Origin of the sequence: Muricoccus vinaceus, assembly GCF_042433125.1 — a bacterium.
GTDB lineage: Bacteria > Pseudomonadota > Alphaproteobacteria > Acetobacterales > Acetobacteraceae > Roseomonas > Roseomonas vinacea.
This window is the reverse complement of record NZ_JBHLVZ010000008.1, coordinates 1-44,199: the sequence shown is the minus strand read 5'-3', so window position 1 is coordinate 44,199 and position 44,199 is coordinate 1. Positions and strand designations below refer to the sequence as shown.

Here is a 44,199-nt window from a genome sequence, read left to right as displayed (position 1 = left end):
CTGATGGACAACGGCAGGCTCTACAGCGACCTCGGCCTGCCACCGATGTCGCCCGAGCACGACCGGGTGATGCTCTGCGGCTCGCCGGAGATGCTGGTGGACGCGCGCGTCCGGCTGGAGGCGATGGGCATGAAGGAGGGCAGCCAGCACGAGCCCGGCCACTTCGTGATCGAGAAGGCCTTTGTCGAAAAGTAAGCCGTGTCGATACCTTTGTCGGTCACCTAGCAATTCAGGAGCATCTCTGATGAGAGTTGACAGCGTTCTCGCCACGATCGGCAACACGCCGCACATCCGGGTGTCTCGCCTCTTCCCTGATGCCGAGGTATGGATCAAGTCTGAGAGGTCCAATCCAGGCGGTTCGGTCAAGGACCGTATCGGCATTGCCATGATCGAGGCAGCGGAGCGCGACGGACAGCTGAAGCCTGGTGGCACGATCATTGAGCCAACCTCGGGCAACACCGGCATTGGTTTGGCGATGGCCGCAGCGGTTAGGGGCTACAGGCTTATTCTTGTGATGCCGGAGAGCATGTCGATTGAGCGGCGGCGTCTCTTGCTCGCCTATGGGGCAACCTTCGATTTGACCCCGCGTGAAAAGGGCATGAAGGGTGCAATCGCCCGGGCAGAGGAGTTGCTGGCTGAGACGGTAGGGGGGTGGATCCCCGGTCAGTTCGACAATCCCGCTAATATCCAAGTGCATGTCCGCACCACTGCCCAGGAGATCCTGGCCGACTTCCCGGAGGGGATCGACGTTCTGATCACCGGTGTCGGCACGGGCGGCCATATCACAGGGTGCGCGGAGGTGCTGAAGCCGAGGTGGCCAAGCCTGCAGGTCTTCGCGGTGGAGCCGGCGGCATCTCCGGTTATCTCCGGGGGAGAGCCCGCACCACACCCAATTCAGGGTATCGGCGCCGGCTTCGTGCCGGCAAATCTCAAGACAGAGCTTCTGAACGGAGTAATCCAGGTCTCGGCCGACGACGCCAAAGAGTACGCGCGGCGCTCCGCCCGCGAGGAAGGCCTGCTGGTCGGCATCTCGTCGGGCGCGACGCTGGCTGCCATCGCCCAGAAGCTCAAGGAGCTGCCACCGGGTACCCGCGTGCTCGGCTTCAACTACGACACGGGCGAGCGCTACCTTTCGGTGCCGGAGTTCCTGCCGGATTGATCCATGCGTCAACTGACAGGAAACAAAATCCCATGAGTGATGTCGTGCCCTGCACCTGCTGGTCATGAGCCTGTCTGGCTGGCGTGCTGCGTGATGGTCTGACCGTCATCTCCCAGGCTGCTTCAATAGTTGCGACTGGCTGTACCATCCCTCCCAGGAGAATGTCATGACATCGGTCCTCTCCCGCCGTACGGCTCTTGCGGCCGCTGCCCTCGCAGCCAGCGCTCAGGCCACTGGCGCACAGTCGCCGCCTACGCTCCTGAATGTCTCGTATGACCCCACACGAGAGCTATATCGCGCCTACAACGCTGCTTTCACTGAGCACTGGGCCAAGGAGAACAGCGGCCAGCGAGTCCGCATCAACGCTTCCCATGGTGGTTCCGGAGCGCAGGCGCGCGCTATCATCGATGGACAGCAAGCAGACGTGGTGACGCTCGCGCTGGCTTACGACGTGGACGCCATCGCTGAGCGCGGGTTGATTGAAAAGGGCTGGATCACGCGGCTACCGCACAACAGCGCGCCCTACACCAGCACCATTGTTTTCCTGACGCGAAAAGGGAACCCTAAGGGTCTTCGGGACTGGGGCGACCTCGCGAAGGAAGGCGTAAGCATTGTCACGCCCAACCCCAAGACCTCCGGCGGGGCGCGCTGGAACTACCTGGCGGCGTGGGCCTGGGCCCGGCGCCAGCCCGGCGGCTCGGACGCAACAGCCGAGGAGTACCTGGGCAAGCTGCTGCGCCAGGTAGCAGTCCTGGACACGGGCGCGCGGGGATCCACCACCAGCTTCGTTCAACGCGGCCAGGGCGACGTGCTCCTTGCCTGGGAGAACGAGGCCTACCTGGCTCAAAAGGAGTTCGGTGAAGGGCAGTTCGACATCGTGGCTCCCTCCATCTCTATTCTGGCGGAACCCTCAGTGGCAGTAGTGGACCGCAACGTGGACCGGCGGGGCACACGCGCTGTGGCGGAGGCTTACCTGCGTTACCTCTACAGTCCTCAAGGCCAGAAAATCGCCGCCAAGAATTTCTATCGCCCGCGTGAGGCAGCGGCCTTGGCTGCTTCCTCGGTGCGCTTCCCAGACCTGAACCTCGTCACGATCGACCAGGAGTTTGGCGGCTGGGCCAATGCGCAGCGCGCTCACTTCGCCGATGGTGGCAGCTTCGATCGCATTTCTCGGCCGGGCCGTTGAGCGTAGCACTTTCCGGCTCGTCGCTCGCTCTCCTAGGGCAACGCAGAGAACAAGGTGCATAAAAACGAGGGGTCGCGCGTTGATGTGGTGCTGTGCATCCGTCCTGAGCGGAGCTTCCCCGATGTCCCAGCCTGCAGTTCATCAGTGCACCTGCCCACGGTGTCAGTCGCAGGGCCCGCATCCCGATCGCCTGCTGCACCAGCAAATCAATCTTCTGTCCAGCCGGCTGGACGAGCAGCAGCGGCGTTGGTTTGTGGCGCTTGAGGCGGCGCGTCTGGGCTATGGTGGTGCGCGGCTGCTGACGCAGATCACCGGGTTGAGCCCCCATACGATCGGGCGCGGCCGGCGCGAGCTTGAGGGGGGCCTCACCGGCCACGCGGTGGGGCGCGTGCGCGCGGCGGGAGGAGGCCGGCCGCCTCGGGAGGCACAGGACCCTGGCCTCAGGCCTGCGTTGGAGGCGCTGCTCGCGCCCGAGACGGCGGGTGACCCGATGGGGCGGCGGGCGAAAGCCAAGCGTAGTTCCTTGGCTCACCTGAGCGAAGCATTGGCGGCGGCGGGACATCGGGCGAGCCGTCCGACGGTCGCTCGGCTCCTGCGTCAACTCGGTTACTCGCCCAAGGCCAATGCGCGCCGCACCGAGGCACGCGCCTCGCCTCCCGAGCGCGACGCTCAATTCCGCCACATCGCTGAACAGCGCGCGGAGTTCGTGGCAGCAGGCGCGCCGATCATCAGTGTGGATACAAAAAAAAAAGGAGCTGGTCGGTAACTTCAGGAATGCCGGCCGGGCGTGGTGCCGAAAGGCCGAGGCCGTGCTGGTGCATGACTGGCCGCAGGATGCGGTGGGTCAGGCGATTCCGTATGGCATTTACGAGCTGACGACGAACCGCGGTCACGTCTGCATCGGCGACTGCTTCGACACACCGCGCTTTGCCGTCGAGGCAATCAGCAACTGGTGGGAAGCCGAAGGGCGGCGGCGCTTCCCAAAGACCGAGCGCCTTCTCGTCCTTGCTGATGCCGGCGGGTCAAACAGCTGCCGCTCCCGCGTCTGGAAGGTGCAGTTGCAGGAGCAGCTCTGTGACGCCTGCGGTCTCGAGGTGACCGTGTGTCATTATCCGGCCGGCTGCTCGAAGTGGAACCCGATCGAACACCGGCTCTTCAGCCACATCAGCACCAACTGGGCTGGCGTGCCACTGCGCAGCTTCGACACGATCAGCCGCTACATCGCCGGCACCACGACAGCAAACGGGCTCCAAGTCACCGTTAGCCTCAAGCGCGGCGGCAACGAGAGCGGTGAGCGGGTGTCGGACAATGACATGCGCAGGCTCCGCCTCGCTTCACACACAGTCTGTCCCGCTTGGAACTACACCCTCTCACCACGTCCAGCCTGAGATCGAAAACGGCAAGTAGTTCTCTGCCTTGCCCCTAGTTCTACAGTTGAGCTTGCTTTGAGGCTTCCCCATTGTCCGCCGTCAGGGCTCATGAGACAGGCGGGGATGGTTGAGGAAAGGAGGGTTCCCGGCTCATCGTAACCGCCAGGGAACGAGCCATGAGCCAGAAGTCAGTGACATCGAACGCGAAGCCGCCCGCCGATCGGGTGGTGCGCGACATCCGCCGTGCGACCCGCAAGCACTACTCGGCCGAGGACAAGATCCGGGTCGTGCTGGAGGGTTTGCGGGGGGAGGAGAGCATCGCCGCCCTGTGCCGACGGGAGGGCATCGCCGAGAGCCTATACTACACATGGTCGAAGGAGTTCCTGGAAGCGGGCAAGCGCCGCCTGGCCGGGGACACGGCCCGGGCGGCCACGACGGACGAGGTCAAGGACCTCCGCCAGGAGGCGCGCAGCCTCAAGGAGGTGGTGGCGGAGCAGGCGCTCGAGCTGCGGCTGCTCAAAAAAAGTTTAATCGCGGATGGGGGCGACCGCGAATGAGGTACCCTGCCGCCGAGAAGCTCGAGATCATCCGCTTGGTCGAGGGATCCCACCTGCCGGTCCGGCGCACCCTGGAGCGGCTCGGCATCCCGCGGGCGACCTTCTACCGCTGGTGCGATCTGTACCAGGAAGGCGGCCCCGAGGCGCTGGAGGACAGGGCATCTCGGCCGGAGCGGGTCTGGAACCGCATCCCCGACGCGGTGCGGTCCCGGATCGTGGACCTGGCGCTGGAGGCGCCGGAACTATCCCCGCGCGAGCTTGCGGTGCGGTTCACCGACCAGGAGCGTTACTTTGTCTCGGAAGCTTCCGTCTACCGCCTGCTCAAGGCGCATGACCTGATCACCAGCCCGGCCTTCATCGTGGTCAAGGCGGCCGAGGAGTTCCACACCAAGACCACGGCGCCAAACCAACTCTGGCAGACGGACTTCACCTATCTGAAGGTGACCAGCTGGGGCTGGTTCTACCTTTCCACCGTGCTCGACGACTTCTCCCGATACATCATCGCCTGGAAGCTCTGCACCACCATGGCCGCGAGCGATGTCACGGAGACACTGGAGGCAGCACTCACCGCCTCGGGATGCGACCAGGCAAAGGTCCGGCACCGGCCGCGACTGCTCTCCGACAATGGTCCCTGCTACGTCGCAGACGACTTGGCCAAGTGGCTCGACGAGAAGCGCATGGCGCATGTCCGCGGCGCTCCCTGCCACCCGCAAACCCAGGGCAAGATCGAGCGCTGGCACCAGACGCTCAAGAACAGGATCCTGCTCAAACACTACTACTTGCCCGGCCACCTCGAGATGCAGATCGAGGCCTTCGTCGAGCACTACAACCACCAGCGCTACCACGAGAGTCTGCAGAACCTCACCCCGGCCGATGTCTACCTCGGCCGAGGGCAGACCATTCTGCTCGAGCGCGAACGCATCAAGCGCCAGACCATCCAGCAACGGCGCTTGCTGCACCAGCGTCATGCCGCCTAACGTCAACTCCCAGATGCGCCGAAGCCTCCACTCAGCCAGCACCCTCTCTGTCCCAAAGCATTCGACGACGGACACTGCTTACGACCGCGAAACTGATGCCGGTTGCGCCGATCGGAACTGCCAAGGAGAGGAGAGTCAGGCCGAGGTCATATCCCAGCTCCGTGTCCGGCAAGCTGAAGGCGAGCATCGCCACGAAGTGCATGGCCCAGATGCCGCCTCCCATAGCCAGCGCTGCGGTCGCGAGCCAAGCATATCGCGGCCATCCTATGGATGCCTGGATGCGGCTTGCCAAGTCGAGCGCCGTAAAGGACGCGGCGGTGGCAATCAGTACGGAAAGGACGATCAAGACTAGATCGTGCGAACCATGGATAGTCATCATGCTTATCTTTCGCACGCGAGGTGATACAAAGGGCCCACTTCACCAGTGATATCGCAGGTCGCTGTCTCAGTGCGGTGGCACATTGAGAAGTTTTGTTCAGCAGTCTGTCCAGTTGGAGGATGAACCAACTTCCAGGGCTTGGAAACAACTCGTCCGCCAGTGCGCAACAGGAGGAATCCTCGCCGCCTCCTCCCCTCGAGCGGCGAATACGAACTTCTCGAACTATTTGCCCTAATCCATTGCCACCCTCCCGAAGCGAGCGAGTTCCAGCCCTGCGACCAGGGTGCTGACGAGCGGAGCACGCCGCCGTAGCGGCTGGTCTGGCGCCTGCGCCGAGAGAGCCGGTAGGCAGCGTTCAATCGGAACGCCGGCCGGGCTCCGCTGAGGCATTTCGCTGATCCGCAGCATGGCGTCCGAGATGCGCCAGCGACCAGAGGGTGGGGTCGGTAGGTCTGAGGCGCCTCTGCTCCTTGCCCGACCCTGTCCTCCAGCATGGCCAGGGTCGCCTCCAGGAAGGCGACATGCAGCTCCGCCTGCAGCCTCGGTGGGGCCGGAGGGTCCTGCCCTCTCGCGAACACTTCCTGCCCAAGTTGGGGACGTGCCGAGATTCGGGCGGCTCCCGCCCGCATGCGGGCAAGCTCGTCCAGTTGCTCCAGACGCCGCTTGGCCTCCGCCTCCGCCGCCCCTTCAGAACTGGTGAGGGCAAGCAGCTGCGCCTTGAGCAGCAGCAGCTGGCTGGCCATGACCAGCAAGTCGGCCCACCGCTCCAGCCGGATGGCACCGCCGCTGTTCTCGATGGCCCTCACCAGCTGGTTAGTCAGCCGCAGGAGGGAGAGCGGGCCGAGGTCCACCCGCTGGCGCCCGACCAACGCCAGCAGAAAACCGAGCGGTCCCTCAAAGTCCTCCACCCGCAGGTGAGGAGAGGTGTTGTCCGGGTCGGCTTGCCCCCTGCCCTACACTCAGAGGTCGAGCAGCCGTGCTGGGCTGTCCTGCGTGATCTTGGCCCGCCGGCGGTAGCCCTGGGTGGTGGCGATGCTCCGCTGCCGCGTGTGGTGCATCACCTGCTCGTCCAGCGCCCCCTTCAGGTAGGCCTCCGTGATGAACCCGGCCCGAAGCCCGTGCCGGGAGAGCCGCTCGCTCTCATGCACCACCAGGTTCGCCATCTCCGCCCTCCGCCGCAGGATCCGCCACACCCCCTGCGGCGTCAGCCGGTCCTCCAGCCCACCCGCGGCGCTCACGCGCCGGAACACCGGCCCCACTCGATGCGGCTTCGCTTGAGCCAGGCCTCCACCGCCCGCACCGGGCAGGAGAGCGGGTTCAGCCCGCGCGGGATGCCGATCGAGGCCCCCTCCCCCTCCTGGTCGCGCTTGGCGCGCGGGATCAGCACCGTCATGCCCTCTGAGGTAAACCGCAGGTGCTCGCGGTCGATCCCCACCAGCTCGGAGCGCCGCAGCGCCCCGGCAAACCCCACCAGCAGCAGCGCGCGGTCGCGCACCCCGGCCACGTCGGTGCCGCAGCTGGCCAGCAGGCGCTTGACCTCGGCCGAGGTGAGCGCCGCCGCCGGGCGCGCGGGCTTGCCATGAGTCGCCAGGATGCCGCGCATGGTGGCGCTGATCGCCGGCTGGCGCGTTTCCAAACTGTGCAACACAGTCCCCTACTTTCCCGCATGGTTCCTCAAGGCCGTTCGGGATACTCAGTTTCGGCGGGTTCCCAATGAACTGGTCCGAACTGTAGCCGGCCTCCACACCGGTGCACCTCATGGAGAAAGCGTTGAGCGCACCCGTTCCCGTCCGTCCTCACTACCTGGACACACGATCTGCTCCGGACATCATCGTTGTCCTCCGCCCCACAGTTGAATGAGACGCCCCGCAAGCGGACGGTATCCGTCGATGGGGTGCACGATGACGACAGAGACGATGGATGCCGCCGGTCCAGGTCGGGGCGGTCGGATGTCACGGCAGCGCAAGCGGGACGCTGCTGCGGCTGCTGCGGGGCGAGGACCTGGAGACGGTCTCGCGGGCACTGGGTGTCACGGCCGCGACACTCAGCGGCTGGCGCGACGCCTTCCTGGCGGCTGGCGAGGCGAGCCTGGCTGCGCGGCCCACGGCAGGGGAGGAACTCGAGAGCGAGCGGCTCAAGGCGCGGCTGGGTGAGATGCTGCTTGAGCGCGAGCTACTGGAGGCCAAGGTAGCGGCGCTCGAGGGTGGCCGCCCTTTGGCCCGGCGGAGGTCACGGCCATGAGCCTGACCGTCTCGCCCAGCAGCGGCAGGCCCTATGGCTTGGCCCGGGTGTGTCAGGTCTGGCGGGCAGCCCGGGCCACGATCTACCGCCATCGCCTGCCGCCCCGGACGGAGCCACTTCGACGCCGAGGGCCCGTTGGGCCGATGCCGGATGCGGCGCTGCTGGAGGCGATCCGGACCGTCCTCGCGGCCAGCCCCTTTCATGGCGAGGGTCACCGCAAGGTCTGGGCAAGGCTGCGCGTGCAGGGCGTTCGGACCTCCCGCCGCCGGGTGCTGCGGCTGATGCGCGAGCACGACCTGCTCGCCCCATCCCGGGTCGGCACCCCCCGGGGCCCGCGCAACCACGACGGCACCATCATCCCGGAGACCCTGGACACCATGTGGGCGACCGACATGACCACCACCTGGACGGCTGAGGGCCAGGCGGCGGTGTTCGTTGCCGTCGATCACCACAGCGCCGGGTGCGTCGGTCTCCACGCCGCCCGGCGCGGCACCCGCTTCGAGGCCCTCGAGCCCCTCAGGCAGGGCGTGCGCCAGCATTTCGGCAGCTTCGCCAAAGGCATCGCGGCAGGCCTCTCCCTGCGCCATGACCACGGCTCGCAGTACATGTCCGACGCCTTCCAGGGCGAGCTGACCTTCCTCGGCATCGAGAGCTCACCCGCCTTCGTGCGGGCACCCGAGGGGAATGGCTGTGCCGAACGCTTCATCCGAACCCTCAAGGAAAACCTCCTCTGGGTCCGGACCTTCGACACCGTCGAGCAACTCCGTCAGGCGCTCCTCGAGTTCCGCCGGACCTACAACTCGACATGGCTCATCGAGCGCCACGGCTTCAGAACACCGGATGCCGTCCGCCAGGATCAGCTTTCACCCGCGGCTCTCGCCGCGTAGGTTCCACTCAGGTGTCTCAACAACTGCGGGCGGTACAGGCTTGAGCCGTGCAATCTTATGAGACTACTCCATCGTCTGGTTATGAAACCTGCTTTGCGGCTGCAGCGATGAGGCGAGCGCTTCCGTGGTCACCTTGGCGTGCAGGCAAGCCACAGCTCAGTGCGGCGGCATCTCATAAAGCACAATCCTGATAATAGGATCAGCGCGCGCGGGGGTTCCCGAGAGAGATCGCGATGTCGGTGAGATCGCGAAGTTCCTTCGTGTCAGGCGGGCGCCTCGGCGGGATAGGAGCCGGGCTACCCCGGTCCTCCTCGACCAGCTTGGGGAACTCACCCCATCGCGGGCGCATCTCCTCGCCCGCTGCGTCGGGGTTCTCCGCTCCCTTGGGAGCGACATCGCGCACCGCCTTGAGCATCTATCTGAGCCCTCCGGCCGCGAAGGTAGCAACGAGCCCGCCGATTGTCAGCAGCAACGCGCCGACAAGGGCAACGAAGGCTCGGTTCCTCCAGGTCTTCCTTTCCCGGTTCGCCTGCCGGTTGCGCGCGGTCGCAACAATCATCTGAGCGACGAGGCTGCCGCGCACCCGGGCAAGGATGATGCTCTCCAGCTCCTGCGGCGTTGCATCCGCGAACTGCTCCCTCGTTTCCTGGGCTACCTGACCCGCCGACCGAAGCAGTTCCGCCTCCGGCGCCACGTCAAGCACACCCCGCCGGACGAGCGCCGCTAGCAGGCAGGCGATGGACACGACGACCAGCGCCACGTCGAGAGCAAAGGCCGCGGCGATCGGCACCGCGTAGCCCGGCGCCGCCTGCCGGAGCTGCGGGGCCGCGACCGCCATGGCGGCGAAGGTTGCCCCGGTACCCGTCGCATAGAAGGGCAGGCTCCGGATGACGGTCTCCTCATCGTCGAGCTCCCGAAGAAAGCGCTGGCGAACGTAGCCGTCCAGGAACGCCTGCGTGGCGCCGGTGTCGGCCAGGTAGGTGACCGCCTCCCGCTCAGCTTCGGGGCGCACGCGTCCCGGGCTCAATGTTTCCTCCATGCGCGACTCCCGCGAACAAAGCATGAACATGCACAACCAGGATCACGCTGTCCATTGGCTTTGGCTCCGCTGGGCGGCTCGTGATAAGACGCATTTTCTTTCGTTCGTCGGGGCTTAGTTCAGGCGCTAACCGGCACGTCGGCCACGTCCTGCCGTCCTTGGCGCACAGGCGCGCGAGGTCGTCTCTGGGGCGTTCACACAACGCGCTCGGTTGCTGTCGCCTCGCCCACCTTCAAAGCCAAGTCATCGATCAGTGGATCAGTGATGCCGAGCCCTTTAAGCCCGTCCCGGGTCTGGAAGAGATAATCCGAGGCACTCCCCAGAGCACCTCTTGCCGTGGCAAGTCGTTGCACGATCTCCGCTTCTGGTAGATCCGCGTACTGAGGCCCCACCTGGTTGATCGTGAAGGCAATGCCGGATCCGAAGATGTCGCCGGTTTGGCCACGCAGCGGCACCCAGTGCGGAATGTAGGCACCCGTCAGCATCTCACGCCGCCAAACAATGGAGAGCTCTTGCACCAGTAATTCTCCGGCAATGCGGAAGGCAACGCCGGTGCAGTTCCCTCCTGCGTTCAGGGCAAGCACAAGACCAGGGTGCTCGGGTGTGCCACGGCCGGCTGGTGTTGAAAGGCAGAACGCACGCTGCCATCCCTCGATCGAGGCGATCCGGCTCTCCACGTACTGCACAGTCGGGTTCCAGATGAGCGAGCCATACCCGAACAGCCAAATGCCAGAGCCATGGTCTGGTCGGGCAGCAAGGGTGTTCCGCAGTGATGCCTCACGTTGGTCGTCGGTCAGCATCCTGCTGCCGAAAGCCTCACGCACCATCTCCTCCACGGCTCCGCTGAGCAGCCTCTCGCGAGTGAGAATGTGCGGGCTTTCGGGACCTTCCGCCTCCACTGCTCCTTCCGGTGCGATGGACGTTTCGGGCACCTCCAGCATGGGCTTGCGCATACCAGTTGATCCTTTGCACGCACGCGACGGCCCGAAGCGGTTATCGCTGAGTTCAGCCCCACCGATGTGGGGTCGACAGAGCAGCAGCCAGGAACGCTCGATTTCCGCTCTGCGGCAATCATCTCACGCGCGAGGAGATGCAAGAATGATGGAGCCGAACGGCTGTGTCTGCTCCAGCAGGAGAGACCCATCCCTTGCGAGCTCAAGGCCAGCGACGAGGGTGCTGGCGAGGGCAGCACGGAAACGAAGCTGCCGGTCGGATGCTGCCGGAAAGAACGGTAGGCAGCGCTCGAGTGGTAAGTCATAGGGGCGCTGTTCCAACAAGCTGGCGATGCGCTGAGCCGCATCCGAGACACGCCACAGGTCGGGTGGCGTGAGGCGGTAGGTCGAGGGCACCTCCGCCCCTGCCCTTCCCGGCTTTCCAGCATGGCAAGCGTCGCCTCTAAGAAGGCTACGTAGAGCTCCGCCTGCGGCCGCGGGGCGGGTGGGTCCGCTTGCCCCCGCGCGAAGACCTCCTGCCCAAGCTGCGGCCGCGCGGCGAGCCACGCGGCGCCGGCCCGCATGCGGGCGAGCGCGTCCAGCTGCGTGAGGCGCCGCCGGGCCTCAACTCCTGCCTCTTCGGCGGCCTCGGGGCTGGCCGGCGCCAGCAGCTGCGCCTTGAGAAGCAGTAGCTGGCTAGCCATGACCAGCCAATCCGCCCGTCGCTCCAGCCGAATGCCACTGCCGCTGTTCTGAATGGCACCCACCAGCTGGTCGGTGAGGGTCAGGATGGAGAGCGGGCCGAGGTCCACCCGCTGGCGCCGGACCATCTCCAGCAGGAAGTCGAGCGGGCCCTCGAAGCCCTCCACCCGCAGGTGTGGAGTGGTCTGGTCCCGGCCGGGTTCGTGGGCGTCCCTCCCCTGCGTGCAGGCTCTTCCAGGGCGAGCGCGGGCCAGTTCCGCCGGAGTCGCAGCACCGCCCGCCAGGGCGACCAGTCAGCCGACCAGAAGCCCATCCTGAGCTCCGCCATCTTCTTCCGTCGCCCGTCCAGCTTGCCAGGCAGCTCCTCCACGTGCCGGAGCGGGCGGGTAATACTCCCAGTGGGCGGCAAGCCAGTCCCGGCTTGCCACCTCCTCCGGGCCAAGCCTGAGGATGGTCGCAGGCACCGGGAGGAGCCGGTGCAGGTCGAACGGGCAGCTCCGATCCGTGCTCATTCGGGCGAGGGCGCGTTGCTGATTCAGCGACACTGCCTCACGGAGGCATTGGCAAGTTGATGGGCGGTGGTCGGAACAACCGAGCCAGGGCAATCTGATGGGATGACGTCGGACTCCGTGACCTACCCTGGTTACCGCTTCCCGGCGGAGATCATCAGTCACGCGGTATGGCTCTATCACGTGTTCAGCCTGAGTCTGCGGGACGTGGAGTTGATCCTGGCGGAGCGCGGCATCACCGTCACCCACGAGAGCATCCGGAACTGGTGCCGCAAGTTCGGCTCGGAGTTCGCGGCCAAGTTGCGGCGGCGGCAGCCCAAGCCGGGCGACACCTGGCACCTTGATGAGGTGTTTCTGCGCGTGAACGGCGTGCTGCACTATCTTTGGCGAGCGGTGGACCAGCACGGCGTGGTGCTGGATATTCTTGTTCAGGATCGGCGGAACGGAAGTGCAGCCAAACGGTTCTTCAAGCGCCTCCTCACCGGCCTCAAGTACAAGCCGCGCCGGCTGGTCACTGACGGGCTGAGGAGCTACGGCGTGGCCCAGCGCGAACTCCTGCCCGAGGTGCGGCACCGGAGCAGCCGCTACCTGAACAATCGCGCCGAGAACTCGCATCGGCCCACCCGACGGCGAGAGCGGCAGATGCAACGGTTCAAGTCGGCCGAGCGGGCTCAGCGGTTCCTCTCGGCGCACAGCATGATCTACGGCCATTTTCGTCCGCGTCGACACCTGATGACGGCCGGTGAGTACCGGCGCGCCCGCACCAAGGCCTTTCACAGCTGGCAGCAGGAGACCTGCGTCCAAACGGCATTATGATCCTGCCGCACCCTCAGTCATCTAGCCGAACTCGCCCTCTCATCAATCAACTTGCCAATGCCCCACCAGTTGTACTCGGACCGAGCTTCCTTTGGGACACGTCGATGTGGGCGCCCCAGATCGAGGCGCTAGCCGCCCGCTACCGCGTGATCGTACCCGATCTCTGGGGCCATGGCGGCTCCGCTGCCCTGCCGCCCGGCACGACGACCATGCGCGACCTCGCGCAGCAGCATCTCACGCTGCTCGACCGGCTGAACGTCGGCCGCTGCTCAATCATCGGCCTCTCGGTCGGGGGCATGTGGGGGGCCGAGCTCGCCCTGATGGCGCCAGAGCGGGTGGCAGGACTCGTGCTGATGGATACCTCACTCGCAGTCGAGCCGGAACAGACGCGGGATGGATATTTCGCTATGCTCGGCACCGTCGGTGCCCACGGCGCAGTGCCGGAACCCGTTCTCGATGCTGTGGTGCCACTGTTCTTCTCGCCCACGGTCAGAACTCGGCATCCCCAGCTACCGGAGACCTTCCGGCAGACGCTGCGTGACTGGCCGCCCCAACGGCTGAAGGATAACGTCGCGCCGCTCGGCCGCATCATCTTCGGTCGTGGTGACCTCCTGGCGGATGTAGCCAGTTTGTCGATGCCGAGCTTGGTGATGACGGGGGTGGACGATCTTGCGCAGCCCGTCGCACGAGGCCAAGCCATTGCGGAACGGATCGGGTGTCCCTTCGTGGCCATTCCGGACGCCGGCCACATCTCCAGCCTGGAGGCGCCCGACTCCGTCAACCAAGCACTCCTAGACTTCCTGGCAGGACAGGACCGGCGCCTCGCCTGAAAACGGAGCAGCACAAGAGTTGTCCTACAATTACTGCTAAAAGGCTGATCCACGCTCTTACGACCGGCGTGTGAATTTTGACCCGTCGCTGGGAGTTGGCACTGCTGTCAGTGCCAGTCCTAAGCTGAAGGGATCTTCGCGCCGGCACCGAAGTGCACCACCGGAAGCAATGGCGGAACACTTAACCGACCGACCAACCTTAGCCATAGCTGGAGAGTATAATGGACATGTTGCGACACATTCCCGCGGGCGGCGGATTTCGAAAAATCCCTCGCGGCGAGGGTAAGCGCTTCAACGTTGCGGGAGCGCGCTTCACTTGGAAGGTGAAGAACAAGGACTCTGGTCACTCCCTGTCCATGTTTGAGATGACGTTAGAGCCCGGTGACGGCGTACCGTTGCATAGCCATCCCTACGCCGAAATTTTTTATGTGTTGGAAGGTGAGGTGGATTTCCCGCGGGTCAGCGATAGTGGAAATGAATGGGTGCCGGCGGGGGGCGGCGAAACCATCATCGTTCCAATTAACGGCTTGCACGCCTTTTATAATCGCACTTTTAAACCTGCTCGCCTTCTCAGCATCTCCAACCAGCTCCATCAAAGGTTTTTCGACGCCGTAGCGGAGGCGGATCAACTCGCCCCCTTTGCGAATATGCCGTTCTCCGACGCAATGGCCCGGATTGCGACGATTGCCAAAGGCTTCGATATGCATTTTTTGCCTTTCGAGCCCCCTCCAATGCGAGAGGGCTAACCCGTAAAATTCACCACGGACTTTGCGAATCCGAATCGGGCGCTTTTGTCTGCACTGGATGGTTGCGCACGCATACCGTCCCAATGCAGGCGATGAGGCCGACGTCCGTACTGATTGCGAGGCTTGGGGCTGCGATGGTGGGCTTGGTCGGGGCGACATCGCCCTGCGGGTCGGATGGCTAGGTGACGGAGGCGTTTGTCAGGCAGCAGCAACGTAGGATGAATTGGGCGGTCGCTCCCGAGCTGGGGAGGTGGCAGCTGTAGGAAACACAGCGTGCAAACCCGTTCGTACGTCCCGAGGTTATTTTCAGGAGGGCAAAGGAATAGACGCTTCACCCCGGTGTCTAAATCCCGACGACAGCGAAGCAGGGGAACCCAACGATGATGAAGACGCCATTCAGCATTGATCTGCTGAGCGCCGGCAAAGGTCGGCTCGCAGCGATGGGCAAGTTGGCTCTAGTCGCACTGCCACTCCTGATGTCTGCGGGCGCCACCCCGCAGCCGTCGGCGGCCGAAGCCATGGCTCCTGTCGCACCTCAGGGGCACGATGCCACGACCGCCTCGATGGACCCGCCCTGGACCTGGGCCGAGAGGTACTACTTCACCAGCTAGCCCGGACGTCGGCCGCCGGAGCCGGAACAGAGCCGGTGTAGCGCCTTCGCTGCTGCCCCACGGCTGGAAGCAAGACCCCGTGCTTGAGCAGGGGAGACCCGACTACAGCCGCGCAAGAACCTGGGGGCTCGGGCGGTTGTGTCGCAAGCCTGTCATGAGCCGGTCCGGGAGGGCCGAAGCTGCTCAGACCCGCCTCATCTGCCGGCGCACCTCATCGGCCAGCGGATGCAGCGTCGTCGGCGGCAGCGCGCCGACCAGGCTGTAGCCGTTCCCCTCAGACGACCACGTGAAGGCATCGAGCGGGCCACGGGCGTGGTGGGCCATGGAGGTGTCCCGATCCACTGCCATGCCCCGCGTGAGCAGCACCAGCCGCGTGCCACGATCGTTGTCGAACATGAACATCGCGGCCGGACCCTGTGGGGTCGGAACCACCCGCCCGCCCATCAGCCGGTAGCCGGCGGCGGAGAGGTCGGGCGGGGCGACCGGATAGCCGAGCCGCTCCGAAGCCCAGTCCACCAGCTCGGCCCGGCTGCTCGCGCGCAGCTCAACCGGGCGCTCGCGATCGGCGGCGTAGACGGCGTAGCTGTCGGCAGCCTGCTGGGACAGTGCCGCGATGCCCTGGACCGGCGCCTGGACCGCCGACGCCGTCAGGCCGTGCAGGCCCCAACCGCCGGCACCCCCAAGGCCGAGCATCAGCAATGCAGCCGCGGCTGCGCGCCAGCCTGCCAGGGCGGGGCGGCGGCGTGCCGCAACCAGATGCCCGATCTGCATCCCGGGCGGCAGCGGCTCCTCAGCAATGGGCGCCAGGGCCTCGCTCAGGGCCGCGCGCTGGCTGCGGTAGCTGGCGACGCGCGCCGCGACTTCGGGATGCAGAGCGAGATAGGCCTCGACCTCGGCCTGCCGCGACGCGTCGAGCCGCAGGTCGACCAACCCGTGCAGATCGTCTTCGGTGACCGGGCGCGTGCTCATTTGACCCTCCGGAGATGCGGGGCGCCGGCGGCTTCGGCGACGGTCGCGCCCTCCATAGCCAGCCGCAGCCTCTCCCGCCCTCGGGACAGCCGCGACATCACCGTGCCGATGGGCACCTTCAGCACCTCGGCCACTTCGGCGTAGGAAAGCTCCTCGACCGACACAAGGAGAACGACGCTGCGCTGCTCCTCCGGCAACGTCTGCAGCGCGCGCACCAGATCCCGGTGCTTCAATCCTTCCTCCTGAGTGGGAGTACCACAGCTGACGCCCTCGGCAGCCTCTAGCGGCAGGTGCGGGCCGCGCCGGCTGGACTGGCGCGTTCGGTTGAGGGCGAGGTTGTGGACGATGGCGAAGAGCCAACTGCGCGCGTTGCCGTCGGCCCGGCGCTGGTACCAACGGCCGATGGCGCGCTCCAGCCCGTCCTGCACGAGGTCGTCGGCGGCAACGCGGTCGCGCAGCAGGGCACGGGCGTAGCGACGCAGGGCAGGGATCAGCGGCTCGATCAGCTGCGCCATGTCGTTCATGGCGAGGTGGCCCCCAACCGGGCGAGGGCCCGCCCGGTGGCGCTCGGACGGGCCCGCCGCATCAGGGCTGCTGCACCTGAACGGGGGCGCCCAGCCTGTCCGCGCTTCCCGAGGCGATGACGAGGTAGCGGCGTGCCGGCTGCGCGCCTTGTACCGCCGCGGTCCCCAACACCTGCCGGATCGGGCCTACCGTGTTGACGATGGCCGAGCCTGCGGGATTGGTCATGAAGGCGGCCAGCGGCTGCAGGGTACCGCGCCCATCGGCCTGGTCCGCCAGGGCCAGCGTATAGGGCTTGTGCGGCTCGAGCCCCGTTACGGAAGCCTGCAGCACCTGGGTCAACCCCTGGTCGAACAGCGAAACGCTCGTCGGCATGCCGGTCTTGTCCGGCTCGCCCAAGGTAATGTGGGCGGTCTGGCCGGCCAGTCCCAGCGGCTGAAGGTTGGCCCTGCCGTCCCCTTCAGGCACCGCCTCCGGCACATAGGCCAGCGCCTGTGGCGCCTGCCCGATCGGCACGTTGCCGACGACCGTGTTCGTCGCGGTGTCGATGACCGCGAGCGCGTCTCCGTTCTCCAGCCCGACATAGATCCGGCTGCCATCGCCGGACGCCCAGAGCCCGTGCGGCAGCTTGCCAACCGGGATGGCGGCGACCAGGGAGAAGTCGTCTGTCCGCAGCACTTTCACCTCGTTCAACCCGCCCACCGTGACGTAGGCGAAGGTGCCATGCGACGCTCGGGCAAAGTTGACGTGGTTGGTGATCGGGCCGGTGTCCATGGTGTGAATGACATTGAATGGCGGGCGGGCGTTGAACACCATGGTCCGGCCGACATCCTTCAGCGTCATCCAGACCTGGGTTCCGTCAGGCGTCGCCGCGATGTTCGGGCAGAATGGGCTCTCCTGTTTCACATGACCGACGACCTCGTGACTGGCGATCGCGATCACTACCGTCTCGGGGTTGAAGGAGGAGCAGACATAGCCGTAGGCCCCGTCCGGCGAGAAGATCGTCATCCCAGGCCCGGCAGGGACTTGGATGCGCATCTTCTCCTCATAGGTCTTCGCGTCGAGCACCGAGACGTAGTCTTCACCACGCACGGTGACCCAGACCTCGGATCCATCGGGCGTGAAGAAGGCCTCGTGGGGGGAGCGCCCGACATAGGTCGTGTGCTTCACCGCATTGGTGGCGGTGTCGATGAAGGTGACAGAATTGCTGCCGATCGAGACCACGGCGAGGGTGCGGTGGTCGGGCGAAAAGCCCATGCCGTGCACGAGCACCTGGCCACGATAAAGCGGGCTGAGATTGCCCGGCTGCGGATCGCCGAGCCGGATCACGCCGAGCAGCGTGTTGCTCGCGGGATCGGTGACGGAGACGGTGTTGGAGAACTGCTCGGCCGCATAGACGCGGTCCTGGTGGGAGACCGGGCGATCGGGCGCCGATGCGGCATTGGGGGCCTGACCGGCCCAGGCAACGGCCGAGAGAAGGCTGCCGCCGAGGCAGGCGGTGGCCAGAAGACGGGATTTCATGAGGCGCATCCTAGCGGGTCGAGAGGGAATTGGCCTGGGTGGGCGCGGGGACTGACGGTGGCAGCGCCTCGCCGAGGGCAAGTCGCATGGCCGCGATCTCCTGCTGCTGGGTCACGACGATCTCCTGCGCCAGGCGCCGCAGCTGCTCGTTCCTGCCGTGACGGAGATAATTAACGGCCATGTCCATGGCACCCTGGTGGTGCGGGGTCATCATCGCGACGAAGTCACGGTCGATGTCGCCCGTGGCAGGGACGGCCATGGCCTCCATCATCCGCGTCATGGCCGCCTCGTTCTCGGTAAAAAAGGACCCATCGGCTGCTGATCCAGGGACAGGAACCGCTGCTGACGGTCCAGGTTGATGATGCCCGTCATGCGCCAGGACAGGTGCGCCCGCGAGCCCGGCCAGCACCACCAGCCCGGCGCCGAGGCGGCGCCTGAATGCCCAACTATTCATGGTGCTACTGATCCCTTGCTGCCTGCTCTGATGAGGGAGACACCGGCTGCGCCCGTTTATTCCCGCCTCTCGTGAAAAAACTACGTTGCCCAAAAACGGCGCGTTGCGGGTGTGTTGCAGCGGTCGGCCTGGCGATCCGCCCGAGGTAGGATGGTAGGGGACGATGCCCTGCCATCCTCGAAGGGAGCCGAGCTTGCCTTTCAAGGCGAATGCCAACCACCGCCATCGCATTCCGAAGCAACGGTTCAGGGCGACGAACTGGAGTGAGTATGATGCTGCTCTGCGCGGGCGCGGCAGTCTGACGATCTGGTTCACAGAAGCGGCCATCTCAGCTTGGAAGGCAGAACCCCGAACCAAACGCGCTGGGCAACCCCGCTATTCCGCCCTGCGATCACCACGGCCCGGATCTGTCAGAGTTCGCGCCGGGGCGCCTGGATTGGCGAGCGGGGGCGGGCGTGGGTAGGCTCCTAACGGGTTGAGAGGCGCCTGGGAGCCTGGAATGAGGTGCGTGAACTGCGGTTCGGCGGAAGTGGTTGAGCGGCGGGACCGCACGGCCCAGGGCTACAGGCGCTTTCGCTGCCGCGCCTGCGGCCGAGGGTTCAACGAGCGCAGCTCGGGAGTGCTGAACCGGGCACAGTACCCGAGCGACGTGATTGCCCTGGTGGTGCTCTGGCGCCTGCGCTACCGCCTGACCTTGCGCGATCTGGCCGAGATGTTCCTCCTCCGCGGCATCGTGTTCACCCACGAGGCGGTGCGTGGCTGTGAAGCAAAACTCGCACCGGTTCTCGCAGGTGAACTGCGCCAGCGTCGGCGTGAAAAGGGTGGCCCCGGGAACCGCTCCTGGCACGTCGACGAAACCTACCTGAAGGTCCGTGGGCGCTGGTGCTACTTGTATCGGGCGATCGACAGGAACGGTGACCTGATCGACACCATGCTCAGCGAGCACCGAGACATGGCGGCCGCGCAGGCGTTCTTCCGCTCGGCCAGGTCGGCGACAGGCATCGTCCCCGACAAGGTCACCACGGACGGGCATGGCTCGTACCCACGGGCGATCCGCTCGACGCTTGGCAAGCGGGTCACTCACCGCACCAGTGCTTACAGGAACAACGGGCTTGAGCAGGACCACCGGGGCATCAAAGGCCGCATCCGATGTATGCGCGGGTTCAAGAGCTTCACCTCAGCCGAGCGCTTCTGTCGCAGCTACGACGAACTCCGCAACCATCTCCGCCCTCGCATTCGCCACAACCAGCATGTTACCGCCAATCGCCACCGCATGCTTCATCTGCGTCGCGCGGAAGCCGCTTTCGCTATCCTCGAGGCAGGGCAAACCGGCAGCATCAGCCCGCATGTGACGGCAACTCTGGCGCGAGAGCTGACGGAACCACATCGCCGCGCGGCACATGGCCGGCCTGGCGGAGACGGCGCTCCGGCCGGAGGCGGTCGGGGTAGACGGCGGGTGACGGCGGCGCGCCCGGCCGCTCAGGCGGCGTTGCGGGCTAGCGCCGCCCGCAGCTCCTCCAGCGAGAGAAGGTCGGCGTATTTCTGCCCCATGTCGAAGAGGTTGGCCTCGTGCGGCGCGATGGCCCGGTCGCCCACGCAATCCGTGACCACCACCGGCCGAATGTTGTGCGCCGAGGCGTCCACCACGCTGGCCCGCACGCAGCCGCTGGTGGTGCAGCCGGCTACGAGCACCGTGTCCACCCGCCGGAAGGCCAGCCATGCGGCCAGATCGGTGCCGAAGAAGGCACTGGCGTGCCGCTTGCGGAACACCGCCTCCCCCGGTAGGGGCGCCACCTCGGGGACGATCTGGGAGAGCGGGCTGGTCTCGGTCAGACCAAGCAGCGCCGGCACCTTCATGGCGAAGGCACCGGCGTCGGAGCCGTCATCGGCATAGACCACGCGGGTATGCGCCACGGGCCACCCCTGGGCGCGCGCGATGCCCAGCAGCTCCGTGGTGCGCCGGATGGCCTCGCCGATGTTGCCGCCGCCGAAATGCGCGGGATCGGTGAAGCCCAGCACGAAGTCGATCACCAGCACGGCGGGCGCCTGGCCCATCCCCATCGGCGTCGCGAAGCCCTGGCGCCGGTAGATCTCCATTTCGTCCTTCATCACTTCTCCTTTCCCACCCCGCCGGGGCTACCTTGGATAAAGCGGGCTTCGCCCGGCCGAATGGCACGCCGGCAGGATATTGCGTGCATTGTGCACAATAGAGAGGCCAATACCCGCCAGTCCACCACACATCGGCACCGATGTCGCCACCATCTGCCCGCAACCCCATCGCATCATCCAATGTTTTTGCCTGGACATCATGGCGACATTGTACACAATGACCCTATGAGAGACCGCGTCACCCAAGCGCCCCCTCCCCGCCGCCCCTGGACCAGCCCCGCCCGGCCGCGGCCATGAGCATCCCCCGCATCCTCATCGCGGGCGCAGGCCCGGTCGGCCTGGTCGCCGCCGCCTGCCTGGCCGAGGCGGGCATCCCGATCCTGGTGATCGAGGCCGAGGCCGCGCTGCCGGACGGGCTGCGCGCCTCCACCTTCCACCCCCCCACCCTCGACATGCTGGACCGCCTCGACGCCGCCGCGCCGTTGGTGGAACAGGGGCTGATCTGCCGCCATTGGCAGTTCCGCGACCGCCGCGCGGGCCCGGTCGCCACCTTCGACATGGCGCTGCTGTGCGGGGAAACGAACCACCCCTACCGCCTACAATGCGAGCAGTGGCGCCTGACGCGCTTGCTGCGCGACCGCTTGGCGGCCAACCCCGCCGTGGAGTTCGCCTATGGCGCCCGCGCCGTCTCCGCCTCTCAGGACGAGGACGGGGTGCGCTTGGTGATCGAGCGGGAGGATGGCGGACAGGAAACGCTCGAGGGGGCCTTCCTGATCGGCGCGGACGGTGCGCGCAGCGCGGTGCGCAAGGCGCTCGACATAGGCTTCGACGGCCAGACCATCCCTGAGCTCTACCTCACCCTCTCGACCCCCTTCCCCTTCCACGAGGCCATCCCGGACCTCGCGAACATCGCCTACATCTCCGACCCCGAGGAATGGTTCGTGCTGCTCCGCACCGCCAGCCTCTGGCGCCTGCTGCTGCCGACCGACGCGAGCGAGCCCGAGGAGGTCATGCTGTCGGACGCCCGCATCCAGCAGCGCATGAAGGCGGTGCTGCCGGTCGGTGAGGATTATGAGATCCGCCACCGCACCGCCTATCGCGTGCACGAACGCGTCGCCGATCGCTACGCCGTCGGCCGCATCCTGCTGGCGGGCGACGCGGCGCATGTGAACAACCCCCTCGGCGGCATGGGCATGAACGGCGGCATCCACGACGCCTTCAACCTGGCGGAGAAGCTGGCGGCGGTGTGGCGCGGCGCCGATGCCTCGCTGCTCCGACGCTACGAGCGGCAGCGACGCAAGGTCGCGCTCGATGTCGTGCAGCAGCAGGCGCTGCGCAACCGCGCCACGCTCAACCAGCGCGACCCGGCCGTACGCGCCGCGGCGCTCGACGAGCTCCGCCGCACGTCGGAGGACCCCGCGCGGCACAAGGAGCACCTGATGCGGACTTCCATGATCCGCTCCCTCCAGGAGCTGGACGCCGTCGCCTGATGCGGCGGCGCCCCGCGCCCGGTTCAGTCGGCGGAAGCGCCGGTGGCCTGCACCACCGGGCGCCACTTGGCGGATTCCGCCGCCATCCACTCGCCGAAGGCCGCGCGCGTCGTGGGACGCGGGATAGAGCCGAGCGCGGCAATCCGCTGGCGCAGCTCCGGCTCGTTCAGTGCCGCCACCGTCTCGCGGTTCAACTGGTCCAGGATCGGCTCCGGCACGCCGGTGGGCGCCACCACGCCGAACCAGCCCATGGAGGTGATGTCGAGCCCGGCCTCGCGCAGCGTCGGCACCTCCGGGAAGGCGTCCAGCCGCTCGGCGCCCGTCACTGCGAGGGGGCGCATCCGCCCGGCGCGCGCCATTTCCGCCACCGCGGAAACCGACTGGAACAGCACCTGCACGCGGGCTTCCATCAGGTCCGTGTTGAGCTGGCCGGAGTTGTTGTAGGGGACGTGCTGCATCTGCAGCCCGTTCGCCAGCCCGAACTGCGCGCCCGCGAGGTGCTGCGAGGAACCCGCGCCCACCGAGCCGTAGTTCACCGCACCCGGATGCGCCTTCGCATAGGCGATGAACTCCGCCACGGTGGTGGCCGGGAGCGAGGGCGAGACCACCATCAGATTCGGCGTCAGCGCGATGAGCGACACCGGCACCACGTCCTTCTCGGGATCGAAGGGAAGGGACTTATAGAGCCAGCGGTTCACCGCGTTGGAGGCGATGGAGGCGAGGCCGATCGTGTAGCCGTCCGGCGCGCTCCGCGCGATCGCGGCCATGCCGATGTTGGTGCCGGCGCCCGGGCGGTTCTCCACCACGACCGACTGGCCGAGCTGCGCCGAAAGGCGCTCGCACAGCATGCGCGACAGCACGTCCCCGGCGCCGCCCGCCGGCCCCGTGGCGATGAAGCGCACCGGGCGCGCGGGCCAGCCGCCCTGGGCGTGCCCGGCGGATGGCAGCGCGACCAGGCCCGCGGCCCCGAGAAGGTGGCGGCGGCGAAGGGATGGGTACGCAGCGGTCATGTGGGGTCACCTCTCGGTATGCGTATCGGCGGCAGCGTCGTGGCAAGCGTGCTGCGGCGAAGGTGCCGTGGCAACATCAATCGACGCCAGCACGGACCAATGCATGGATCAATGCACGGATCGCGCCACCGGCGCCCGCAAACGGGAAGAGGACAGCACCATGCCTGATATCTTGGGCTATCTCGGCAAGTTCGGCGTGCTCGGCCCCTCCACGAACACCGTGGTGCAGCCGGATTTCGACATGATGCGCCCGCCCGGCGTCACCGCGCATTACAGCCGCATCCTTACCCCCAACGCGCAGGCGGTGAGCAACGAGACCTTCCGCGCGGGCTCGCTAAAGATCGCCGAAGGCGTGTTCGATGCCGTGCGCAGCGTCATGACCTGCGCGCCCGACTACCTGGTGATGGGCATGTCCGCCGTCACCTTCTACGGCGGCAAGGCCGGCGCGGAAGCCTTCCGCGACGGGGTGGAGCGCGAGGCGGGCGTGCGGTTGAGCTGCGGCAGCCTGGCCTCGGCGGCCGCGCTTCGCGCCTATGGCGCGCGGCGCGTGGCCTTCCTCTCGCCCTATTACCCCGTCGCGAACGCCGAGGTGCGGCGCTACCTGGAAGAAGAGGGCTTCGAGGTGGTGCGCGACATCTGCCTGCAATGCCCCTCCTGGACCGCCATTGCGGAAGTCACCCCGGAGACCCTTCGCCACCGCCTCCGCGAGCTCGACGGGCCGGATGTGGACGCCATCCTGCAGGTCGGCACCAATCTTTCCATGGTGCGGCTGGCGGCCGCCGCGGAGATGTGGCTGGGCAAGCCCGTGATCGCCATCAACACGGCCACCTGGTGGCACGCCCTTCGCGCGAACGGCATTTGGGACCGCATGGAAGGCTTCGGCCGCCTGCTGTCCGACTTCTAAGGAAAGCCTGCATGGCGAACGCGGCGGAGCGGGCCTACCGGGCCATCCGGGAAGCCATCCTGCACGGGCAGTTCGTGCCCGGCGCGCCGCTGCGCGAAGAAATGCTGGCCGCCGTGATCGGTGTCAGCCGCACCCCCGTGCGGGACGCGCTGCGCCGCCTGCTCGCGGACGGCCTGGTGGAGACGATGCGCAACCAGGGCAGCTTCGTCGCCGCGCTGGGGCCGGAGGAGCTGGCCGACGAGTTCGCGCTGCGCGGGCTGCTGGAAGGCTTCGCGGCGCGCAAGGCCGCGTCGCGCATCACGGCCGGCGAACTCGCGGAGATGGAAGCGCTCGCTGGGCGCATGGAGAGCCTCGACCACGCGACGGAGGGAGGAATCGCGACCTTCGCCGAGCTGAACACACGCTTCCATGTGGTCATCGCGCGCGCCGCCCGCTCCCGCCGGCTGGAAGCTATGCTGCTCCGCATGCTCCAGGCGCCGCTCGTGCTGCTTAAGGAGTACCGGCTGCATGAGCCGGTCGGCATCGCGCGCTCCAACCGCCAGCACCGCGAGATCCTGGCGGCCCTGGCCGCTGGCAACGCGGAATGGGCCGCCCTGGCCGTCAGCGCCCACATAGCCTCCACCGTGCCGGGCACGCTGCGCGCGGGCGGCGCCTCCAGCACGGACGGCGCGTGAACGGCGCCCGTCGCGATGGACGCGGCGCCCACCCCTCGCTAGCGTCCGGCCGCAAGAGGCGACGCGCAAACTCCGCCACCGCCAAGGAACGGACCATGCCAGCCCAGACCATCACCGAGAAGATCCTCGCCGCCCATGCCGTGGGCGGCCGGGCCGAGGCGGGCGCGATCGTCACCGTACGGCCGGATGTGGTGCTGCTCAACGACGTATCAGGCCCCCTCGCCTTCGAGGGATTCGAGGCCATGGGCGCCACGCGGCCCTTCGATCCCGCGCGCGTCGTGCTCGTGGCCGACCACTTCGCGCCCGCCCCCAACGTGGCCGCCGCCGGCGCCATCCGCATGACACGCGACTTCGCCACGCGGCACGGCATCCCGCATTTCTACGAGCCGGGCACGGGCGGGATCGAGCACACCCTGCTCGCGGAGCTCGGCATGGTCGGGCACGGCAGCGTCGTCTTCGGCGCGGACAGCCACACCTGCACGGCCGGCGCCTTCAACGCGCTCGGCATCGGCTTCGGCTCCACCGACCTCGCGGCGGCGCTCGCCGCGGGGCAGCTCTGGATGCGCGTGCCCGATTGCATCCGCGTGGAGCTGCGCGGCCGGCCCGGCCCCTTCGTCAGCGGTAAGGACGTGATTCTGGAGGTGATCCGCCGCATCGGCTCGGACGGAGCCGCGGACGCATCCTTGGAATTCGGGGGTCCCGGCGTGGCGTCCCTCCCGGTGGACGCGCGCATGGCGGTGGCGAACATGGCGGTGGAAGCGGGCGCCGACACCTGCGTCTTCGAGGGCGACACGCTTTCCACCGCGCGCCAGGCGGAAACCGGCGCACCCTCGGCGGCACCGGTCGGGGCGGATGCCGGGGCGCGTTACCGCCAGCACCTCGTCCTCGACCTGGACAGCCTGGAGCCCATGGTGGCCCGCCCCCCCTCGCCCGCCTCCGGCGTGCCCGTCGGCGCATTGCGCGGGCAGCGCGTGGACCAGGTTTATATCGGCAACTGCGCGAACGGCACGATCACCGATCTCCGCCAGGCCGCGGCGATGCTGAAGGGCCGCCGCGTCGCGCCGGGTGTGCGGCTCGTCGTAGTGCCGGCCACGCAGCGCATCTGGCGGCAGGCGCTGGCCGAGGGGCTGCTGGAGATCCTGGCCGCCGCCGGCGCCGCCGTTTCCACCCCCACCTGCGGCGCCTGCTTCGGCGGCCACATGGGCATCCTCTCCGCCGGTGAAACGGCCATCGCCACCACGAACCGCAACTACCGGGGCCGCATGGGCGACCCGGACTCGCAGGTCTTCCTGGCCAATGCCTGGGTGGCCGCCGCCGCCGCCGTGGCGGGCGAGATCGTCCCGCCCGGGGAACTGCGCGACGCGGCGGGGGCGGCATGAGCGCCCCTTGTAGGGCCTCGTCCACCGCTTCGGCGACGAGGTGAACACCGACGTCATCCTCCCCGGCCGCTACCTCGCCCTGCGCCGGCCGGAGGAGCTGCGGGAACACTGCCTCGAAGGGCTCGATCCCGGCTTCGTCGGGCGCGTGCGGCCGGGGGACATCCTGGCGGTCGGGCGCAACTTCGGCTGCGACTCCTCGCGCGAGCACGCGGTGGTCGCGCTTCTCGCGGCTGGCGTCGGTGCGATCGTCGCGGTGAGCGCCGCGCGCATCTTCTACCGCAACGCGATCAACCTGGGCTTGCCCGTGCTGATCTGCCCGGAAGCGGCGGCGGAGCTGGCCGAGGGCTGCATGGCCTCGGTCGACCTGGAGGCCGCGCGCATCCGCCAGGACGCGTCCGAATGGCGGACGCAGCCGCTCGGCGACGAGGTCCGCGCCATCCTGGCGGCGGGCGGCCTGGTGCCGCGCATCCGCGCGTCGCTCGTTGCCTGACGCCCAATCCTTCCAGCAAAGGAATCCACCCATGGCCGATCCCACTCTCAAGGCCGCGCTCCGCGGCGGCGAGTTCATCGTCGCGCCCGGCATCTTCGACATGATCTCGGCCCGCATGGCCGACCGCATGGGCTTCGCCGCCCTCTACGCCACCGGCTACGGCACCGTGGCCTCTCATCTCGGCGTGCCCGATGCCGGCATCGCCACCTACACGGACATGGTGTCCCGCATGGCGCGCTTCGCGCAGGGCACGCGCACGCCCGTGATCGCGGATGCGGACACGGGCTATGGCGGCCTGCTGAACGTGCGGCACACCGTGCAGGGCTACGAGGCGGGCGGCGTGACCGCCATCCAGATCGAGGACCAGGAGGTGCCCAAGAAATGCGGGCACACGCCCGGCCGCCGCGTGATCCCCGCCGAGGAGATGGCCCTGAAGATCGAGGTGGCAGCGGAGGCGCGCCGGAGCGACGACTTCCTGATCATCGCGCGCACCGACGCGCGCACCACGCTCGGCCTCGACGAGGCCCTTCGCCGCGGCAAGCTCTACGCCAGGGCCGGCGCCGACATCATCTTCATCGAGAGCCCGGAAAGCGAGGAGGAGATGCGCCGCATCGGCGGCGAGATCGACGCCCCGCTGCTGGCCAACAACGTGGAGGGCGGGCGCACCCCCATCCTGCCGGCCGAGACGCTGAAGGCGATCGGCTACAACATCGCGATCTTCCCCGCCATCGGCTTCCTCAGCGTCGCCCACGTCCTGGAAGGTGCCTATGCCCATCTCCGCCGCCAGGGCGACAGCCATGGCCTGGAAACCTACGCCTTCAGCGACATGAACGATCTGATGGGCTTCCCCGAAGTGTGGGAATTCGACGCCAAGTGGGCGCGCCCGGACCGCCCCCGGGCGGCCGAGTAGCGGCACCGTTCGGAAACAAGGGAGGAAGGAAAGAAACATGAGGAACAGCATGAGCCGGCGCGCCCTGGGCGCGCTCGGCGCCGGGCTGCTGGGCGCTCCCGCCCTGCCCGGCCGCGCGGCGGCCAGCACCTGGCCCGACCGCACCGTGACCCTGGTGGTGCCCTTCACGCCGGGCGGCGCCTCTGACACGCTGGCTCGGGTGATCTCGCAGCACTTCCCGCGCTTCGCGAACGGCCAGACCCTGGTGGTCGAGAACCGTCCCGGCGCCGGCGGGCTCGTGAGCGGCGGCTACGTGGCGGGGCAGCGGCCGGACGGCAACATCCTGCTGATGGCCGACATCGGTGCGAACGCCATCGGCAAGGAGCTGAACCCGCGCCTCGGCTACGACCCGATGGCGGCCTTCACCCCCATCATCCAGCTCGTCAACCTGCCCGCCGTCCTCTTCGCCCACCCCTCCGTGCCCGAGCGGAGCGTGCAGGAGGTGATCGCGAAGGCGATGGCCAGTCCCGACAGCTACACCTATGCCTCCGCCGGCGTGGGCAATGGCAGCCATCTCTTCATGGCGCTTCTCTGCCGGCGCGCCGGGGTCTCCATGGTCCACGTGCCCTACCGCAGCGGCTCCGAGATCGTCACCTCCGTGCTGCGCGGCGAGACGCAGCTCGGCTTCCCCAGCCTCTCCTCCGCTCTCCAGCAGCTCAAGGCCGGCAGCATCCGCGCCATCGCCATGGGCAACCCGGGCGGAAGCCCCGCCATGCCCGGCCTGCCGCCGGTCAGCGACACGCTTCCGGGCTTCGACATCGCCGTGTGGTACGGCGTCGCCGCGCCGGCCGACGTCGCACCAGAACTCGCGCAGCGGATCAACGAGGTGTTCGGCGCCGTCGTCGCGCTCGACGAGGTGCGCGACGGTGTTTTCCGCACCCAGGCAGGGCAGGTGGTCGGCGGATCACCGGCCGATTTCGGCCGCTTCCTCCAGCGCGAATACGACACTTGGACGCCGGTGATCCGCGAGGGCGGCATCCGGACGGAATAGCGCGACGCCGCGTCAGTCGCCCTGGATGTTGGCCTCCCGCGCGATCCGGGCCCAGCGCCCCAGCTCCGAGGCCACCAGGGCCGCGTAGTCCTGGCGGCTCATGCTGTTCGGGCCGGCGCCAAATTCGAGCAGGCGCTCCTGCGCCTCCGGCGAGGCCAGGCCCCTGGCCAGGCTGTCGTGCAGCGCATCGGCCGCCGCGTCCGGCATGCCCGCGGGCCCGGACAGGCCGAACCAGTTCGTTGCCACCAGGCTGGTCAGGCCGAACTCGCGCACGCTGGGCACCTCCGGCCAGCGCTGGGCGCGCTCGGGCGTCGTGACGGCCAGCATGCGCAGCCGGTCGTTGCGGCCCACATCGGGCACCGCGGCGATGAGCCCCTCGATCTGCCCGCCAAGAACATCCGCCACGGCCGGCGCGGAACCGCGATAAGGCGCGTGCAGGATCTGCACGCCCGCCGCCCGGTTCAGCAGCTCCAGCTTGACGTGGCTGGAGGTGCCGATCCCGGTGGAGCCGAACCGGATATTCCCGGCGCGCGCGCGGTCGATCAGCTCCGGCAGCGTCCTGATCGGCCCGTCCGCCGCCACCACGATGGCGCTCGACACGGCGGCGATCAGCCCGATATGCGTGAAGTCGCGCACCGAGTCATAGCCGATGTGCCGCGACACCGCCGGCCCGATCGCCTGGGAGGCGATGTTCGAGAGAACCACGACATGCCCGTCCGGCGAGGATTTCGCCACAAGCTCGCTCCCGATCGCGCCTCCCGCGCCCCCGCGGTTCTCGACCACCACGGGCTGTCCCAGCACCGGCTCCATCCCGCGCGCGGCCAGGCGGCCCAGGAGGTCCGTTGTGCCGCCGGGGGTGAAGGGCACCACCAGCCGCACCGGCCGGACCGGGCGCCAGCCCGGCTGGGCCTGCGCGCCAGCGCCGGCCGCCACGGCGGCTGCGGCGGCAACAAGGGCTCGGCGGGGGAGGAACATCGGCGGCGATCCTTGCTGGAGAGGGAGAGGGGCGTCAGTTCACGGCGATGCCGGCGTCGCGCGCCACGCCGCGCCAGCGCGCCAGGTCGGCGGAGACGAGGCTGCCGAGCTCCGCCCTGCTCCCGCCCTCGACCACGAAGCGGATACGCTCCAGCCGCTCCACTACCTCGGGCTGGCGCAGGGTGGCCGCCGCCGCCTCGTGCAGGGCGCCGGCCACGGGATCGGGCGTGGCGGCCGGAACGAACAGGCCGGTCCAGGACAGCGAATGCAGCCCCGGCAGGCCCTGCTCGGCCATCGTCGGCACGTCCGGCGCCCAGGCCAAGCGGCGCGGCCCGGCGACGGCGATCATCCGGAGCTGGCCCGAGGCGATCTGCGGCGCGGCGGTGCCGGAATTGACCATGGAAACCGGCACGGTGTTCCCGATCACCGCCGTGATCGCGGCGGCGCCCCCGGCGAAGGGAACATGCACGGCTTTGCGGCCCGTGCGCAGCAGGAACAGCTCGAAGCCAAGTTGCTCCGAGGAACCGATGCCCGAGGAGGAGAAGGACACCGCCTCGCCCTGGTCCCCCATCCACCGCGCCAGGCTGGCCACGTCATGCACGGGCAGGGCGGGGTTCACCACGATCACGTTCGGCGCGCTCATCGCGAGGATGACGGGCTTGAAGTCCTTCTGGGGATCGAAGCCCGGGCGCTGCATCACCACGGGCTGGATGGTCATCGTGCCGCTGGCATTCACGAGGATCACCTGCCCGTCCCCCGGCAGGGCGGCCACCGCGCGGGTGCCGACCACGCCCGTCGCGCCCGGCCGGTTCTCGACCACGACGTTCTGCCCGAGGGCGGCCTGCATGCCCGGTTGCAGGGCACGGGCGCAAAGGTCGGTCGCGCCGCCCGGCGGAAAGGGCACGAGCAGCGTCACGGGCCTCGCCGGCCGCCAGGGGGCCTGCGCCCTCGCGCCGGTCAGGCCGGGCAGCGCCGCGGCGGAGATGAGGGCCAGGGCCTTACGACGGCGCATGAGGATCTCCTTGCGGGAAAGCCGCCCGCGCGGCACGAGGAAAGGCGCCCGGCGCGGTTGACCGCCGCGCGGGAGCGAAGGAGCCTGCCGCATGACCGATGGAGCAGGCGTGAGCGGAACCGGGGACGACAGGGACGCGGCGGAAGCGGCGCGCGTGCGCGAGAGCCTGCTCTCGCTGCGCGACAGCCGCGGCTATGTCCTGCCCCATCGCGGCCTCATGGCGGCCGCCTTGCCGGAACTGCACGCCGCCTATGGCGCCATGTACCGCGCCCTGACGGTGCAGCAGGGGCAGATGCCGCCGCTGGAGCGGGAATGCGTGTGGCTCGCCATCCTGGTGTCCTGCGACGAGCCGGTCGGCACGCACCACCTGGCCCTGTTCCGGCAGCACGGCGGTGACGACCAAATGGCGGCCGCGCTGTTCCGGCAAACGGCCTGGGCCATTGGCGCGGAGGCTCACGCCTTCCTGCCGAGGTCCTGGGGCCCGCACTTCCCCGGCCTCGACGCCGCCGCGCTCTTCCGGGACGGTGCGGCGGCGCTGGCCACGGACGGGGTGCTTCCGGACACCACGGCGCGGCTGCTCCGCCTGGCCGTGCTCGCCGCGCGCGGCAACCTCTGGGCGCTGGGGGTCGAGCTGGAGGCGGCCTATGCCGCCGGGCTCGACGAGCGCCGCATGGCCGAGGCCGTGAGCCTGATCATCTGGCCGCGCGGCGTGAACCCCTTCGTGCGCGCGGCCGATACCTGGCTCGCCCTGCTGCGCAGCGGGCGCGTGCGGCCGGGCGCCGCCTTCGCCGCCTGGGCCGAGGCCGGGGAACAGGGCCCCCTCGTGCTGGAGGGCGGAGGCGATGCCGCGCCGCGGGCCCCGGCGGAATAGGGCCGGCGGCGCCATCAGCCCGGCCCGGCGCCCGCGGAAAGCGCGCCCTCGAAGAAGGCGCGCCGGTCGCGCGCGCCCCGCATCATCAGGGACAGGTCGTTCTCCGTCAGGATCATTCGCATTCCCGCGCGCAGGAAACCGCGCCAGGGCCCCTCCTCCCGCGGGCCGCCCATGCCGGCGAAGAGGTTGTTGCGCGCGGCCGCGGCGCAGGTGCGCTCCACCGCGTCCCGCAGTTCCGGCGCGTCGTAGCGCCCGGGCAGGCCGAGATCCCAGAGCAGGTCGGACCCCCCGATGAAAAGCCCGTCCACGCCCGGCACCGCCGCGATCGCCTCGACATTCGCCAGCGCGGTTTGGCTCTCGATCATCACCGTGACCACGACCTCCTCGTTGAAGATCGTGCAGGCTTCCGCAAGGCCGGTGCCGTAGCCGAAATGCGCGAGGGTGCCGGGCACGGAAAGCGCCCCGCGCGGGGCGAAGCGCGCCGCGCGCGCCACCGCCTCGGCCTGCGCGGCGGTGTCGACATGGGGCACGACGAGGCCGAGCGCGCCATTGGTGAGAAGGCCCGCGATCTCCCGCGGGTCATGGCCGGAAGGCCGCGCCATCGGCAGCAGGCCGGCGCGGATGGCCGAGAGCGCGATATCGTGCGCGAGATGGGGCGAGGCCGGGCTGTGCTCGAAGTCGATCATCACCCAGTGGAAGCCGCAGGCCGCCAGGATCGGGCCCGCCTCCGCGCTGCGGGACAGGCGGAGGTTGCTGCCCAGCGCCAGCTCGCCCGCCCGCATCCGGGCCCGGAAGGCCGTTCCCGGCCGGGCGCTCACGCCCTCTCCTCCAGCAGGGCGGCACCGGCCAAGGCCTCCGGGAAGCGCCAGGGCTGGCGCGGCCGGGCGGCGAGGAGGCGCAGCGCCGCGCGGACGCAGTCAAAGGCCTCCCGCACCGCCTCCCTCCCCTCGATCACGCAGCCGAAGCCTGGGCAGATGCGGTCGATGGGCCGGTCCGCCTGGATACGGTCCAGGTCCCGGATGACCGGCTCCGGGTCGATGCCGATCAGCCAGTCCATCTTGGCGGAGAGATAGAGCGCGGCATCCTCCGCCCGCATCGGCGCCTCGTCGCGCCCGCGCAGGCGCGAGACGCCGGCGGACCAGGCATTCGCCGGGCGCGCGAGAAATGCGAAGGCGTCCGAGGTGAAGAGGCTGCGCGTATGCCCCTCGTAGAACCAGTTCGTGGCGAGCAGGCGAAGCTCCACCCGCAGCACCTCGAGCCGCAGCCGCCCGACCGGCGTCACCACCCCCGGCGCGATGCGCACCGCGCGCAGCCCGGCGGTCGCCTCGATCCTTGCGGCGGCGTCGGATTCCTCTACGCCCTCGAAGAAGTCGAGCGGGTTGAGCACGCCGGCATAGAGCACCTCCCGCACGCCGAATTCCCCGAGGATCGCCGGCAGGTTGATCATGCAGTCCTGCTCGCGCCGCGTGGTGATGAGGCGGCGCTCGGCGCTGCCCTCCAGCGTGCGGTGGATTCCGTCGGCGATCAGCGGCCAGTGCACGGCAAGCCCCGTGTCGATCATGAGCCAGCTTGCGGAATCCCGCAGGATGTAGCCCTGCACCGGCAGCAGCCCGCGCCCCTCTGGCGGCAGCCAGCTCACGGGCTGCGCCGCCACCTCCAGCCAGCCGCCGACGGCCAGCAGCGTCCCGGGCAGGATCTCCGCCAGCCCCTCCGTCTCGCCACCCGGCGCGGCGCTCATGCGCGCACGGGCCCCATGGCGATGCCCTGCTTGAACAACGGCAGGGTTTCCCCGGGCGTGTCCACCACGCAGCCATGCGCGCCGGCGAGCAGGCGGGGGCGCAGCCGGGCGATCAGCTCGTCCATCTCGGGGAAGCTGGCGCGGCTGTCCGTGAAGCGTGGCCAGTGCAGGGCCTTGTCGTTGAAGTCCTGCATCATGGCGATGTCGGGCGGGGCGATCTCGCTGCTCAGGTGGTCGCACTCGCCCGGCACATGCGCGTGGAAATAGGCGCACGCATCCGAGAGGAAGAGGATGCGGTCCTTGGTGTCGAAGCCCCAGAGCGTGTCGGGAAGATCGCGCCAGACGGGCGGCAGGAACAGGAAGCGGCGGTCGCCCAGCTCGAGCGAATCCCCTGGCGAGACCTGCCGGAAGCGCGGCGCGAGGGCGGGGTGGTAGAGCGGGTAGTCCCGCATGTCGCCCACCGCGACGGCCTGCGGGAACTCCCGCATCCAGCGCTCGAGCAGGCCGGAATGGGGCAGCTCGCTATGCGTGGGAAAGATGTAGTCGATCGGCCGCCCCTGCAGGAAGTCGCCGACATCCTGCCTCACCTGGTCCCAATGGACGGGGTGCCCGGTGTCGACCAGGATGGTCTTCTCGCTGCCCTTCAGGAGGTAGAGCGAGTAGTGCGCGTGCATGTCGGGGACGCTGCTGGCTAGGCAGCGGCCGGTCCAGAGGCAGTCCGGCGTGATCGCGCGCGGAAGCGTGCCGGTCTGGCCGAAGCGGGCCAGGGCGGACGCTTCGTGCGAATGGCGGGCCCGATCGCGCAGGTCGTTCGTCATCCAGCCTCTTTCCTGTGATGGTCCTGGCCACCGGCCATCGCACGCCGTCGCGCATCGCAAGCGCCCGCCGGGTTTCACGCGCCGCTTCCGCCGCGCCGCGCGCTGCCAAGCCGAACTCCCCGACGATAGCCACGGCCAAACCGGACTTGCAAGCATCCTGTTCTAACAACAATACAGGTGGCGGACTGGATAATAGGACAGGAATAGGACCGGACCCGCGCCGGTCATGAACACATCGGTCGGCCCCGCACCACCTCCGGCACCGCCGCGCGGCATTGTCACATTGTTTGATGACCAGGCGAGCTTGGCCGCACGACGGGGCCTGTATGACCTCACGCCAGCATTGGCACACACGTCTCCTGCCACCAGGTCCGGAAGGCCTTGTTGCGCGAACGGCGGTACTGATCGGCGGTGATCAGGTGCTGCCGTGGACGGAAGTGGCCATAGATCATCGCGTGCGCGGAAAGGAACCGCTGTGCTTGCTCGGGTGACTTGAAACGCTGCATCTGGCGTTCTCGACGTCGCGTCAGCCTGTGGGAGTTCTCGGCACGATTGTTCAGGTAGCGACTGGTCCGATGCTGCACACCGGGCAAGACCTCCCGCTGCGCGACGCCGTAGCTGCGGAGCCCATCGGTCACAATGCGCCGCGGCTCGTACTTGAGGCCGGCCAGCCGGCACTTGAAGAAGCGTTTGGCGGCTGCGGCATTGCGGCGCTCCTGCACGAGGATGTCGAGCACGACACCGTGCTGATCCACCGCACGCCAGAGATAGAAGAGCTCGCCGTTGATCTTCAGGTATACTTCATCCATGTGCCACGTATCATCCGGCTTAGGCCGCCGCTTGCGCAGCTTGGCCGCGAAGTCCGTGCCGAAGCGGAGGCACCATCGGCGGATGCTCTCGTGGCTCACCACTACGCCCCGCTCGGCCAGTATCAGCTCGATGTCGCGCAGACTTAGCCTGAACAGGTGGTAGAGCCAGGTGGCATGGTGGATGACCTCGGCCGGAAAGCGGTAACCAGGATAGGTGTTGGGCTCGGACGGCATCCCGCCAGCGTGGCCCAGCCACCCCATTCCGGCCAGAGCCGAAGGACATGACAATGCCGCCCGGGGCCTACTGCGCCCGCAAGGTGGCTCATGCAACGCAGTCGCTCCGTGCACTACCGCTGACCGCATGCATATTCCTGGTTGCAAGACGGCTCGCTCAGGAGTTTTGAGAACCATCCCGCATGACAGCTGGCATGAGATGGGCCGAAGACGGGTTCCAGGACAGCACAATCTCCATGTTACTAGTGATACCTTGTGCCACTAGCCCGGGCAGCCGGGCCCGCAACGCGGTTTGTCCGGCGTGACCGACCAACAGAGCACTATCCCCATAGTGCACCACCGTTTCGACCTGCATGCGGCAGGTGTTGATTGCGCCCTCACCCGCCAAGCCAAACCCCTCTGGACGCAGGAGCAGCGTTGCGGCCTCTCCAGCCTCTCGGCCAGACTGTGCAGGGACGTGGACAGGTCCGATGCCTGCGACCTCACCAATGCCAGCAGTGGGATCGGTGAGGAGAAGCGGCAGAAGATTGCTGTCTCCAACGAAGCGCGCCACGAAATCATTTACCGGCCGGTTGTAGATCTCGAGTGGCGTCCCGGCCTGCTGGATACGACCGCCCTCGAACACCACAATGCGGTCCGACATCGCCATGGCCTCAGACTGGTCATGGGTCACAAAGATTGTGGTGACGCCAAGGCTGCGCTGGATCCGCTTGATCTCGATCTGCAGCTGCTCGCGCAAGTTCTTGTCGAGCGCGCCGAGCGGCTCGTCGAGCAGCAGCAGTGCAGGATCGAAGACCAGCGCGCGAGCCAAGGCGACGCGCTGCTGCTGGCCACCGGACATCTCGCGGGGATGGCGCTCTGCCAAGCGTTCCAGCCCCACCAGGGCGAGCATCGCACGCGCCTTTTCCACCGCCTGGGTCTTAGGCACCTTCCGCATCTCGAGCGGAAACATAACATTGCCCAAAGCAGTGCGGTGGGGAAACAGCGCGTAGTTCTGGAAAACGATGCCGATGCCACGCTTGTGGGGCGGCACACGAGTGATGGGGGCGCCGTCCACCAGGATCTCGCCCGCGCTCGCCGCCTCGAACCCGGCGATGAGCATCAGCGTGGTGGTCTTGCCCGAGCCGCTTGGGCCAAGGAAGGTGATGAACTCGCCTTTAGCCGCGGTCAGGTCCACACCATCCAAGGCCCGGGTGCGGCCGTCATAGCTCTTGGAAAGGCCTTGCAGCTCCAGGTACGGCTTGGTCACGGGCGAACTTCCGATCGGCGGCGCGACGCGGCACGCCAGAGGATGGGTACGATCACCAGCACGGCAACCGCAAAGAACAGCAGCGTGGAAACAACGGCGATAACCGGGTCGGCTGTGGTGCGGATGCTGTCGAACATCTTGCGCGGGAGGGTCTCGGTATCGCGGCCCGAGATAAACAGCGCCACCACCGTCTCGTCGAAGCTCTGCACGAAGGCAAAGAGGGCGGCGGCGGCGAAGCCGGGCCACAGCACTGGCAGCGTGACGTGCAGGAAGGTCCGCGCCGGGCTGGCGCCAAGCGAGAGCGCGGCGCGCTCCAGCCCGCGGTCGAAGCCCTTCAGGTTGGCCGAGAGGACCAGGAAGGCCATCGGCACCGAGAGGGCGGTATGCGCGAGGATGATGCCCGGAAAGGTCTGCAACAGCCGGATATCGGCAAGGAAGGCATAGTAGCCGATGGCCATGACGATGTGCGGCACGGCCAGCGGCAGCATCAGCGCCAAGTTCACCAGCCCCTTGCCGACGAAGCGGTGGCGAACGACCGCAAAGGTGGCGGGAGTCACGAGCGCCACCGTCAGCAGCGCGACGGCCGCCGCGATCCCAAGGCTGTTGAGGGTCGGCTTCGTCCAACGGGCATCCCCGAAATAGGCGGCGTAATAGCCCGTCCACCATCCCGGCGGCGGGAACTCGAGCGAGACCGCGGTGCTGAAGGACATCGGCACGACGATCAGCAGTGGGGTGGCGACGAAGGCGAGCACCACCGCGCCGAGAAGGAGGAGGGCCAGGCGCATCGCGTCAGCCCCAGAGCCGATCGAGGCCGAAGCGGCGGTGATAGAGCCCGATCACCACCAGCGTGCTGGCCAGCAGCACCACCGCCATGGCGGAAGCCTCGCCGAAGGCCAGGAACTCCTCCACCTGCTGCCCGATCACGCCGGCCACCATCTGCTCCCGCGGCGAGCCGAGCAGGATCGGCGTCACGTAGAAACCAAGGCAGAGGACAAAGACGAGGGTAAGCCCATTGACGATGCCCGGGGCCGCCAGCGGCAGCACAACATGGCGAATGACGGAAGCGGGCGTGGCGCCCAGGCTGGCGGCGGAGCGCGGGAGCGACGGTTCGATCCGCTTCAGCACGCCGTAGAGGCTCAGGACCATGTAGGGCAGCAGGATATGCGTCATCGCGACCGTCGAGCTGAAGCGGGTGAACAGCAGTTCCGGCGTCGCGAAACCCAGCCACTCCGCCACCCGCGCTACGGGGCCGCGGGTGCCTAGAAGTACCATCCAGGCATAGGTGCGCACGAGGAAGCTAGTCCAGAAGCTCATCGTCACAATCACCATCATCACGGCGGCCCAGCCCGGCGGCGCCGCCGCCATGGCATAGGCAAGCGGAAAGCCGAGAAGGAGGCAGCAGAGCGAGACAACGAGGGCGGTGATGAAGGTGTCGGCCAGCACGCGCAGGTGAAAGCCGTCCGTCGCGATCTCGGCATAGTGGCCGAAGCCCCATTCAGGGTCGCTGACGCTCATTACCGCCACCTGGGCAAGCGGTACGACGAAGAACACCGCCAGGAACGCCATCAGCGGCGCTAGGAGAAGCCAGGGGCCGAGGCTTCCCCGGGCCGGTGCAGGAACTGCGCTCACGTACCGATCCAGCGCTCGAAGCGTTGGGTCGCCGCGTTCACGTCGCCGCCGAAGTTGAGGATGTCCTGCTCGAACACCTTGCCGCGGTAGGCCGGGGCGGTCGGCATGCGCGCCGCCTCCGCCTCGCTGAGGAAGTTGAAGGCGGCCGGGTTGAGCGGGCCGTTCATCGAATCCCGGCAGAAGCCCGCCACCCGCTCCGGCCGGACCGAAGCCTCGAGGTAGCGCAGCGCGTTGTCGCGGTTCGGCGTGCCGCGCGCGACCACCCAGTAGGCCCGCTCGATCTCCGCCTCGTTCCACACGATCTCGACGGGCTGGTTCTGGTCGATCAGCTCCAGCGTGCGGGCGTGCCAGAGCGCGATGCAGTCGATCTCGCCGTCGCGGAGAAGCTGCTGCGATTGCTGCCCCTGCGTCCACCAGGTGCGGATAGCGGGCTTGATCCGGTCCAGGCTGGTGAAGGCACGGCCGATGTTCAGCGGGTAGAGCTTGTCCATCGGCACGCCGTCCGCGACGAGCGCGATCGGCAGGACGCGGGAGGCGTAGCGCTGCATGCAGCGGCTGCCTGGGAACTTCTGCAGGTTCCAGAAATCCGCCCAGCCCTGCGGTCCGCCATTCGGGTACTTCGCCTTCTGGTAGGCGATGACGGTCGCGAAGGCGTGGCTGCTGGCGCCGTTCTGGAAGGCCGCACCGGCGAAGGGTGGGCTTTTCACCAGGTCCGTGTTGTCCAGCTTCTCCAGCAGGTTGGCCTGGTTGGCGCGGATGATCTCCCCGGCGCCGAGCGTCGTCACGTCGAACTCATAGGCGCCGCTGCGGACCTGCTGCGCCAGCTTCGCGAAGGAAACCGGTGAAACCGGGCGGATCTCAATCCCCGTGTCGCGCGTGAAGGGCTCGAACAGGTTCTTGATCGCGGCGCGTTCCCAGATGCCGCCCCAGGTGTTGACGTGCAGCACCTCGGCCGCCCGCAGGCGCTTGACGTAGGGGGTGGCGAGGCCTGCCAGGACGCCGCCGCCCAGGGTCAGGGCCGCGCGGCGGGTAAACCCGTTCGTTGCCATTGCCGGCCTCCTCAGTTCGGGCGAAAGGTCGCGGCATAGAGCCGCAGCCAGTTGCCGTGGGTGATCTTCTCGATTTCCTGCGGCTGGAAGCCGACCTGACGCAGCCCGTCTGGGATCTGGCCAAGGCCGGAGACGCCCTCGGCCAGCCATTCGGCCTTCGGCGTTCGGATCGGCTTCCCGGCGGCGGAGGCGCCGTGGTCGATCCCGCGCGTCCAGCGGCCCATCCGCATCCAGGCGTAGTCCGCCGGGGTGTTGTCGTGGCCGTAGTCGGTGCCGACGGCGACCGTGTCGATCCCGGCGATCTCCACGGTCCGCGCCACCATCTCGCACCAGTTGCGGACGGAGGCGCAGTAGTAGTCGCCGGTGATGTTGCGATAGACGGCGCATCCCATCACGCCGCCGGTGTCGCGCAGGGCGTGCAGGATCGCGTCCCCCTTGTTGCGGCTGTGGGGAACGAGGCTGGTGGCGTTGGCATGGGTCACGGCGATGGGCCGCTCGGAATGGGCGATGGCCTCGAGCGTCGTCCGCTCCCCCACATGCGAGCAGTCGATGAGCATGCCGGCGCGGTTCATCTCGCGCACCACCTCGCGCCCGTAGCGGGCGAGGCCGCCGTCATTGGGCTCGTAGCAGCTTCCGCCGACGGCGTTCTGGTTGTTGTAGGTGAGCTGCACGACCCGCACGCCCAGTTCGGCGAACATCTCCACCAGCCGGATGCGGCCGCCGAACAGGTCGGTGTTCTGGTAGCCGAGGATGATGGCGGTGCGGCCGGAGGCGGCGACCGCCTCGATCTCGGCGGGGGTGCGGGCGACGGCGCAGGTCCCGGCATTCTCCGCGACCAGGTCGCGCCAGCGGCCGAGGGCGTCGAAGGACTCGATCGGGTCCTCCCAGAAGCCGCAGGTGACCGTCACGGCGCCGATGCCGCCGCGGCGGAGGGCGGCGAAGACCTCGGGCGTGAAGTGGCCGCATTGGAGTCCGTCAATGAGCATCATGGGCATCCGGCCTGGCGGCGGTGAGGAGCGAGATGTCGGTGTCGTCGTCATGGTCGCTGCGGCCGGTGATGCGGCCGTCGGCCTCCACGATCACCGGGCCGGCATGGCGGCGGGACTCCGGCGTGTCGGCGGCGAGGGCGGTGTTGGAGAGGTGGTGCAGCGCCCACCAGAGTTCCGGCTCCACCACCGTGCCGCGGCGCAGCGCGTGTTCCAGCACGGCGTCGCGGCCGCCCAGGGCCGGGGTTGCGATCAGGGTCAGGCCGTCCGGCGCGTGCAGCAGCGCGGCATCGGTGCCAGTGGCGGGGCCGGTGCAGCCGCCCTCGGTGAAGAAGACGGCGAGGCCGCTGCGCGGGCCGAGCGCGCAGGCGGCGCGCAGTTCCCCGGGATCGGCGACGCCCATCAGGGTGGCCACGGCGACGCCCTCGCGCCCGGCGGCCTCGGCCAGGGTGTCGAGGATGGCAGGCAGGGCCGTCCAGGCGTGCTGGCCGCCCGCGTCGATGTGCAGGGCGCCCGGCCGGGCCTCGGCGATGCGCAGCGCCACGGGCTCGGCGGCGCGCAGGCTCTCGAACCGCCGGTGCAGCAGTGACAGGCCGCCGAGGCCGGCGGCGGCGGAGTAGAGCACCACGTCGCGCACGGCCGGGATGGCGCCCGGCGGCAGGCGGGTGAGGAGAAGGATGCGCTCCACGACCAGCCGCACCTCACGCGGGAGCAGCGTGACGGCATCCGCGCCGCAGGGGGCGCTCATGCCCCCGGCTCCGGCGGGTAGAACCAGTCGGGATCGGCGCCGCCGGCGAGCTCCGCCGCCACGGGGGCGCCGTGGAACAGCACCCCGCGCAGGTTGCGGGCGAGGTAGTCGCGCGTCTTGTCCACGCCGTGCAGCGCGACGTTCATCAGGCGGACCATATGCGCGGGCACGAAGTCGTTGGCCATGATGTTCACGCGCGGCTGGTGGTAGCGGAGGCCCGCCAGGCTCTGCACGCGGGCGGTGATCTGGCGGAGGTCGGGGCGGGCGAGCAGCAGCCGCGCGACCGGCTCGGCGGGGTCGCGCGCGGCGAGTGCGGCGTCCAGCGCCTGGACCAGGCCGGGCACGTCCAGGCCGAGGTTGAAGGTGCCGGGCGGCGCCTCGGCCTTCGGTCCGCGGCGCGGTTCCTCGGCGGTCGCGGACTTGTACCAGATCTGCGCATAGGCGCCGGGCGCGCCCAGGTCCCAGGCGAGGGCCCAGGCGTATTCGCGCTGCAGGATCGCGCGGAGGGCCCCCGCGCTCATGGTCGGGCGGACCTCCATCTCCTCGCTGACGATCATGTCGCGGGCCAGGCGGTCGGCTTCCGCTGGCACCAGTTCGATCATGAGGGAGAGGAGGGTTTCCTCGGTCTCCGGGTGGAAGCGCGCGCCGACCTCCTGCGCCAGCGCGTCCAACGGATAGGCGGCGTCGCTTCCCTTCTCGCGCAGCGCCGCGACCAGGGCGGCGGTCGCCTCCAGTTCCTCGGCGATGAGAGCGCTGGGCGCGAAGGCATCGTAGACCATGCGGTCCTCGCGCCGGAACTGGGCGGCCCGGCGGATCAGCTTCTCGAAGTGGTCGAGCCGCGCGTCGCCGGCCGCAAACGGCAGGGCGCGTGCGGCGGCGATGGCGGCCTCTCGCGCGCCGATCCAGGCATCGATCAGGCGGGGATGGTTGTTGATGAAGAGGATGAGGCCGAGGGCGGAGCCGTTGCCGATGCCGAGGAAGCGGCGCACCTCCGGCGAGAGCGCGACGGCCGAGGGCGCGCGCAGCGCGGCCAAGTGGTTCGCGAGGTCCGCCGCGAACTCGCGCATCATGTAGGCGGCGAGCATCTGCGCGGCGAATGGATGCCGCAGCGCATGGCCCTCCTCGAGCGCGAGGAAGGATCGCGTGCCGAAGGTGCCGTTGCCGTCCAGGCCCGTGTTGCGCATGAGGTAGCAGGATTGCGCGATGAGAGCCGCCTCCGGCTGCCGCCCCGCTGCCAGTGCCTCCACCGTCGCGTCGAACACGCGCATGCTGCGGTTGGAACGGCACCAGATGAGCGTGCCGGGCGTGGCGCGGCCGGCGTAGAGCTTCGGCAGCTCCTGGCGGGTTGTCTCGATCACCCGCTCATCTGCCACGCCCTCCACCAGCGCGCCCGTCATGTCCCAGGTGCGGCCAATGATGCGCCCGGTGCGGCCGGCCTGCCGAGGCGCGTTGGAAAAGGCGACAAAGCTGAAGGTGCCGCCGGGCGTGGCAATCTCGTAGACCGCGGTGCCGGCGGAGTCGGCACCGATGTCGAAGCGGCGCGTTGCGATCCGCCACCGCTCCGTAATCGCCTGCGCCATCAGGGCGCGGGAACAGCTGACCCGGCTTGGCTGGAACGCCGCGAGGCGCTCCGGCAGCATGAGGAAGTCGGGATCGCGCGGGGCGGGCGGTGCCGCGGCGATGGGAAGCGCGGCGCTCACGCGGTGCGGCCCTCCATGATGGCGCGCAGCCGCTCAGCAGCGGCGCGAAGGGGTTGAATCCAGCCATCGGCCACGAAACGGTGCACCGGGGCGACGAGGGAGAGGGCCGCCACGCAGGCGCCGTCATGGCCAAACACCGGCACGGCGGCGGCGCGGATGCCTTCCATTGTCTGGCCGGAGGAGATGGAGTGGCCGGTTTCGCGCACCGCAACTAGGATCGCCGGGTCCAGGCCCGGAGCCAGGCGTTGCGCGCGCGCGGGGTCGAGATAGGCAAGCAGCACCCGGCCCGAGGCGCTCCCCTCCAGCGACATGGTGGCTCCGACGCGCATCTCGACGCGCAGCACACCTTGCGGCTCCACCCGCTGCACGATGCAGGGCAGGTCGCCCTCCAGTGCGGCCAGGGATGCGGCCTCCCCGGTTTCCGCCGAGAGGGCCTCCAGGATCGGGAGGGTGCGCGTGCCGAGCCCCGCCTGCTCCGTCGCCGCCTGCGCCACCCGTGCGGCACGCAGCGTGAGGCGGAACTCGCCCGACGCGCTCTGCTCCACCCAGCCGGCCGCCATGAGGGTGACAAGCCGCTGATAGATCGTGGCCCGCCCGACACCGAGGTCCCTGGACAGGGTGGAGAGGCGGACCGCTCGCTTGGCAGTGCCCAGATGATCGAGCAGGGCGAAGGTCTTGAGCGCTGAGGCAAGCGGACGGACACCGGAAACCGGAGCCTCTTCATCCTCACCCGAGACACCATCCAGCATATGTATTCTACCCGAATACTTTGTCTTTGACCCGAAGAAGTCTCCATCGTGTCGTTGACTTGTGTCAAACTTTCTCTGGGGGCTAATCCATTTTTTCTCAGACCCTGCTCTCAGGTGTTGTGGGACCTTGTTGCATCGATCGGAGCGTTGGACGCACCTCTCCCAAGAGCCCTGACGATCAGGCGATGCGGACATATTCTGGGCGACCCAGGTCCAAAATGCGGTTCAGCACCTCGGCGGCGATGGCCACCTTGGTTGCATGGCGTGCGTCCGTTTGCGGGCGCACACCATCACCGTCGCCATACCCTGCACGACGACGTCTCCGGGGGCGGCCACCGGGATTATCCGGGCCGCCTTCGCCAGGACCTTCAAGCTCACGCCGCGGCAGGTGGCGAACCTGGAGGCCGGCCGGGCCAACCTCACCCTGGCAACGCTTGCACGCCTCGGCCGGCCGTTCGGCTAGCAGGTGGGCTTCATCAACCCACCGCCCGCCAACCGCTCTGACCTCCCCTTGCGGGCGGCGGATCTACTTGGCGGTTCTGTTGCGGCCTTGTGGCGCCCCAGTGGCTGGGTACAAACCAGGGCATGGCGGGACGGCGGAGAGTGGCCTCAGTGAGGCCGGATCAGTCCTTCAAAGGTCGGCAGTTCACCGCCGAGATGATCCTCTGGGCAGTCCGCTGGTACCTCATGTTCCCGGTCAGCTACCGCGATCTCGAGCTGATGCTGGCCGACCGCGGGGTAGAGATCGCGCACACCACCCTCTTCCGCTGGGTCCAGGCTTACGCGCCGGAGATCGAGAAGCGGATCGGGCCACATTTGCGGCCGAGCAACGGCTCGTGGCGGGTCGATGAGACCTACGTCCGGGTGAAGGGGCGCTGGATGTACCTGTATCGCGCGGTCGACAGCCACGGCCAGACGATCGACTTCCTGCTCTCGGCCAAGCGGGACGCGGAGGCCGCGAAGCGCTTCTTCCGCAAGGCGCTGGGGCAGCCGCATACGGTAAACCCGCGCACCATCACCGTGGACAAGAACCCGGCCTACCCCTGCGCCGTCGAGCAAATGAAAGAGGACGGCGAGTTGTGGCGACGCTCGCGGCTACGGCAGTGCAAGTTTCTCAATAACGTCGTGGAACAAGACCACCGGCGCATGAAACGCCTGGTCAGACATCCTCCGCCCCACAGTTGAATGAGACGCCCCGCAAGCGGACGGTATCCGCCGATGGGGTGCAC

General features: G+C 68.3%; 44 protein-coding genes and 5 pseudogenes. 23 read left to right on the top strand and 26 right to left on the bottom strand.

The genetic code is table 11. The features are described 5' to 3' along the window. The 6 genes and pseudogenes from ACFFIC_RS08330 to ACFFIC_RS08305 all read left to right on the top strand — a co-directional run. Positions 1–195, top strand: a pseudogene (locus tag ACFFIC_RS08330) (ferredoxin--NADP reductase); the annotation flags it as partial. A gap of 49 nt (positions 196–244) precedes the next feature. Further along, a complete protein-coding gene (gene cysK, locus ACFFIC_RS08325) occupies positions 245–1,159 on the top strand; it encodes a cysteine synthase A (protein WP_377049712.1) in 915 nt (304 codons plus the stop codon). Positions 1,160–1,325: 166 nt separating this feature from the next. Next, positions 1,326–2,345: a sulfate ABC transporter substrate-binding protein gene (locus ACFFIC_RS08320; RefSeq protein ID WP_377049711.1), complete on the top strand. Its 1,020-nt coding sequence runs from the start codon at positions 1,326–1,328 to the stop codon at positions 2,343–2,345. Positions 2,346–2,466: 121 nt separating this feature from the next. Further along, positions 2,467–3,111 carry an ISAzo13-like element transposase-related protein gene (locus ACFFIC_RS08315; RefSeq protein ID WP_377049710.1) on the top strand — a complete coding sequence of 215 codons (645 nt, stop codon included), beginning with the start codon at positions 2,467–2,469 and terminating at the stop codon, positions 3,109–3,111. Then, a complete protein-coding gene (locus ACFFIC_RS08310) occupies positions 3,077–3,733 on the top strand; it encodes an ISAzo13 family transposase (RefSeq protein WP_377049709.1) in 657 nt (218 codons plus the stop codon). The genes ACFFIC_RS08315 and ACFFIC_RS08310 overlap by 35 nt, the downstream gene beginning before the upstream one ends. 158 nt (positions 3,734–3,891) lie before the next feature. Further along, positions 3,892–5,249 (top strand): IS3 family transposase gene (locus tag ACFFIC_RS08305; protein ID WP_377049708.1). Its coding sequence is split into 2 segments (ribosomal slippage): positions 3,892–4,243 and positions 4,243–5,249, totalling 1,359 coding nucleotides; the frame shifts between segments, so codons are not numbered across the junction. 31 nt (positions 5,250–5,280) lie between these two features. Here the strand turns inward: ACFFIC_RS08305 and ACFFIC_RS08300 are convergent. The 3 genes from ACFFIC_RS08300 to ACFFIC_RS08290 form a co-directional block, all read right to left on the bottom strand. Next, entirely contained in the window at positions 5,281–5,628 is a 348-nt protein-coding gene (locus ACFFIC_RS08300) for an MHYT domain-containing protein (RefSeq protein WP_377049707.1), read from the bottom strand. A gap of 959 nt (positions 5,629–6,587) precedes the next feature. Next, positions 6,588–6,866: a site-specific integrase gene (locus ACFFIC_RS08295; RefSeq protein WP_377049706.1), complete on the bottom strand. Its 279-nt coding sequence runs from the start codon at positions 6,864–6,866 to the stop codon at positions 6,588–6,590. Beyond that, positions 6,863–7,273 (bottom strand): tyrosine-type recombinase/integrase, encoded by a 411-nt coding sequence (locus tag ACFFIC_RS08290; protein ID WP_377049705.1) that lies wholly within the window; start codon positions 7,271–7,273, stop codon positions 6,863–6,865. The genes ACFFIC_RS08295 and ACFFIC_RS08290 overlap by 4 nt, the downstream gene beginning before the upstream one ends. A 256-nt stretch (positions 7,274–7,529) precedes the next feature. Between ACFFIC_RS08290 and ACFFIC_RS08285 the strand changes: the two are divergent. Further along, positions 7,530–8,756 (top strand): annotated as a pseudogene (locus ACFFIC_RS08285) (IS3 family transposase). A gap of 199 nt (positions 8,757–8,955) precedes the next feature. Here the strand turns inward: ACFFIC_RS08285 and ACFFIC_RS08280 are convergent. The 3 genes from ACFFIC_RS08280 to ACFFIC_RS08270 form a co-directional block, all read right to left on the bottom strand. After that, positions 8,956–9,171, bottom strand: a complete 216-nt coding sequence (locus ACFFIC_RS08280; RefSeq protein WP_377049704.1) for a hypothetical protein — start codon at positions 9,169–9,171, stop codon at positions 8,956–8,958. Then, positions 9,172–9,783 carry a hypothetical protein gene (locus ACFFIC_RS08275; protein WP_377049703.1) on the bottom strand — a complete coding sequence of 204 codons (612 nt, stop codon included), beginning with the start codon at positions 9,781–9,783 and terminating at the stop codon, positions 9,172–9,174. Positions 9,784–9,989: 206 nt separating this feature from the next. After that, the gene (locus tag ACFFIC_RS08270; protein ID WP_377049702.1) at positions 9,990–10,748 is read right to left on the bottom strand and encodes a gamma-glutamylcyclotransferase; all 759 of its coding nucleotides are present in this window, start codon (positions 10,746–10,748) and stop codon (positions 9,990–9,992) included. A gap of 494 nt (positions 10,749–11,242) precedes the next feature. Here ACFFIC_RS08270 and ACFFIC_RS08265 point away from each other — a divergent pair, with 494 nt between their 5' ends. The 5 genes from ACFFIC_RS08265 to ACFFIC_RS08245 all read left to right on the top strand — a co-directional run bounded on the left by ACFFIC_RS08265 (position 11,243) and on the right by ACFFIC_RS08245 (position 14,941). After that, positions 11,243–11,419, top strand: coding sequence for a hypothetical protein (locus ACFFIC_RS08265; protein ID WP_377049701.1), 177 nt, complete (start codon positions 11,243–11,245; stop codon positions 11,417–11,419). Positions 11,420–12,043: 624 nt separating this feature from the next. Beyond that, a complete protein-coding gene (locus ACFFIC_RS08260; RefSeq protein WP_377049700.1) occupies positions 12,044–12,754 on the top strand; it encodes an IS6 family transposase in 711 nt (236 codons plus the stop codon). Further along, complete coding sequence (locus ACFFIC_RS08255) at positions 12,751–13,584, top strand: alpha/beta fold hydrolase (RefSeq protein ID WP_377049699.1); 834 nt, start codon at positions 12,751–12,753, stop codon at positions 13,582–13,584. Before ACFFIC_RS08260 ends, ACFFIC_RS08255 begins: the two co-directional genes overlap by 4 nt. 221 nt (positions 13,585–13,805) lie before the next feature. After that, positions 13,806–14,330 (top strand): cupin domain-containing protein, encoded by a 525-nt coding sequence (locus tag ACFFIC_RS08250; protein ID WP_377049698.1) that lies wholly within the window; start codon positions 13,806–13,808, stop codon positions 14,328–14,330. A 380-nt stretch (positions 14,331–14,710) separates the two neighbouring features. After that, the gene (locus ACFFIC_RS08245) at positions 14,711–14,941 is read left to right on the top strand and encodes a hypothetical protein (protein WP_377049697.1); all 231 of its coding nucleotides are present in this window, start codon (positions 14,711–14,713) and stop codon (positions 14,939–14,941) included. A gap of 183 nt (positions 14,942–15,124) precedes the next feature. Here the strand turns inward: ACFFIC_RS08245 and ACFFIC_RS08240 are convergent, their stop codons facing one another. From ACFFIC_RS08240 to ACFFIC_RS08225, 4 genes are all read right to left on the bottom strand, one after another. After that, positions 15,125–15,910, bottom strand: a complete 786-nt coding sequence (locus ACFFIC_RS08240; protein WP_377049696.1) for an anti-sigma factor family protein — start codon at positions 15,908–15,910, stop codon at positions 15,125–15,127. Next, positions 15,907–16,434 carry an RNA polymerase sigma factor gene (locus tag ACFFIC_RS08235; RefSeq protein WP_377049695.1) on the bottom strand — a complete coding sequence of 176 codons (528 nt, stop codon included), beginning with the start codon at positions 16,432–16,434 and terminating at the stop codon, positions 15,907–15,909. Before ACFFIC_RS08235 ends, ACFFIC_RS08240 begins: the two co-directional genes overlap by 4 nt. 61 nt (positions 16,435–16,495) lie before the next feature. Continuing rightward, positions 16,496–17,953, bottom strand: a complete 1,458-nt coding sequence (locus ACFFIC_RS08230; RefSeq protein WP_377049694.1) for a YncE family protein — start codon at positions 17,951–17,953, stop codon at positions 16,496–16,498. 10 nt (positions 17,954–17,963) lie between these two features. Beyond that, the gene (locus tag ACFFIC_RS08225; protein WP_377049693.1) at positions 17,964–18,407 is read right to left on the bottom strand and encodes a DUF305 domain-containing protein; all 444 of its coding nucleotides are present in this window, start codon (positions 18,405–18,407) and stop codon (positions 17,964–17,966) included. Between the two features lie 193 nt (positions 18,408–18,600). On the opposite strand from ACFFIC_RS08225, the pseudogene ACFFIC_RS08220 reads away from it, so the two are divergent. Then, positions 18,601–18,795 (top strand): annotated as a pseudogene (locus ACFFIC_RS08220) (IS5/IS1182 family transposase); the annotation flags it as partial. Between the two features lie 111 nt (positions 18,796–18,906). Then, positions 18,907–19,620 (top strand): annotated as a pseudogene (locus tag ACFFIC_RS08215) (IS6 family transposase); the annotation flags it as partial. 266 nt (positions 19,621–19,886) lie between these two features. Here ACFFIC_RS08215 and ACFFIC_RS08210 read toward each other — a convergent pair. Further along, on the bottom strand, positions 19,887–20,516 hold the full coding sequence (locus ACFFIC_RS08210) for an isochorismatase family protein (protein WP_377049692.1): 630 nt from the start codon (positions 20,514–20,516) through the stop codon (positions 19,887–19,889). Positions 20,517–20,809: 293 nt separating this feature from the next. On the opposite strand from ACFFIC_RS08210, the gene ACFFIC_RS08205 reads away from it, so the two are divergent. Continuing rightward, on the top strand, positions 20,810–22,006 hold the full coding sequence (locus ACFFIC_RS08205; protein ID WP_377049691.1) for an FAD-dependent oxidoreductase: 1,197 nt from the start codon (positions 20,810–20,812) through the stop codon (positions 22,004–22,006). Positions 22,007–22,029: 23 nt separating this feature from the next. Here the strand turns inward: ACFFIC_RS08205 and ACFFIC_RS08200 are convergent, their stop codons facing one another. Continuing rightward, entirely contained in the window at positions 22,030–23,016 is a 987-nt protein-coding gene (locus ACFFIC_RS08200) for a Bug family tripartite tricarboxylate transporter substrate binding protein (RefSeq protein ID WP_377049690.1), read from the bottom strand. Positions 23,017–23,176: 160 nt separating this feature from the next. On the opposite strand from ACFFIC_RS08200, the gene ACFFIC_RS08195 reads away from it, so the two are divergent. The 6 genes and pseudogenes from ACFFIC_RS08195 to ACFFIC_RS08170 all read left to right on the top strand — a co-directional run bounded on the left by ACFFIC_RS08195 (position 23,177) and on the right by ACFFIC_RS08170 (position 28,403). Continuing rightward, a complete protein-coding gene (locus ACFFIC_RS08195) occupies positions 23,177–23,920 on the top strand; it encodes a maleate cis-trans isomerase family protein (RefSeq protein WP_377049689.1) in 744 nt (247 codons plus the stop codon). Between the two features lie 11 nt (positions 23,921–23,931). Further along, positions 23,932–24,594, top strand: a complete 663-nt coding sequence (locus ACFFIC_RS08190) for a GntR family transcriptional regulator (RefSeq protein ID WP_377049688.1) — start codon at positions 23,932–23,934, stop codon at positions 24,592–24,594. A 95-nt stretch (positions 24,595–24,689) separates the two neighbouring features. After that, the gene (locus tag ACFFIC_RS08185) at positions 24,690–25,973 is read left to right on the top strand and encodes an aconitase/3-isopropylmalate dehydratase large subunit family protein (RefSeq protein ID WP_377049687.1); all 1,284 of its coding nucleotides are present in this window, start codon (positions 24,690–24,692) and stop codon (positions 25,971–25,973) included. A 25-nt stretch (positions 25,974–25,998) separates the two neighbouring features. Continuing rightward, a pseudogene (locus ACFFIC_RS08180) lies at positions 25,999–26,463 on the top strand (LeuD/DmdB family oxidoreductase small subunit); the annotation flags it as partial. Between the two features lie 31 nt (positions 26,464–26,494). Further along, entirely contained in the window at positions 26,495–27,373 is an 879-nt protein-coding gene (locus ACFFIC_RS08175; RefSeq protein WP_377049686.1) for an isocitrate lyase/PEP mutase family protein, read from the top strand. 37 nt (positions 27,374–27,410) lie between these two features. Next, on the top strand, positions 27,411–28,403 hold the full coding sequence (locus ACFFIC_RS08170; RefSeq protein ID WP_377049685.1) for a Bug family tripartite tricarboxylate transporter substrate binding protein: 993 nt from the start codon (positions 27,411–27,413) through the stop codon (positions 28,401–28,403). Between the two features lie 12 nt (positions 28,404–28,415). Here the strand turns inward: ACFFIC_RS08170 and ACFFIC_RS08165 are convergent, their stop codons facing one another. Then, complete coding sequence (locus ACFFIC_RS08165; protein ID WP_377049684.1) at positions 28,416–29,378, bottom strand: Bug family tripartite tricarboxylate transporter substrate binding protein; 963 nt, start codon at positions 29,376–29,378, stop codon at positions 28,416–28,418. Positions 29,379–29,412: 34 nt separating this feature from the next. Continuing rightward, on the bottom strand, positions 29,413–30,390 hold the full coding sequence (locus ACFFIC_RS08160; protein ID WP_377049683.1) for a Bug family tripartite tricarboxylate transporter substrate binding protein: 978 nt from the start codon (positions 30,388–30,390) through the stop codon (positions 29,413–29,415). A 91-nt stretch (positions 30,391–30,481) separates the two neighbouring features. Between ACFFIC_RS08160 and ACFFIC_RS08155 the strand changes: the two genes are divergently transcribed. Beyond that, positions 30,482–31,261 (top strand): carboxymuconolactone decarboxylase family protein, encoded by a 780-nt coding sequence (locus tag ACFFIC_RS08155; protein WP_377049682.1) that lies wholly within the window; start codon positions 30,482–30,484, stop codon positions 31,259–31,261. Between the two features lie 14 nt (positions 31,262–31,275). Here ACFFIC_RS08155 and ACFFIC_RS08150 read toward each other — a convergent pair whose 3' ends face one another. The 12 genes from ACFFIC_RS08150 to ACFFIC_RS08095 form a co-directional block, all read right to left on the bottom strand. Beyond that, entirely contained in the window at positions 31,276–32,079 is an 804-nt protein-coding gene (locus ACFFIC_RS08150; RefSeq protein WP_377049681.1) for an HpcH/HpaI aldolase family protein, read from the bottom strand. Continuing rightward, positions 32,076–32,999, bottom strand: a complete 924-nt coding sequence (locus ACFFIC_RS08145) for a hypothetical protein (RefSeq protein WP_377049680.1) — start codon at positions 32,997–32,999, stop codon at positions 32,076–32,078. Before ACFFIC_RS08145 ends, ACFFIC_RS08150 begins: the two co-directional genes overlap by 4 nt. Further along, positions 32,996–33,817, bottom strand: a complete 822-nt coding sequence (locus tag ACFFIC_RS08140) for an MBL fold metallo-hydrolase (RefSeq protein ID WP_377049679.1) — start codon at positions 33,815–33,817, stop codon at positions 32,996–32,998. Before ACFFIC_RS08140 ends, ACFFIC_RS08145 begins: the two co-directional genes overlap by 4 nt. A 332-nt stretch (positions 33,818–34,149) precedes the next feature. Then, positions 34,150–34,860 (bottom strand): IS6 family transposase, encoded by a 711-nt coding sequence (locus tag ACFFIC_RS08135; protein WP_377049678.1) that lies wholly within the window; start codon positions 34,858–34,860, stop codon positions 34,150–34,152. A gap of 157 nt (positions 34,861–35,017) precedes the next feature. After that, entirely contained in the window at positions 35,018–36,109 is a 1,092-nt protein-coding gene (locus ACFFIC_RS08130; protein WP_377049677.1) for an ABC transporter ATP-binding protein, read from the bottom strand. Beyond that, entirely contained in the window at positions 36,106–36,894 is a 789-nt protein-coding gene (locus ACFFIC_RS08125) for an ABC transporter permease (RefSeq protein ID WP_377049676.1), read from the bottom strand. The genes ACFFIC_RS08130 and ACFFIC_RS08125 overlap by 4 nt, the downstream gene beginning before the upstream one ends. 4 nt (positions 36,895–36,898) lie before the next feature. Then, on the bottom strand, positions 36,899–37,738 hold the full coding sequence (locus tag ACFFIC_RS08120; RefSeq protein WP_377049675.1) for an ABC transporter permease: 840 nt from the start codon (positions 37,736–37,738) through the stop codon (positions 36,899–36,901). Continuing rightward, positions 37,735–38,787 carry an ABC transporter substrate-binding protein gene (locus ACFFIC_RS08115; protein ID WP_377049674.1) on the bottom strand — a complete coding sequence of 351 codons (1,053 nt, stop codon included), beginning with the start codon at positions 38,785–38,787 and terminating at the stop codon, positions 37,735–37,737. Before ACFFIC_RS08115 ends, ACFFIC_RS08120 begins: the two co-directional genes overlap by 4 nt. 11 nt (positions 38,788–38,798) lie before the next feature. Then, positions 38,799–39,773: a dipeptidase gene (locus ACFFIC_RS08110; RefSeq protein ID WP_377049673.1), complete on the bottom strand. Its 975-nt coding sequence runs from the start codon at positions 39,771–39,773 to the stop codon at positions 38,799–38,801. After that, on the bottom strand, positions 39,763–40,521 hold the full coding sequence (locus tag ACFFIC_RS08105; protein ID WP_377049672.1) for a hypothetical protein: 759 nt from the start codon (positions 40,519–40,521) through the stop codon (positions 39,763–39,765). The genes ACFFIC_RS08110 and ACFFIC_RS08105 overlap by 11 nt, the downstream gene beginning before the upstream one ends. Beyond that, entirely contained in the window at positions 40,518–42,221 is a 1,704-nt protein-coding gene (locus ACFFIC_RS08100) for a hypothetical protein (protein WP_377049671.1), read from the bottom strand. The genes ACFFIC_RS08105 and ACFFIC_RS08100 overlap by 4 nt, the downstream gene beginning before the upstream one ends. Further along, positions 42,218–42,970 (bottom strand): IclR family transcriptional regulator, encoded by a 753-nt coding sequence (locus ACFFIC_RS08095; RefSeq protein ID WP_377049670.1) that lies wholly within the window; start codon positions 42,968–42,970, stop codon positions 42,218–42,220. Before ACFFIC_RS08095 ends, ACFFIC_RS08100 begins: the two co-directional genes overlap by 4 nt. 612 nt (positions 42,971–43,582) lie before the next feature. Between ACFFIC_RS08095 and ACFFIC_RS08090 the strand changes: the two genes are divergently transcribed. Next, on the top strand, positions 43,583–44,155 hold the full coding sequence (locus ACFFIC_RS08090) for an IS6 family transposase (protein WP_377049669.1): 573 nt from the start codon (positions 43,583–43,585) through the stop codon (positions 44,153–44,155). Positions 44,156–44,199: the final 44 nt, after the last annotated feature.

What these genes read in the sequence shown, in the direction of transcription:
- cysK (WP_377049712.1), top strand. Translation starts at nt 245, where the DNA reads ATGAGAGTTGACAGCGTTCTCGCCACGATCGGCAACACGCCGCACATC.
- ACFFIC_RS08320 (WP_377049711.1), top strand. Translation starts at nt 1,326, where the DNA reads ATGACATCGGTCCTCTCCCGCCGTACGGCTCTTGCGGCCGCTGCCCTC.
- ACFFIC_RS08315 (WP_377049710.1), top strand. Translation starts at nt 2,467, where the DNA reads ATGTCCCAGCCTGCAGTTCATCAGTGCACCTGCCCACGGTGTCAGTCG.
- ACFFIC_RS08300 (WP_377049707.1), bottom strand. Translation starts at nt 5,628, where the DNA reads ATGATGACTATCCATGGTTCGCACGATCTAGTCTTGATCGTCCTTTCC.
- ACFFIC_RS08280 (WP_377049704.1), bottom strand. Translation starts at nt 9,171, where the DNA reads ATGCTCAAGGCGGTGCGCGATGTCGCTCCCAAGGGAGCGGAGAACCCC.
- ACFFIC_RS08270 (WP_377049702.1), bottom strand. Translation starts at nt 10,748, where the DNA reads ATGCGCAAGCCCATGCTGGAGGTGCCCGAAACGTCCATCGCACCGGAA.
- ACFFIC_RS08260 (WP_377049700.1), top strand. Translation starts at nt 12,044, where the DNA reads ATGACGTCGGACTCCGTGACCTACCCTGGTTACCGCTTCCCGGCGGAG.
- ACFFIC_RS08255 (WP_377049699.1), top strand. Translation starts at nt 12,751, where the DNA reads ATGATCCTGCCGCACCCTCAGTCATCTAGCCGAACTCGCCCTCTCATC.
- ACFFIC_RS08250 (WP_377049698.1), top strand. Translation starts at nt 13,806, where the DNA reads ATGGACATGTTGCGACACATTCCCGCGGGCGGCGGATTTCGAAAAATC.
- ACFFIC_RS08245 (WP_377049697.1), top strand. Translation starts at nt 14,711, where the DNA reads ATGATGAAGACGCCATTCAGCATTGATCTGCTGAGCGCCGGCAAAGGT.
- ACFFIC_RS08240 (WP_377049696.1), bottom strand. Translation starts at nt 15,910, where the DNA reads ATGAGCACGCGCCCGGTCACCGAAGACGATCTGCACGGGTTGGTCGAC.
- ACFFIC_RS08235 (WP_377049695.1), bottom strand. Translation starts at nt 16,434, where the DNA reads ATGAACGACATGGCGCAGCTGATCGAGCCGCTGATCCCTGCCCTGCGT.
- ACFFIC_RS08230 (WP_377049694.1), bottom strand. Translation starts at nt 17,953, where the DNA reads ATGAAATCCCGTCTTCTGGCCACCGCCTGCCTCGGCGGCAGCCTTCTC.
- ACFFIC_RS08225 (WP_377049693.1), bottom strand. Translation starts at nt 18,407, where the DNA reads ATGAATAGTTGGGCATTCAGGCGCCGCCTCGGCGCCGGGCTGGTGGTG.
- ACFFIC_RS08210 (WP_377049692.1), bottom strand. Translation starts at nt 20,516, where the DNA reads ATGAAGGACGAAATGGAGATCTACCGGCGCCAGGGCTTCGCGACGCCG.
- ACFFIC_RS08205 (WP_377049691.1), top strand. Translation starts at nt 20,810, where the DNA reads ATGAGCATCCCCCGCATCCTCATCGCGGGCGCAGGCCCGGTCGGCCTG.
- ACFFIC_RS08200 (WP_377049690.1), bottom strand. Translation starts at nt 23,016, where the DNA reads ATGACCGCTGCGTACCCATCCCTTCGCCGCCGCCACCTTCTCGGGGCC.
- ACFFIC_RS08195 (WP_377049689.1), top strand. Translation starts at nt 23,177, where the DNA reads ATGCCTGATATCTTGGGCTATCTCGGCAAGTTCGGCGTGCTCGGCCCC.
- ACFFIC_RS08190 (WP_377049688.1), top strand. Translation starts at nt 23,932, where the DNA reads ATGGCGAACGCGGCGGAGCGGGCCTACCGGGCCATCCGGGAAGCCATC.
- ACFFIC_RS08185 (WP_377049687.1), top strand. Translation starts at nt 24,690, where the DNA reads ATGCCAGCCCAGACCATCACCGAGAAGATCCTCGCCGCCCATGCCGTG.
- ACFFIC_RS08175 (WP_377049686.1), top strand. Translation starts at nt 26,495, where the DNA reads ATGGCCGATCCCACTCTCAAGGCCGCGCTCCGCGGCGGCGAGTTCATC.
- ACFFIC_RS08170 (WP_377049685.1), top strand. Translation starts at nt 27,411, where the DNA reads ATGAGGAACAGCATGAGCCGGCGCGCCCTGGGCGCGCTCGGCGCCGGG.
- ACFFIC_RS08165 (WP_377049684.1), bottom strand. Translation starts at nt 29,378, where the DNA reads ATGTTCCTCCCCCGCCGAGCCCTTGTTGCCGCCGCAGCCGCCGTGGCG.
- ACFFIC_RS08160 (WP_377049683.1), bottom strand. Translation starts at nt 30,390, where the DNA reads ATGCGCCGTCGTAAGGCCCTGGCCCTCATCTCCGCCGCGGCGCTGCCC.
- ACFFIC_RS08155 (WP_377049682.1), top strand. Translation starts at nt 30,482, where the DNA reads ATGACCGATGGAGCAGGCGTGAGCGGAACCGGGGACGACAGGGACGCG.
- ACFFIC_RS08145 (WP_377049680.1), bottom strand. Translation starts at nt 32,999, where the DNA reads ATGAGCGCCGCGCCGGGTGGCGAGACGGAGGGGCTGGCGGAGATCCTG.
- ACFFIC_RS08140 (WP_377049679.1), bottom strand. Translation starts at nt 33,817, where the DNA reads ATGACGAACGACCTGCGCGATCGGGCCCGCCATTCGCACGAAGCGTCC.
- ACFFIC_RS08135 (WP_377049678.1), bottom strand. Translation starts at nt 34,860, where the DNA reads ATGCCGTCCGAGCCCAACACCTATCCTGGTTACCGCTTTCCGGCCGAG.
- ACFFIC_RS08125 (WP_377049676.1), bottom strand. Translation starts at nt 36,894, where the DNA reads ATGCGCCTGGCCCTCCTCCTTCTCGGCGCGGTGGTGCTCGCCTTCGTC.
- ACFFIC_RS08115 (WP_377049674.1), bottom strand. Translation starts at nt 38,787, where the DNA reads ATGGCAACGAACGGGTTTACCCGCCGCGCGGCCCTGACCCTGGGCGGC.
- ACFFIC_RS08110 (WP_377049673.1), bottom strand. Translation starts at nt 39,773, where the DNA reads ATGCTCATTGACGGACTCCAATGCGGCCACTTCACGCCCGAGGTCTTC.
- ACFFIC_RS08105 (WP_377049672.1), bottom strand. Translation starts at nt 40,521, where the DNA reads ATGAGCGCCCCCTGCGGCGCGGATGCCGTCACGCTGCTCCCGCGTGAG.
- ACFFIC_RS08095 (WP_377049670.1), bottom strand. Translation starts at nt 42,970, where the DNA reads ATGCTGGATGGTGTCTCGGGTGAGGATGAAGAGGCTCCGGTTTCCGGT.